The organism is Stieleria tagensis (genome assembly GCF_024129865.1).
In the GTDB taxonomy this organism is placed as follows: domain Bacteria; phylum Planctomycetota; class Planctomycetia; order Pirellulales; family Pirellulaceae; genus Stieleria; species Stieleria tagensis.
Map to the genome: position 1 here is coordinate 57,672 of NZ_JAMYFE010000014.1, position 57,671 is coordinate 115,342.

Consider the following 57,671-nt stretch of genomic DNA (forward strand, 5'->3'; position numbering starts at 1 on the left):
ATGCAGCGGGACAGGTCGATAGAAAGACCAAATTAGACGAAAACAATTCCAACAGTGTTTCACACAATTGTAGATGGCACTGTGATCGGTCGGTGCGCTGATCGGCTGGCGTATTGTCCCAGGTGACCTGCATCAATTCGTCGACGGTGGTGTCTGCCGGCCACCGATCAGCCAAGAATTGCAGCATTGCTTGTTGGTGCGGACTCTGCACGCCAATGGATCGGCCCGTGGGATGTTCAAACACACAACCCTGATCTGCATCTGCATTGTCCGCATCGTTGTCCGTTGGTTGGCGCAGTGAGATCGGCGACGCAACCCACAGGTTGCTCAACCGTTGAGCGTCGATCGCACGAGAAAGTGAAACGTTCGTATGACAAAGTAGGGTTTGCCGGAATTTCCGATTCCTCAGAAAGTCCAGGTACTGTTCCATTTGCACGATGTTCGGTGCAATCTTTGACAATGTCTGTCGGATAGCTTCGGAATACTCATGCGGAAACATACTGCTGAAATGGGCTTCGCATAGAAACCGCAGCTGATTGGATTCGGCGCGGGAAACAAATTGGTGGAAGAACAAGGGTTCGTTGAAATCTTCCAGGTGTTCGTGAAAGAGGTAGCTGTCTTCACAGGCCTGCAGAATGTTCAATTCTTCGTGCAACAGTTTTTCATAGGCGTCGGCGTCGGATTGGACCGCCCGCGACAAAAAACTCAACAGAGCTCGCGACTGCTCGATTTTCTCGGTCGTGCCTTCGAATCCTTCGGCGTGATAATGCATCATTTCACGCACACCGCGACGCAGGTACCATCCGGGATAGGTGTTGTAACTGATGTAGGCCACACCATCGGGCGACAGTTGATCGCGACACACCGACAGAATCTTTTGCTGAACGTCCGGCGGCACCCATGAATAGACGCCATGGCAAATGATGTAGTCGAACGGGCCGCAATCAGGATCGAATTCCAAGATGTCTTGGTTCCGCAGCGTAATGTTTTCCAGGCCCAGATCAGCAATCACTTTCTGGCCGTCATCGATCTGGCGTGCCGATGCATCAATCCCCAAACACCTTACATCAGGGAAGTTTTCCGCGACGGGAATCAGATTTCCACCGGCGGCACAACCGATTTCTAAGACGCGACAGTCCCTCACGTCCGGCGGGTTCATTCCAAACAAGAATGCCAACGCCGACAGGTTGCGCGGATGACTCTTGGAATACGGATAACTAGAATAGGGAACTTGGTCGTAGCTGGACGACGGTAGGGATTCATCTGACATGAAGGAATCGATCTGCGGCGTGCGTTGGAGTAATGCAGTCGTTACGTCCGGCATGATGTGACAATTGATCCAACGTCGTAAACAGATCATTCCTCAAATGCAAACCTGTCGGAGCATGGTGCGTGGATGGCACTTTGAATCGTCGAAGAAGAGTATAGCGCTGCCGTGCGTCGTCGCAACGGGCGTGATCGATCAAGATTGGCGTTTCAGTCCCATAGACCACCATGCAATCCAGTCACCAACAGTCTTGGCAGGCACGAGAAAAGAATCGTGGTCGCGACCGAACGGCTCGCGATCTGCGCCGCGTCAGTTTCGTTTTGGTCTTTCTGTTGCTCGCTGCTGCGCTGGCCTATTTTCTGTTTCCTCCTTTCTTTGCACCGAAAACACATCTGGTATTAATCGGGTCGCAACCGGATGACACGTTCAATCTGCCACCGATCGCGTATGTCGGCGAAGACCTAAAGGCGTTTGAGTCGGTCAGGGGCGCCCAGATTCACGACCAAAGCCCAGTCTGGCAAGCCGCCCGCAGCGCCGGGCGAATCGGTGACCAGTTGGCTGCGACCGGAGCAACCAAATCAGACACGCTGGTGGTGTATTTGTCGGCGCACGGAGTTTCCGATCAAGGCAAAGCGTATCTTCTATGCGATAACTTCGATCTGCGGCGCCCCGATTCAGGACGAATCGCGGTTGAGAAACTGATCAGCCAAATCAGCCAGTCGCCGGCCGCTACCAAATTGATTTTGCTGAACTCCGGTACCATCGAATACGACCCACGCATGGGAATGGTCGCCAATGAGTTCCCGCGACTATTGGAGAGAGCGGTTCTGGAATCCGGAGATCGTTCGTTGTGGGTCTACTGTTCGCATCGCACATTGCAGCAATCCCACCTTTCGCGGGCAGCAAAACGTTCTGTGTTTGGGATGTTCGTCGGAGAGGCACTCAAAGGCGCCGCGGATCTGAATCAAGACGACGAGATCAGTCTCAGTGAATTCGTCGGATTTACATCAGCCAACATTTCCCGCTGGGTCTCACAAAGCACCGACAACACCGCGCGACAAACGCCTCATCTGATTTGGGGTGGTGGGGAGCAAATGACATTAGACCCCACACTGCTGACGCTGTACGCGGATGATGATCGCAGCAAGTTGACCGTTGCCGATCTGATTGGTCCGGTCGGCGGCTTAGGGGCTGCGGTCGATGCAACGTTGACCTCCGGGCAGTCCCAGGGCCTCTTGCGGCGGCACTATGCAAGCGTTGCCCCCGATACAAACGGCGCCTCGATCGAACCGGATCCCGGCAGCTCCGCCCCGGCGTCCGATTCAGAAAGTCCCCAGCCAGATGGGCCCGATGGCCAGGCCGCCGCCGAAGCGACCAAGCCATCGGATTCAGCTACCGAGGTTGCCGAATCGGATTTCGCCGCTGCCGAAACGCCTGGGAAATCGGGGGCAGCGACCAAACAAGACGCCTCAGCCAAACTAAAGCAACTATTGGCCCGTGCTTGGCAGCAACGTGATCAGTCCGCCCAACAATGGTCGCCCACCGATCTGGACCTCAACCCGATCGAAAACCGACCCCAACTCTGGCGTGAATTGCAATCGGAGTTGCTGGGGTATGAACAGGAAGCACGCGGCGGGATCGCATTCGATGCCAAACCCATTGCAACGATCCTGACCGACACTTTGTCGGCAAAGGTGTCCGCCAAGCCCAGCGATCGGACCAAGATCGGCACCTTGCTCGGGCGTTCAGCAGCCAGTGATTTGTTAATCGAAACACAACACATTCACAGTTTGGCGCTGGCCGATTTGGTCGCTCAGTCAAGTGAGTTGGAATTGTCGATTGACATTGGCGAATTGCGCGCGGCGATCGATAAACCGGATCGTAAAGCCTTGGAAGCATGGTTGAAAAAATTTCAGGCTTCGAAATGGAGCGAACTCTACGAACTGCATTTCTTGTCTGGGTTGGTTGCTACCGAAGACTTGCAGTGGGGGTTGATTCAACAACTCGCCCAAACGTGTTTGTTGGGTGAACAGGTCGCGGCTCTCGATCTGCTCGCGCCCGGCTGGGTACGCCGCAAAGTCGAACGTGCCGATCAACTGCGATTCTTTGCCGAACAATTGGCGATCGATCGAATCGGAAGCGACTGGCCCGAACGTGCTGAGCAACTTGCCCAACAGGCGTTGGAGATATACGAAGACGCCGAACGCGATTTCAATGAAGTTCGACAATCACAGTGGCAGCGTGATGTGCTATTGGCGCGGATGCCGTACTACCTGAAATGGATGCACATTGCCGGACCGGTCGCCGGAGGGCATCTCGGATCGACGGATCGCCTAGCGACGTTGTTGGAACACCTGGCACAATTGTCCGATCGGTTGGAACAGCCCGAAACAACGGGGATCGATGAACTGATAGCGATGCGATCCGACCTACAGACGTTGCAAACGCGATTTGAATCGAATTGTGGTGATGCCCTCGCACAAAAACTGCTCAATCGTTCGCCGGCGCCTGGTGATTCCTATCAAGCCGACTTGCTGTTGACCATTCCACTTCTGAGCGCGCAGCCACGCAGCGGATTGGTCGCCGGAATTGACGGCCAGGATCGGCAACTCGCCAGTGGATACGACTTGGCCAAGGTCATTCCCCAAGATCTGTCGCTTTACGAGCAAAGTCATGCGTCGCAGATGCCAGCCAAGCATGAATGGGGCGCATTGTATGAGCTAGCCGAACTCGAATTGCAGTTTGTGCGTTTGTCCGGCGGCGGTAATGATCAATCGGGTTCGGCCGCAAGCGGTGGGGCCGATCGAGTCGCGACCGCGTTTGCAGCGCTTCGTAACGCCCACCAATCCGCAGTGCCCGCGATGACCATCGGTCAACAGCGTTCTGCCGATGCCACGGAACGATTTGAACAATTGTGGTCGGCACATGCGGAATTTGGAGCGGCACTGCAATCGTTCTACCGCTCGGCCGGTCGTCCGCCGGTGGAAACGAATGTTTGCGCAATCGACGTTACAAACCATGCAATTCGGATGTTGCGAATGGCGGACCCGCGTGATGCCTGGCGATTGACCCACGTCGACGTGGCATCATTGTCAAAGCCCGCACGGACGGAATCGACCTTGCAATGGCAAGCGGCGCGCTTGGACCAGGCCGCGACGTTTCGTGATGCCAGCGTCGCGCCGATACTGGCGGATGACGCGGACGACTATCGCACCAAAAGCTCACTGCTTTGTGGGCGATCCCTGGTGGCCGATTCGGGATCCCAGATCGACGTTGTGGGGCCTCGTGAAATTGATCTGCAGTACGGCGACGATCGCGAGATCACACTGCAACTGACTAACCGTGGGCACGCCGATGCGATTGTTAGCCTATCGGTCGACTACGAAAGTGATTTGATCGATTTGACGCCACTGATCGCCGCCGATGGAACCGCGCTGAAGATGGGTTTTGTGCAGCCTAAGACGGAATTCGGAACACGACATTCGCTTCCCATTCAAATTCAGTCGGGACAAACGATCGAATTACCGTTTCGAGTTGCCCGTCAAGGCATCGCGTCGGATTCGACCAAGTTGGTTGTCGATGTTTTCTCGCATCCCAGCGACGACCAGATAGGCGGCCAACACAGCGAGCTTGTAACACGGTTGTTGGGGCGGCAAACCATGCAGGTCGCGTTGCCGGTCGGCGAAGTGTTTGTCCAACAGGGATCCAATACATTCATTTCGGGTGCCGACGGTGTCACCTTGTTGCCGTTCCCGAATCGTTTGGAGCAATTCAAGATTGGGGTGGTCAACCGCTCGGCACGGTCCAAACAGATCTCGATCGATTGTTATTCACTGGCGACTGCCATTGACCTGGGCAGCGCGGATCCGGCCGAAGTGATCGCCGCGGCCAAGCCGCTGGCCAAGTTTGACGTCAGTGCCGCGGGCGATGGACGCCCCGTGTTCCCGGCCGCCGGCGAACCCAAAGCAGAAGCGGAGAAAACACCGGCGGCAGCGGACATGCCCAAGACCGATGAAGCCAAGCCAGAGGAAGCGGCCGCCGAGCCGATCAAGTCCACACCGATGCCGCAGGGGATGTTGGTCGCGCTGACCGACAACGAGACCGGCCAGACGACTTATCGCCAGGTTTCGTTTGCCGTCCAACGACCACGACGTTTCGTATTGCCGCGCGTCGGCTATGACGCAAACAAAAAACAAATCCAAATTCATGTGGCCGCGCGAGACAAGTCGTTGCTGCCAACCGGGGGCGAGGTGCGCGTCACCTGTCGCCTGGCGGGGCGTGCCTCAGGAACCGCGCGGGGCAAACTGCAGTGCACATTGTCCGCGGATCAGTTGAACGCATCCATGTTTGTCGCCGTTCCTAGCCCACCGCCACACGTCGAGCGGGTTTACATTGATGTGGACGACTATCCCCGGGCGTTCGTGTTTGATGTGCAGTGTGGAAAACACTTGGCGGATGTCCCCGAAGCCACCGACCTGGTTGATCTGCGAATGACGACCGCGTCGGACGACGGCATTCTGGCGGCTGCGAACTCGATTCCGGTTGCCATTGAAATGGATACGCCTGTCGGTTCGTTCGAATCAGGACAAGATCAACTGCAGATCGGCATCGACACTGAAAACACCGGCATGCCCGATCCCAGCAGCAGTGTTCTGCTGACGTCCGACCGCAGCGTGACCATCGGCTTTGTTAAATCAATGCCCAATGGCACGATCGAGTTCAATTCGGAAGTGTCCGATTTCATGATCGATTTGCCAGCCCAGCGGTTGGAAAACTTGAACGTCGGTGTAGCAGGCTTGCTGACGGTTAATGATCAAACCGTTCAGATCCCTAGCATCCCGTTGTTGATCGACACCGCCCCGCCGCTCATCGGGCCGGTCAACCGCAGTGCCGGTGTCGGATTTGTGACCGTCAATTCTGCAGTCGAGTTTACCGCTTGGTCTTGGGACGAAGGGGCAGGCGTGAAGACGGTCGAGGCTGCGTTTGATGCGGATGGGTCTGGCGAGTTTCCCGAATCGGGCGGGCAATTCACTGCCACGCCACTGGACAATCGGCAATGGGCGTTGACCGTCAATGCCGGCGCAGAAACGGGCCAACGAACGTTGTTGGTACGGTCCGTCGACCGAGTGGGCAACGCCAGTGAACCGCTGTCGGTGATTGTGGAAGTTGTTTCCGCGGTTGAAGGGGTCGCTTTGGTCAAACAACAGACGGTTGATTTGATCGGTGACGTTCTGTTGCGGGACAAAGCCGTCTCGGCGGAACTTAAATTGATAGCAATACCGGAAGACCCCGCCGCGCCTCCTGCGAGTGAAGACGATGCGGTGGCGGTTCAGTCCGACGCCGACGGTCACTACACCATTGCCGGGGTGGCTCCGGGCAGCTATCGCTTGGCAGCCCGCAGTGTGATTCGCAACCGGGTGCACCGCGTGGAACAGGAGGTCGTGGTCACGCCAGGTCCGAAACGCAGCATGCGGGTCGACGTGAAATTACCGTAACGACCGGCAAACTTTCTGCAGTTCTTTTAAGCGTTACGAACGTTGCGTCCGATAACGTTGGTACTGCGTCGCGACGGTTGTGTTTGTATTGCGGCGATGGGTTACGAATGTCGCGATCAGGAACTAATGGAATACCGCCACCACAGCATGCTGATATTGATCACAGCGATCATGTGCTGTGTGGGCTGTGCAACGATTCCGCCAGCCGCACCGTTGCCCGCTGCACCGACATCGGCAACCGCTGGTGCGACGACAATTGTCGCTGTCGCAGCGCCTGCGCCGCCCGCGATCACCTTGCCCAAATTCTTGGGGCTCGATGTTGCATTCACCGGGGTGCGAATGGTCGGCCAACGCATTCGAAATCGTTTGGGCAGTCGTTTTCCTGGACTTGAATCCAGACCGCCGGTACGATCGATCACCGATCCGGCCAATTTGGGACCCGATGCCAGCCCAGCGGTCAAAGCAGCGGCAGAAGCAAAAGCGGAGGACGATCAGGCGCCGCAAAAAGCGAAAGCGATTCGCTACCTAGCCAGTCGCGGCTGTGGAGAATGTTACCCTGATACCGAAGACGCGCTGCTGGCAGCGATGGACGATTGCAGCGAAGAAATTCGCTACGAAGCCGTGAAGGGACTGCGCAGCTCGGTCGGTGATTCCTGCCAATGCTGCCGTGAAAATAGCTGTTGTTCGGCAAAGATGCTCGAGAAGCTCTATGAACTGGCGTACGAAATGAATGAATCGGGATGTTACCTGGAATCGTCTGCCCGCGTTCGACGTAATGCCCGACTGGCAATCTGTGCCTGTGGTGGTGCCACGTCCGAAGAGTACGTGCCGGCACCCGACGAAGGTCCATCCGGGACCGATGCCGCACCCACACCGGTCGAAATCCAGGTCGCGGTTCCGGTGGATGAAACCGTTGCCGATGCCACCGCGGCAATCGCACTGCCACCGCCGGCCGAAAAGTCGGTTGAAACCGTTGCGTCGAACGAACCGATCACCGGTGCACCGATCAACCCGATCAAGGTCGCCGGTTTGACCACCGAAACCCAATCCAAGCAAACATCCGCAACCACGATCACTGCGTTTGAGTTGCCCGACTTTATCGAACAGACGCCTGAATCCGACAATGATTCGGTTCGACGCGAGTAACGCCCTACGCAGACGCGAGCCCTATGTCGACTTCACCGTCTAGCGCACCCCAACCCACTGATTCGGCCTCGCATGCTGCCTGGCAAGGCAGTCGCCCAAACGGTGGCAACCTGTGGGGGCAAATGCGTCGCCGAGCCATCCAGGTTCTCTGGGGAGCTTTGCTGTTCGCTGCGCTGATGCTATTCGCGTGGTTGGTCTGGTTGCTGCTGCTGGCGCCCAAACGCACGCCCGTCGTGGTTTTGTCAGCGGCGCCCTATTCTTGGCCGCTACCGCCGAATGCCTGGGCCGCCGAAGACTTTGAAAACTTGGCGGTGATGGATGGCCAGACGATTTCACTGCGTGGCGTAGATGATCCGATCATTGCCGGCACTGATCTGTTGGATCGGATCGAGCAAGAAGTCCAGGGCCACCAACAGCATCACTCGCGGTCACCGCTGGTCCTGTGGATTAGCCTGCATGGTGTGGCGGATGTCGACAGCGAAACCGCCTACCTGATTCCACCGGGCGGCACGGCCACCGATCCCGAGTCCTGGGTCGATTTCAATGACCTGCTCGACCGGTTGGAGAAAACGGGGCGCGATCAAAATACGTTGTTGATCCTGGATTGTCATCGGATGCAGGTCAACTGGAACATTGGTTTATTGGCAAACCAGTTGACCACCCGAGTCGAGTCATTGGTGCAGAAACGAAACGCTGCGTCCCCGAACGCGGGGACATTGGCGGTGTTGATGTCCGCTGGCAGGGATCAGGTCGCCATGGTTTCACCGGACCTGGGTGGATCGGTGTTTGGGCATTACCTGCAATTGGGACTCGCCGGTGCCGCAGATCGCGATACCAATTCGGGAAACCAAAATGGTTGGATCGAACTGATCGAGCTACACCGATACGTGCATGACCAAGTCTTGTGGTGGACCGGCCACAGCCGCGGCGAATCACAGACCACGGTGTTGGTGGCCCCTGATCCGTCAACCGATTTTCGTGTCGCCAAGTGCCTGAATGCACAAACGGTTGATCAGTTGGTCGATCAACAATCGAAACTCAAGCGACCTGCGGCAACCATCGCGGCCGGTCAATTGGATGGGCTGTGGCAGTCATTGGACGAATTTCGCGAACTGCGGTTGTACCAACGCGAGCCGATTGAGTTTCGCAATTTGGAACATAGCCTGTTGTGGCTAGAACAACTTTCGACCAGTGGTCGCGGCTATCGCACACTTGCCCTGCGGACGCTTGATGACGTCGAAGGTGAAATCAACGCGATCAAGTCTCGACAATCTGCATTGCTTCAACGCCGAACTTTTTCAGCTGCCTATTCGGTCCTTTCAGGCACCCCTCCGGCGGCGCCTCGATCGCTGGCAGTTCATTCACTCGCGCTCTCGGAGTATTTTGGGACCCAAGATGTTTCGACCAACATCGAGCTCAGAGATCAATGGAGTGAGATTGCCGATCAACCGACCCCGGCGGTGTTGAATCAGACGCTGGCGACACTGCAGAAAAATTCAAAGTCTGAATTGGCGAGCACTCAGTTTCTGACCATGGTGGGTCGGTATCAGATCCCCAGTCTTTGGCAGAACCCTGGTCAGCTAGGTGAATTATTGGGCACCCAGGCAAAGATCGAAGACTTTGCCGTTCCCAGGGATGGAAATCGGATTCCCGACGACTTGCGTGTCCATCGTTGGAATCAACAATTGCTGGCGAGTGTCGACACGGCGCGTCGCGACGCCGAAGATCGAGTCTTTCTTCAATATCAAAGCGGATTTGCAAAGGCGTTGATACAGACGCAACAGCGATTGTCAGATTCGATCGATGCGGCAAACTCGGTCGGGCGATCGATGAAGTTGTGTGATCAAGCGATGGCCCAGGCCGCCTACCAAGCGCAGTGGATCACTCATCCCCGACGTCATGCCGATGCCACGGTCACCCGCGCAATCGTTGACGATCAGTTGTTGCCATTGATTGCCAACACCCAAGAATTGGCGAACCGGCTGGCCGATCTACCCACGGAATCATCGGCCCAGGATTTATCGGCGACCAACGCCGCCATCACGCAGATCGAAGATTTTGGATCGGACAATGTTCGTTCAATCCTGACGGCGCTGGAAACAGATCGTATCGACAGGCAACGCGAGTTGATCGATCAAAGTGAAACAAACCAGTTGCAGACGATCGGCGAAATCGAAGCGCTGTTATCGGTGCCACTGGTCGATTGGGAATCCAGACGGGAATTGCGAAGTGGACTCGATCGGCTGTTGGTTCGAATTCAACAGAATTTCGATCCTCCGCGTGACGACGCGATCATTGCCGAGACAGATGATATCGAGAATCCATACTCGGCGGAAATTCAATCCTGGCAAAGCCACCCCTTGGATCGATTGTTGCAACTCAGCGAGAAAACATCCCTGCAGTCGGGCAACCGGGTGCAGCAGTTTATCGACGACGTTGGCACACAACTCGCTTCAATCGGCAACGAACCGACGCTGCAAGCACAGCGTGATGTCTGCAGTGTCGCGGCGCGGCGCGTGCGTGCGGCGTCGCCCATTTGGTTTCCCGCGATGGCGTCAGATCCGATCATCGAACTTCGCCAATTGGATTTGCAATCGTTCTTGCTTTGGAATGCCCAGCGGGCACTGGCGGATTTTTGGGGGCCGGCCGGTCAACGCCGCTCTTTCTACGACCTGTCTGCCAATGATTATTGCGATGCGGTGGTGGAAATCCATGATCAGCAATCGCAACAGAACACGCCCCGTTCGATCCCGATCGAAGTCCAGGATCTGAGATCCAGAATGGATGCCATTCGTAGCGGACTGCCCGGTTGGTTAGCCACATCCAGCGATCCCACGATTCAACTCGATCCATTCGATACGGTGGAGTCGCGATTCAATATCACATCGGCTGCCCAGGCCAGCTTTGTCCCCCCGGCGGGCACTGCTATGATCGTGGTTCGCGAGGGGGATCAGCGTGTTGGGATGGAATCAATTGAGCCATCTGATGCGGTGGCATTGCCAACATCTGATGCGAGCTACCAAGTGACGTTGCCGGCCGAGATCGCCAAGTCGGAATCCCGGGTGGAAGCACAAACGATCTTTCGCGGCCATGAATACAGCACTCCGCTGGACCTCCAACAGCTCGGCGGGGTTGCAGTCGACGTCCGCCCCTACCAATACCGCTATAGCGAAGTGACGTTGAATAGCCCTTGGGACAAACTGTCGGTTGCATTCGTGGTGGACTGTTCGGCCAGCATGAAAGAATCGTTGGTTGGTAGTGGTGATGACCCGGCCGCCGCTTCGAAAATCCAAATTGCCAAATCAGCATTGCAGGAAATGCTGTTCAGTCTGGCCATGCGACCAAATGTTAGAGTCGGCGTGCAGGCGTTTGGCAACCGGTTGGGATGGAGTGTTGATGAACCACTGCGAGCGTTGGCACGTCCAGATTTTATCGGAACGATTAATCCACAGCTCTCACCTAGCCAAGATGTTCAGTCGCTGCTGCCGCTAGGCGACTACGATGTCGCAATCGCACAGTCGGTGATTCCCGAGGTCGGCAGCCTGCAACCTTGGGGCCAGTCGCCGCTGTACCTGTCGGTCATGCAGTCGATCAATGAATTCGGATCGGATGATGTCAACGCTGATCGACATGTGATTGTGATCACCGATGGAGCCAACTACCAATTCATTCCCACGTCGGCTGGGAACATTCAAGCGACCACCGGTGACGATATTCGCAATGCCTGGGCACAGCAGGAAGTCCCCGTCCACATTTTGGGATTGGGGATGGATCGCAGCGAACAACCCAATGCGGTCGCAGAGTTTTCGCAGTTGTGTTTGGATACCGGTGGCAAGTTCCAGTCACTCAGTGGCACGACCGATCTGGCCCAAGCGTTGCGTGAATTACTGGCACCGGCGATGTATCGGGTCAGCCCGCCGGCCGGCGACATCCGACCGGAGCAACGCGCGGAGTTGGGGACACCGATCCGCATCGCACCCGTCGCGGCACGGCCCGAGCCCTATGCGCTTCATTTTGATGGCGAGCAATTGATGGATTCCAGTTCAGGGGAATCGGTCCTCGCACCAGCATCGGAAGAAGTGGTTTTGCAAGGCGGCGAGTCGATTCAACTGTATGTCAATCCGCCGGGCACTGAGATTTATGCCTATCCCTACCAGGAGAACGTTGCCGCCTCGGCCCAGATGGTGACAGCCGGCGGGATGCCAACGGACTACATCGTTCGCGTCCACCGCCCCGACCACGATCATCAACATCAAGTCACGTTCCGAATCTCCTGGCAACGTCATGACCGAGCGATCGATGATCCGCATTGGCGCGTCAGTCGACGTCCAGAGAGTGTTTGGATCGAGATTCAGCCGTTGGATTCGGCGGGCCATTTGGTGGGTGAATTGTATGCGTTCATGGATGCAAATTATGAACCCGAACAACCGGTGCCACTGGTCAATCTGATCGCTGCCGACTGGCCCGAAACCGCATCTCGAGCAAGGGTCCGCGTGTGGTCACAACCGCCATCACAAGCGACAACGTTTGAATTGCTTCCACCGGCGCTCGAACAGACCGAGACCGCAGGCGTCGAAGGTATCGAGCAGTCCGTCGCGATCAATGATGCCTTGTACCTGCCCACAGCAATCACCACAGGCATTCACTTGCGGATCGACCCGACACCGGATGACGGTCTTGACGGTTTGATTCGTCGCCGATTTGTCGTTCGTTTTGACGACCCCGATCAACCCGTCACGTCGCTGAAACTGGCACTGCCCGATTCAGGGAAAAAGGGGCTGACGCGAATCGTTCGCCAGTTCGATTCGCAGCGGCAATTGGCGGTGCACACGTTCTACTTTGACAGCACCATCGCTGCATTCCCTGGCGAAATCATTGTGAGCAATCAAACGCATCAAATCGAAGGTGCCTGGGAAATGGATCCGGAATACGTCGAGATCTCGATCCCGGGTGTTGCCGGTCTGCTGCCGGTCGGCCAGGTGCTGAAGAAGTAGATCGCTGATCAGTCCTGGTCGGCGGTTTGCTGGCGAGTCAGTTTGAGTTTCATGCGGGTGTGAGGCCCGCCGCGATGGATTTGCTGTGTCACCACGGGCAGGTAGCCATCGGCAGTGATGCGGAACCGCATCACCGAGAAACCGCTGGTCCGCGGCCATTGCAGCATCCCCTGTTTCATTTCTCGATTCAGATTGGCACGCCAGCGAACACTGCTGCGCCCCTGGTCGTCGACCGAAAGCGATCCGGGAGTGACGACAAAAGATTGGATCGGTTGCTCGGTTTGGGCATCAATCACCATGCCATCGATCAACCAGGTGGCGCGTGTTGTCGCATCGACCGATTCGATGGGTACCGGTGGTGACGCAGCGTCGGCACCGGCGATCCAGCAAACGGTCACAGCGGATGCCAGAACGCCAGCCAAGAACAGCACGGGAATCTCCATCGAAGGAATGAATGTCGTGGATCGCTCGGTTGATCCCACCTCTCGTGGTGCGATCATTCGATCACCGCCAGCAAGTCACCGGCTTCGACCTGAGTGCCGGCTGGGGTCTGGATCGATCGGATCGAACCCGATTTGGGTGAATTGATCGTGGTTTCCATCTTCATCGCTTCGAGCACCATTAACTTTTGCCCTTCCTTGACCTTGTCACCCTCGCTAACCGCGACAGTGATGACCATTCCCGGCATACTCGCGGCGACTTGGTTGTCATCGCTCGGGTCGGCTTTGATCGCTGCTTTGGTTTCCGGCTCCAGCGACTTGTCGACCACCGTGACTTCGCGCGGTTGACCGTTGAGTTCGAAGAAGACCGTTCGAGTGCCATCGGGGTGCGGTTGTCCGACGGTCAGGAATCGGACGATCAGCCGTTTACCTTTCTCGATATCGACCGCGATTTCTTCGCCAGGTTCTTGGCCGTAGAAAAAGTTCGGCGATGGAATCTTAGCAACGTCGCCATAGGATCTTTGGTGTTCCGCATAGTCCTCGTAGACTTTGGGGTACAACAGACGCGTCACCGCAGAACGATCGCTGGCCGCTTCACCACTCATCGCGGCGGCTTCTTCTCTGGCCGCTTCCACATCGGCGTCCGGCATCGATGCTCCGGGACGAGTGGTCAAAAGCGGTTGGTCGCCGAGTAATTTGTCGATGACGGGTTGCGGGAATCCTCCCGGCGGCTGGCCCATGCGGCCACCGATCAGATCGAGCACGCTGGCCGGATAGGCGAGCGATTTTTCACTGCTCATCACTTCGTCGGCGGACAATTCATTGGCAACCAAAAACAGTGCCATGTCACCGACCGCTTTGCTGGTCGGAGTGACTTTGACGATGTCGCCGAACAAGGCGTTGACCTGTGCATAGGCCTTACAGACCTCGGCCCAACGATCGGACAAACCCAACGCCCGCGCTTGCTGGAATAGATTGGTGTATTGGCCGCCCGGCATTTCATGATCGTACAGGTCACCGGTTGCCGGTAACACATAGCTTTCGAACGGCACATAGAACTCTCGCGCCGCTTGCCAGTAAGTCGCTAGATTTGTGAGCGCTTCGGTCCGCAGCTGACTTTCGCGTGGTGTGTCACGCAGTGCTTCGACCAAGGCATTCAAGTTGACTTGACTGGTGCCACCGGACAGCGGTGCCAACGCCGCGTCGGCGATCTGTAGCCCTTCGTCAGCGGCGGCAAGAATCGTGGCCGCCTGGATGCCGGCGGTGTCATGGGTGTGCAGGTGAATCGGAATTCCGATCTCTTCGCGAAGCGCTCGCATCAGTTTGACGGCGGCTTTTGGTTTGAGCAGTCCCGCCATGTCTTTGATGGCCAGCAGGTGCGCGCCCCGCTTTTCGAGCTGCTTTGCCAAATCGACGTAGTAGGCCAAGTCATACTTGGTTCGGCGTGGATTTTGCAGATCTCCGGTGTAACAAATCGATGCTTCACAGATCCCGCCTTCCTGGATCACGGCGTCCATCGCGACCGCCATGTTCTGTTCCCAGTTGAGCGCGTCAAACACACGGAACACGTCCATCCCGGCTTGCACGGCTTCGCGGACAAACAGCCGAACGACGTTGTCCGGATAGTTGGTGTAGCCGACCGCATTGCTGGCCCGCAGCAACATTTGTGTCAAAATATTCGGCACGGCATCACGCAGATCGGCGAGTCGTTGCCAAGGCGATTCTTTCAAAAATCGCATGCTGGTATCAAACGTCGCGCCGCCCCACATTTCGATCGAGAACAACTGTGATGCATGTTGCGAGTAGGCGGGGGCGATTTGCAACATGTCAAAGGTTCGGACGCGGGTCGCCAACAACGATTGGTGCGCATCTCGCATCGTCGTGTCGGTGAACAACAATCCCGGTTGTTGATTGATCCACTGGACCAATCCTTCGATCCCGGATTCACGGAAGATGTCTTTGGTACCCCGCGGCGGTTTGGCCAACGGATCGACTTCTGGCACAGGGGCAGGGGTGCGGCGGGTTGCAACCGGGCGATCGGCGACCAGTGAATTGCCGTTGACGATCGTTTCGCCAAGGAATTTCAGCAGTTTGGTGGCGCGGTCGCGGCGACGTGGTAATTCGACCAGTTCGGGTGTCGTGTCGATCAATCCGGTGGTCGCCTGACCGGCCAGAAATACAGGTTCGTTGATCAATTTCAACAGGAACGGGATATTGGTTTTGACGCCTCGAATGCGAAATTCTTGCAGACAGCGATCCATCCGCGACGCCGCAGCATCCAATGACGACGCGCGGGCGGTGACTTTGACCAACATCGAATCGTAAAATGGATTGACGACCGCGCCACTGAACGCGGTGCCTGCATCCAAACGAATCCCTAGCCCGGCCGCTGAACGGTAGTGGCTGATGCGGCCGTAGTCTGGACGAAACTGATTCTCGGGGTCTTCGGTGGTGACACGGCACTGCATCGCAAATCCGGTGGTGTGGATTTGATCCTGCGGTGGGATGCCGACGCGATCATCGTCCAGCCGATGCCCCTGGGCGATCAAGATTTGGCTGCGGACAATATCGATTCCGGTCACCTCTTCGGTCACCGTGTGTTCGACTTGGATTCGCGGGTTGACTTCGATAAAGAAAAATTGGTTGCTATCGACATCCAGCAGGAATTCAACTGTTCCGGCATTTTCGTAACAGGAGCCATCGACGCCAACGGCTCTGCCGATCTTCAACGCGGCCTCGCATAGTTGGTCGCGCAGCTCGCCAGGCAAGTTGGGCGCAGGCGCCAGTTCAACGACCTTTTGGTGCCGACGCTGAACACTGCAATCGCGTTCGAACAGGTGAATCAGGTTTTGGCCGTCACCCAAAATCTGGACTTCGATGTGTCTGGCACGTTGGACAAATCGCTCCAGGAAAACTTCGTCGCTGCCGAACGCCGTCTTTGATTCACGCATCGCCGCTTCGAGTGCCGCCGGCAGTTCGTCAGCGGAGTGCACAACACGCATGCCCCGACCACCACCACCCTTGGCGGCCTTTAAAATCACGGGGAATCCCATCGACTCGGCCAGTTTTAACGCTTCTTCGGCGTTGGCTAGCGGTTTGTTTTGGCCACCCAGGACAGGGACTTGAGCTTTTTCCGCCAGTTCGCGGGCGGACATCTTGTCGCCCAGTTGGTTCAGCGAATGCACGCTGGGGCCGACGAATGTGATTCCGGCCTGTTCCAAGGCGGCAGCGAATTCCGGCCGTTCGGACAGGAATCCATATCCGGGATGGACCGCGTCGACATTGTGTTTCTTGCACAACGCGACAATCGCATCGATGTTCATGTACGAACGAATCGGTTCGCCGGGTTCACCGATCTGATACGCCTCGTCAGCCTTGAACCGGTGCAATGCATATCGGTCTTCGTGGGAATAGATTGCGACGGTTCGAATCCCGAGCTCCGTGGCGCTGCGGAACACACGCGTCGCAATTTCGCTGCGGTTGGCAACAAGCAGTTTTCGTAGAGGCCGAATCGTCATCAATCAAGCAGTCCAGCAATGGGAAAGAAGGTTTGGGGGAGCGCTGTCATGCAGCAATCTATCCGATCGGCGCCCGCACGACAGCATCCGCCGACATCGAGCAGCGTGGCGAATTGCGAAACGATCGTGGTGACCGACAGACGCGACAAAAACTAGTACACTATTGAGTCGGTAAATCACCGGCATGGGAGTCTCGTTGATTGTTTGTCCGAAGCGAATCTCGCAAATCTACGTCCCTGAGCAACGACCCCTTTCGCATGCCAGACGACCCGCCGAACCCGTTTGCCCGCCCTCAATCTTCCGCACCCGATCCGGCATTCAATCCCTATGCGCCGTCGGCTCATGTTTCCGAGAGCGATGGGACCAAATCAGATGCCGAAGCATTTCGGCATCAGTACTTGGCACACGAAGCGGGAATCAAATCAATCGGGATATTCTATTTTTTGGCCGGGGCAATGATGTCGTTCGTCTCGTTGGCCATGCTCGGCCAAATTGCGATGGTCGCGCAAGACGGCGGAGTGGTTTGGCCGTTGATTCTGGGGCTGATCATTTTCGCGGCGATTGCAATTTTGTTGTTGTATGCCAGCTGGGGGATCCGGCGGTTCGAATACCCCGCCAAGATTATCGTGACGATTTTCAGTACGTTGGGGCTGATCGGAATCCCGCTGGGAACAATCATCAATGGCTACATTTTATATTTGCTGTATAGCCAGATCGGGCAGACGGTCTTTTCACCGCAATATCAAGACGTGATTCGTCAAACGCCACACATCCGCTACAAGACCTCGATCATCGTAAAAATTTTCGTGGGCATCTTGTTGTTCGTTGTCACGCTGGGAATGATCGCACTGCTGTTCGGTGCTTGACACCCAAACAAGCCAATCAAAACTGAGTATACTCAGTGCCCGAAGATGGCTAGCGGAAGCCACGCCACGCAGCAGCTTTCATGAGCTGCGAATTGCACCGCGGCATGTGTAGTTCGGTTGCTGGTCATCACAACACCGTTCGCCCGTCCCCGGGGACATTGCGCTGGTCGGATCAGAAACATGGCAGTCAATCACGCTGACGGGATGCTCTTCGGTTCGGTTGTGATGTACCCCATCGCTGCTGGAAATGCTGCGTTCACAGCCGGGGCCCGTTGGATGACGCTGCCATTCTTTGCGGGCGGACTCGTGGTCGGCATTTCCCTCGTGATTGCGTCGAGATTTGTACTGTATTCCGTGCTGGGGCGTGTCGTGACGCCGGGGATGATGGAGGACAAAAACGGATGGCAGGCTTGGATCATCGCAGTCCCACTCATGCTGTTCTATCTTGCGTATCCAATCGCGATCACCTGTGCCGGAATTTACATGACGTACAATGGAAGCCAATGGGCTGCCCAGGCATTGTGGTCTCCCTGAATCAGCGGAATCGGGTCGCAGATAGACGCACATGGTCAGTGCGGTGTCGTTGGGAATTCAAAGCGATGGATTCCGCCTGCGTGCGAACAGTTCCGACACACAACGCGTCCACTGATCGTCAGCGGTTCGCTCTGTCGTACTCGTACTAGGCGCCAGCCGGTACTCGTACTCCCACTCGGTTTCCAACCCTGTGACGAGATAAGACCCCCAGCCCCTTTTTTGAGTTTTTGAATTGGACGAGCCGCGATATCCCCTTCTTTCCGACGCCGACGCTGGTCATTTCCCAGCAGATCGTCGCTGTCCGATTTGCGGTAACGATTTCGCTACTGGCGTGGCGTACTTGTCTGGTGGCGGATTGTTATTATCCGAAGACGGGCAGGACAGCATCCATCTCGATCGACTCAAAGGCTTTCTGCACATTGGGTTTCATGGTCGAGCTCCCGACATGCGAGACTCGGGTGACATCACGATCGTGGATGATATTGCTGGCGGACAATTCGATCTGAGTTGGTGCTCACTTCAATGTATGCGGCAGTGGTTGGTTCAACTGGTCGACCGAGTGGACGCAAAGATCGGCCCCACCGATGAGCCGAATGCCGGGGACAGACCTCATCCCGGCGGGGTTTGACAGCGATCGCGGAGGGGGTTCTAATGGGGGCCTGTTGGTTGGGGTTGCAGGGTAAGCGCCTTTTCTGTGGGCTGGGTCGCGGACGCAAGAGCTCCGCTCTCGGCAAATGCCCGAAATGGGTTTTGCAGGAGAAGTGCGCTATGGCCAGACTCTCTCGCGGTGAAGTGATCGATCCCGGTGAAGTTTCGATCGTGCACGTCATCAATCGCACCGTCCGCCGCTGTTTCTTGTTCGGCGATGATCCCATGAGCGGCAAGAACTTTGACCATCGCAAGGTCTGGATCGAAGAATTGCTCGAGCATTTCGCGGCCTGCTTCGGCATCGATCTGCTGTGCTTTGCGATCTTGTCGAACCACTACCACCTGATCCTTCGCTCGCGGCCGGATGTTGTCGCGAGTTGGGATGACAGCGAAGTCGCACGCCGCTGGCTATTGATCTGTCCCCTGCGCAAGATCGATGGCAAGCCCGCTGCACCCACCGAGCCCGAATTGAATTCGATTCGCAACTGCCCGGTGAAATTGGCAGAGGCGCGGCAGCGGCTGAGCAACATCTCTTGGTGGATGCGGTTGCTGAACCAACGCATCGCACAACGGGCGAACCGCGAAGAAGAGGAGATGGGTCGATTCTGGCAGGACCGTTTTCGTGCGATCCGAATCATTGATGAAGAATCGCTATTGGCCTGCGCGGCCTATGTGGATTTGAATCCGATTCGCGCCGGACTGGCGGAAACCATCGAAGCCAGCGATCACACCTCGGTGCAACGTCGCATCGAAACGCGCCAGCAACTCGCGGCAGCGTCGCAGAACACAGGCGTTGAAACGAATTCAACATCATTCCAACCCGACTCAACGATTTCAACGCTCACTCCCGAGCAACGGCGGGACAGATTCCTTGCACAGCTCACAATTGACGAAGCCAATGATCCAACTGGTCCGGTCGCTAATCAAACGTCATTTCGCTGTAGCGATAAAGGATTTTTGTCGATCAGCAACGAGGCCTACTTCGAACTACTTGATTGGACGGCACGTCAGTTCTGCCCCGGCAAATCCGGATCGACTCCGGCGGACGCACCACCGGTGTTGAAGCGGTTGGGGTTGGAGAAACCGGCGTGGCTAGCGCTGGTCGCCAGTTTCGAAGAGATGTTCTGTCATCTGGCTGGTCGCTGTGATCGCATCGATGCCGAGAGAAGTTATCGCACCGGACGTCGCTTCCGAGTCCGGCCCAGCGCCCGCGAATTGCTGACGTCAGCGGCATAGAGAGCTGCATCATTCAGCTGTCGGCAGAATAAACCGACAAAGCCGAGCTAACGCGGGTACCGGTACGCGCCGAGAGTGAGAAATGCCCAAATATTTCGGACGATCTCGCGTTTGATTAACTGACAACTGACCGGGAATCGCGTCTGCCGAGGATGACTTCCCGGGTGGGGAGCGACAACTGCTCACAATTGGGCTCTGTCCCCGGTAATTCGACGCAATTGGGCTCTGTCCCCGGTAGTTGTCCCTGTCCCCGGTAGTTGTCCCCGGTAGTTGTGTCGGTGGCCTCTCGTGGGCCGGATTGGGCTCGCAGAGCCCGGCTGTAGGTGGTCTGCAAAGATGTTGGATCGACTGCGGCTACCAGCCTAGGACGTAGGCAAACACCAGTGGGGCGACGATCGAGGCGTCGCTTTGAATCATGAATTTGGGGGTGTCGCGGGCGAGTTTTTCCCAGGTGATCTTTTCGTTGGGGACAGCGCCGCTGTAGCCGCCGTAGCTGGTTGCCGCGTCGCTGATCTGGCAGAAATAGCTCCACAACGGAATGTCTTCCTTCAAATCTTGCCGCATCATCGGCACCACACAGATGGAAAAGTCGCCGGCGATGCCGCCGCCGATTTGGAAGAACCCGATCGGATGTTCCGCCGACGTTGCCCGGTACCACTCGGACAACCGTGCAAGTTGAAAGGTGCCCGAGCGCATCGCGTGGTGTCCTGACAGGGTGCCATCGATCACGCGAGCGGTGAAGATGTTGCCCAGCGTGCTGTCTTCGATGCCGGGGACAAAAATCGGGATGCCGGCATCCTTGGCGGCTGCGACCCAACTGTTCTCGCGTGGCACCTGGAAGTGCTGTTCCAATTCCGGATCATCCAGCAGCGCGAACATGAATTCTGCGGGCGTTTTCGCTTGCCCCGATTCCGCGGCTTGGATCCACAGTTTCGTCAATCGGGCTTCGATGTGTCGCATCACCGTTTCTGGGATGCAGGTGTCCGTCACACGATTGAATCCCTGGTCCAGCAATTTGACTTCGTCATCGACCGACAGAGCCCGCCAGTCCTCGATGACGCGGTATTCATCGTGGGCGACCAGATTAAAAATATCTTCTTCCAGATTGGCCGCGGTCGATGTGATCGCGTGCACCTTGCCTTGCCGAATCATTTCTGCCAGCGACAACCCCAATTCACCGGTGCTCATGGCGCCGGCCAAGGTGACCATCATCCGACCGTTTTGGGCATCGATCAATTCTTTGTAAGCACGTGCCGCAGCCACGGTTTCGCGGGCGTTGAAATGGCGGTAGTGACGATCCAGAAAATCGGTAACGTTCAAAGGGACGTTCTCCACGAAGTAGTCGGCAAGCGGAATCAGAAAGGCGTCGCTGTTATGACGGTTTTAGCGAGACCTTCAAGCGGTTGAGTAACTCATATTTTTCTTGCTCGCCGGACGATTCTAGCGTCGTCGTCAACGCGAGCATGAATTCGGCATAGTCGTTGTGCCAATCGTGCGCGGTGTGGGCCAAATTCAAGCGTGGTTCGGGAGCCCCTTGCGACATTGGTTTGGTTCCCGGATGCAGATCAAACGTTTCGTCAAATTGAGGCATGAAAATGCGTTCGGAATCCAAGCCGCGTTCTTGCAGCAAATCACGCAACGTGGCTCGCGCATCATTTTCGCCATGGTTCAAGAACAACGCGCCGGTGATCGGCCGACGTTCTTCGATCCATTTCAGCAGTTCAGGTTGATCGGCATGCGCCGAGTAGTTGCCGAGTCGACGGATTTGCGCGCGGACTTTGTATTCGGCGCCGTGAATTCGAACCTGTTCGGCACCGCTGGTGATGATGTGTCCAAGGGTTCCAGGCGATTGATAGCCGACAAACAGCACCGTGCACTCGGGGCGGTAGATGTTGTTCTTCAAGTGGTGTTTGATCCGGCCTGCATTGCACATGCCGCTGGCTGAGATGATGACCGCGCCACTTTTGATATTGTTGATGGCCTTGCTTTCGTCCAACGATTGCACCAGATGGAATCGTTCGTGGCGAAACAGTTTGGCCTCGTCGACTTCGATATCTTCGAGTTCGCTGGCGTGTTTGATAAACACCTCGGTGGCTCGGCGTGCCATTGGCGAATCCAGGTACACGTCACAATCGGGGATCTCGTTGTGGGCCAACAGGTAGCCGATGTCGTGTAGCAATTCTTGACTGCGTTCAACGGCAAACGAGGGGATCACAACGTTTCCGCCGCGCTTCAAACCGCGGGTCAATTCGTCACGCATGGCTTCGCGACGTTTTTCCAACGTGTAATCTTCGCGATCACGATTGCCGTAGGTCGATTCGCACACGATATAATCGAATCCTTCGGGCGCATCGGGTTCTGGATGGAACACTTTTTCTTCGGGGCCGATATCGCCAGAGAACAACAACGACAATTCTTGCTCGTCGCCTGGCATTTGCAGCTTCAATTCGACCGACGCCGAACCCAACAAATGACCGGCGTTCCAAAGCCGAGCGCGAACGCCTTGGTGTGGCGTGAACCACTGTTCGTAGGGCTGTTGTTCCAACAACTTCAACGTCGCGTCAGCATCGGGGATCGTGTAGATCGGCTCGACAGAGGGCAGCCCGCGACGGCGTAGATTCTTGTTGTGACGTTTGACGCCGGATTCTTGAATGTAGGCTGAATCGGCGAGCATGAATTTCAGCAGGTCACAAGTCGCTTCGGTTGCGAAGATTGTGCCCGTGAAACCCTGTTTGACCAGTTTCGGCAGCAGCCCCGAGTGGTCGATGTGGGCGTGAGTGAGAATCAGAAAGTCGATCGATTGGGGATCAAACGGAAACGGTTGGTAATTCAATTCCTGGGTCGTCTTGCTTCCTTGAAAGAGTCCACAATCGATCAAGAAGCGGAATTTCCCGGTGTCCAACAACGAACACGAGCCGGTCACGGTACCGGCGGCCCCACAAAAAGTCAGTTTCGTCATCGATCGTTGTCACTCGAGTGGTAGAAAGAGAGCAGAGGCGACGCCGCATCAACATATCGCGCCGCTGCTGCCCAACATACCACCAGACGCAATCCCGATGTCTGTCCAGGCTACAGCAGTTGGTCCAGTTCTTCGGTCAACGTTTTGAATCGCTGCAACGTGGTTTTGACCGGTTCCGGGCTGGCCATATCGACGCCTGCGTCACGCAGCAAATCCAATGGGTCTTTGCTGCAACCGCCGGACAGGAATTTCAGATAGTCATCCAGTTCCGCTTGACCGCCTTCGAGCACACGTCGCGACAGCGCGACCGCGGCGCTCAACCCGGTGGCGTACTTGTAGACATAGAACGCGCGGTAGAAGTGGGGGATACGAAAACACTCCAATTCCAATTCTTCATCGACGACAAAATCGGGTCCGAAGTATGCGTCTAGCAATTCCCGATAAGCGCCGCGTAGTGAAGCCACCGTCAGCGGTTGGCCGGATTCAGCCATTTCATGGGTCTTCTTTTCGAATTCGGCAAACATCGTTTGCCGGACCACTGTGGCGCGAATGCTGTCGAGTTCGTTGTTGATTAAATAGGCTCGCTCGGCATCGTCACTGGCGTTTTTTAGCAAGTGTTCGGTCAGCAATTGCTCGTTGAACGTGCTGGCGACTTCGGCGACAAAAATCGTGTAGTCGTAATATTGATAGGGTTGATTTTTGGCGCTGTACCAGCTGTGCATCGAATGCCCGGCTTCGTGGGTCAGTGTGAACACATCGTTGAGCACATCGGTTTTAAAGTTCATCAAGATGTAGGGATCACCGTCGAACGATCCACAGCTGAACGCGCCACTTTGTTTCCCGCGGTTGGGGTAGCGATCCGCCCAACGATTGCGCAGACCGTCGGTCAGCGTCTGGGTGTACTCGCTGCCGAGTGGGGCGAGTGATTCGATCACGACCTGACAAGCCTCGTCCCAAGTGTGTTCCTTTTTCATATCGCTTAGGATCGGAACGTAGGTGTCGTAATGATGGATGTCCGGCAAATTCATTTTGCGGCGGCGAACATCCAGATACTGATGGACCGTGGGGAGCGAATCGCGGACCGCAGTGATCAGGTTTTCATAGACATCGACTGGCACGTTGTCGGGGAACAGAGCGGATTCGAGCGAGCTTTCGTGATTTCGTGCGCGTGCGTAATAGACATCGCGATGAACGCTGCCACCGAGTGTCGCGGCGAGTGTGTTTTCGTGTTCGCCAAAAGCTTTGTAGTATTGTTTAAATGCGGCTTGTCGGATGCTGCGATCGGGACTGTTCAAAAATTGGATGAACGTCGCATGTGACAATTCCTTCTCATTGCCGTCTTTGTCGGTCAGCGACCCGAACCGCAAATCCACGTCGTTCAATTGGCGGAACGCATTGCCGGCGGCAGAGGACATCTCGCCCTGCATCGCCAACAAACGCTCTTCGCGATCACTCAGGGTGTGCGGGCGTTGTCGCAGCACGCGGTCGAGTTGCAATCGGAACGGTTCCAGCAGCGGATCGGCTGCCAATTGGTCCATCCGTTCGGGATCGATCGCCAACAATTCAGGCTGCACGAAACTGGCGGCTTGATTGGCGCGGACGGCCAGATTTTGGAACCGAGCCTTCATCGCCTGGTAGTCGCTGTCGCCTTGATCTTCGGTCGTTTTGAGGAACGAATAAATCGCCACCCGTTCGGCTTTGCGAGAAAAATCGGACTCAAACTGCAGCGCTTCCAGCAACGTTTCGGCAGATTCACCTAGCCGGCCACGAAAGCTTTCGTAGGTGTCGATTTGGGACTCCAGTTCGGCGTAGGCTGTTTCCCATTCGGCGTCACTAGGGAACAAGCTGGCCAAATTCCAGCAGTCTGCTTGGGGAACATCCTTGCGATCGGGAAGCGACTGAGTCGGAACCGGAGACTTTGTGGTGGACATGAATGTGGCGATGGCTAACGTGAAAGGAGAGTGTACTGGCAGACTATTGGAACGTTTCGTCGGCACCGGGAAAGCTACCGTCATCGACAGCTTTTTGAAAGGACTCGGCGGCCGACCGAATCGTTTCCCCGACCGAGGCAAACGTGCGAACAAACTTGGGGGTGTAGCCGGACGTCAAACCGATTAAATCGTGTGTGACCAAGACCTGGCCGGTCGTCACGCGTCCGGCGCCGATCCCGATGGTGGGAACAGTGACAGCATCATCAATGGCCTGGGCGACAGATTCGGGGACACATTCGATCAGCACAGCAAACGCACCGGACTGTTCGGCCGCAACCGCATCGGCCACCAACGCCGCTTCGTCGCGCTGGACCCGATAGCCGCCGTCGACAAACACGTTTTGAGGTCGCAGTCCGACATGCGCCATCACGGGGATCCCGGCCGTCACCAAGGCGGCGATACGAGAAGCTTGTTCGGCGCCGCCTTCGAGTTTAACGGCATGGCAGCGGGTTTCTTTAAGCACCCGAGCACCGCAGCGAATGCTGTGTTCGATTCCCAGTTGCCCGTCGGGAAAGGGTAGATCGACCACGACCAACGATCGATTGGCTGCCCGGCCCACCATTTCGGCGTGGTACAGCATTTGGTCCATCGTGACCGGCAATGTGGTTTCGTGGCCACCCACGACCATGGCCAGTGAATCACCCACCAGCAACACATCTATCCCGGCTTCGTCCAGCAATTTTGCCGTCGGGAAATCGTAGGCCGTCAGCATCGTTATTTTTCCGCCACTGTCACGTCGCTTTTGCAGCGTACGCGTGGTGATTCGGGCGGGGGAATTGGGGTCAGCCATTTCGATTCCTGGCGGTTCCGATTGCTGTGTGGGGGGAGAATCGCAAACCGGAAGCCTAACAGACCCAGAAAAATTGGAACACCGATCACCCGTGGCGTGATGTTGCTGGGGCGCGCGATTCATCTGTTGGTGTGGAGGATTTAGGGGTGGGGGGAGAGTCTGAACCGTGGCCGGTCCAGCTACGGGGATTGGGATTGGGTGTGTGTGCGATGCTCACAGCACGGTGAGAGAATTGACGTTAAACTGTGCGACGGCATGAATGTGCTGCGTTGGATTCAATACTGAAATTGAGTGGATTGATCATGAACCGTTTTCAAAGGCCTGTTTTCGTTTCGCTGGGGCTGATTTGTCTGGGGGTTCTGTTGACCGCCGGCGAGGTGGCTGGGGATCCACCAGGATTTGGCGCAGCGGCCGGTGGGCAAACGGCGGTGCCGTCCAACGAGGTCACCAATTTCACCGGCAAACTCAAGGGGTTTCAGCGTGGCCTGGTGATCGTTGAAAAAGACGACGGCACCGAAGCGATGGTGATGCCACCCGACCAAATCTCTTCGTTTCAATTCGTTGCCAAAGCTTCACCGGCATTTTTACAGCGTGGCATGCTGGTTCGTCTGACGGGCAATTTTGGGCCCGGTGGCGTGCCCTTGGAACCGATCGCCAAGATCACGTTGTTCCAGCAGGTGGATCTGCGATCGATCAAAGGTCGGGCCAAGGATCAATTCACTCCGGGAATCCACGGAGATCCTAAGCCGGGCAATCCCAACCAGCCGATGACGGGCAAGTTGACCATCGTCGGAAGTCTGATCGGCGTGACACCCAATGGTATCCTGGCATTGCAAGCCGGAAGAATGCCCATTCAAGTCCCGGTCAACGCGGATACCGAATTGGAAGTCCGCTACAACAATTTGTCGCTGGCAAAGGAAGGCGACAAAGTCACGGTGGCTGGTTTTTATCAAGCACCCAATGAAAACCAGGTCAAAGCCGAGCGGATCACGGTCACCACCGATCGTGTCTACGGCGAAGTTCAACCGGGCGAACAGAAAAACAGCCGACGCAAGCGTGGCGAGAAAAAGACGGAACCGGTCGACGAAGCCAAACCGGACAACACAGCCGGCAGCGGCAAACCAGGCGCCGATCCAGACCAAGCGGCGGAGGCCGACGACGAAGCGGGTTTATGAAAACACTGATTCATGGAGGGCGTGTGATCGATCCGGCCAGCGGTGTTGATCGGACGGAAGACGTTTGGATCGCGGGCGATTCGATCATCGACGGCAATGCATTGCACCGCGATCAAGCCGACGTGTTGATTGATGCCACATCGTCAGTCGTGATGGCCGGTGGGATCGATATTCACACACACATCGGCGGTGGCAAATTGGCAATCGCGCGGATGTTGATGGCCGACACCATCGACGACTCCGCTCGAGCCACCGCGACACTGGCGGCTGAGTCGCCATTTTTGCCTTCGGCCGCCGTTGCCGCGCAGCGGTATTTGGAAATGGGATACACCGTCGCGTTTGAACCCGCGGTGATTCCCTGCAACGCCCGCGCCGCCCATGCCGAAATGGCTGACATGCCTGGACTGGCTACCGGCGGATTTTGTTTGCTGGGCAATGACGAGCTATTGCTGCAATTGATCGCTCGTCAAAGCCCGCAGCGGTTGATCAATGATTATGTCGCCTGGATGGTCCGAGCCACCCAGTGCATTGCGGTCAAAGTCGTTAACCCGGGTGGTATTTCGGCCTTCAAGTTCGCCGATCGACCGCTGGATGTGGACACGCCGCACCCGAAATATGGTGTGACACCGGCAGACATCATTCGTGTACTGGCACGGGCCGTACAAGAGATCGGTTTGGTGCATCCGCTGCACATCCACTGCAGCAATCTGGGCGTGCCCGGCAACATTCGATCGACGATCGCGACCATCGAGGCTGCCGCCGGGTACCCGATTCATCTGACTCATGCCCAGTTTCATTGTTACGGCGACAACAGTCGGCATGGCATGTCTTCGGCCGCCAGCGAATTGGTTGCGGCACTTGTCAAACACCCCAATGTGACGATCGATGTTGGGCAAGTGATGTTCGGGCAAACGGTCACGATCAGTGCCGATTCGGCGCATCAGTTTGCCAATCGAAAACACGCCTCACCGCGAAAAACAGCGATCGTCGACATCGAGTGCGAAGCCGGTTGTGGCGTCGTACCGTTTCGTTATCGTCGTCGCCAGTTTGTGCATGCGTTGCAGTGGGCGATTGGATTGGAATTGTTTTTGATGATTGACGACCCCAGTCGCGTTTTTCTGACCACCGATCATCCCAATGGTGCACCGTTCACCGCCTATCCGCATCTGCTGCGTCTATTGGGTGATCGCTCGTTTCGTGAAACCGCCCTGGCGGAGATCCATCCGGATGCCGTCGCCGCCAGTTCACTGGGTGGGATCGATCGCGAGTACACGCTTGCCGAAATTGCGACGATGACGCGCAGCGCGCCGGCGGCCATCATGGGTCTGGGAAATCGCGGCAGGTTGGACCCGGGGGCGCTGGCCGATGTGGTCGTGTATGGCGATGTTGCTGCCTGCGCCGGGATGAACTTGGAGCAAATGTTTCGTTCCCCCAGCCATGTTTTCGCCCGCGGTCAACATTTGATTCGCAATGGCACACGTCAGAGTGCGCCGATCGATCTGTCGAACGCCGATCCGTTGCCGCACCAAACTTTGACCGCCGATGTGTCATTCGATCCCGACTCGGTCGGCGAATTTCGCGAATGGTACAAGCAGCGATCGAGTTTTGATTTTCATCGGCTTTGGATCAGTGATGACGAAATGGAATCAGTTTTGCGTAGTCGACCTGACCGTCAGCCGATTGGGCACAGTGGTTTGAAATCAATCGTTGGCCAGGGGGAAACCAATGAGTGACTTGAACCCGTCGGCTGGCCCGTCACCAGGCGAGACATTGCTGATCAACGGTGTCCGTATTGAACCAACCTTTGCTGAAGCGTTCGACATGAAAGCGACGCGAATCATCATCACTGCGAACGACGAAATCTGGGCCGAGCATGCCGCGTCGGCGATGAGTGGTTTTGGGACCAGTGTGATCGATTGCAAATTGGAGATTGACGTTGAAACACCGCTGTGGCCCAAACAGACGCCCGATGGACGTCCGGGAATCGCATTGTTAGCGTTTGCGATGTCGGGCGATGAATTGGAAAAACAAATCGTTCGTCGTGCCGGTCAGTGCGTGTTGACCTGTCCCACAACGGCCTTGTTTGCCGGGCTGGAAGGCCCTCAGTACGCCGATGAAAAACGAATCGGACTGGGGAAATCACTGCGCTACTTTGGTGATGGGCACCAGATCAGCAAGGTGATTGACGGCAAACGGTTTTGGCGGATTCCGGTGATGGATGGTGAATTCATTTGTCAGCATGACGCACCACGAGTGTCAGGGATCGGTGGCGGAAACTTTTTGTTGATCGCCAAGGATATCGATGCTGCCAGCCGTGCTGCCCGTGCCGCGATGGCTGCGATCGAGCCGATTCCCGGTGTGATCGCTCCGTTTCCCGGTGGCGTCACACGCAGCGGTTCCAAGATCGGGTCGAAGTATCCGTCGTTGGTGGCATCGACCAACGACGCCTATTGCCCGACGTTGCGGGGCGTGACGGAATCGAAGTTGCGTGACGGCGAGAATGCGGTGTTGGAAATTGTCTTGGACGGTTTGACTGAGCAATCGATTTGTGCGGCCATGCGAGCCGGGATTCAGTCGGCCTGTGATTGTTGCGGAGAACACGGATTGATCGCTGTCAGCGCCGGCAACTATGGCGGCAAACTCGGCCGTCATCATTTTCATTTGCACGAGATTCTGGCATGACCGCTTGGCATTTTGTTCGTCGCAGCGGCCCCCAGCGATCGATTGATGCAACTGCGATTCGTCGACGTGACTTGGCAAAGATGACGTTGGGGGAAATCGAATCGCTACCAATGGTCGCAGACGGAAACGCCGTTGCGCTAGGGGAACTGTTTTCTGTCGTGGCGGATCTAGATGCTTCCGATCAGGTTGTGATCGAAGGCGATTTGAAAAATGTGCATGGAATCGCAGCGGGCCATGACCAAGGTGAATTCTTGGTGCGAGGAAGTGCCGGCAACGGTTTGGGGTCTGGCATGACCGGCGGCAGTGTGTTGGTCGAGGGAGACGTCGGCAATTTTTTGGCGGAACCGATCGGAGCCCACAAGATCGGCATGTCCGGCGGCAGCATTTCGGTGACCGGCAACGCGGGTGATTACGCCGGTCATCGGATGCGCCGGGGCACCATTGTGATCGGCGGATCTGTCGGCGCAATGCTGGCTGCGTCGATGGTGGCCGGAACGATTTTTGTCGCGGGGCCGGTCGGCGAGAACGTGGGTGTGGGGATGAAGCGGGGGAGTTTACTGTTGGCAAATGCAGACGAGTTTGTTGCTCAGGCCGACGCCGATTCGCTCGGAGCGTGTAGACGGTTTTCGACACCGCAGCGATTTGAGCCGTCGTTCTTGGCACTCTACCAGGACCCACGGGTACTGAACGTGATCGGGCAGATGCAGCGATTGCCACTGTTTCGAACACGAGCCGACCGCAGCGTCGGTGGCCAGGCCGAAATTCTATTCACCGTGTCAGCCGCGACCGCGTGCGGAATCGGCTACGAGGAATCCACCGCAACGCCGTAGCTGGGCCGGCCACGGTTCAGAACCTCTGCATCCCAGGCATCGGAACCCTTGCGGGTCCGCTACGAGGAATCCACCGCTACGCCGTAGCTGGGCCGGCCACGGTTCAGAACCTCTGCATCCCGAGCATCGGAACCCTGGCGGGATCCGCTACGAGGAATCCACCGTAACGCCGTAGCTGGGCCGGCCACGGTTCAGAACCTCTGAATCCCGGGCATCGGAACCCTGGCGGGATCCGCTACGGGAAGTCCACCGCAACGCCGTAGCTGGGCCGGCCACGGTTCAGAACCTCTGTATCCCGGGCATCGGAACCCTGGCGGGATCCGCTACGAGGAATCCACTGCAACGCCGTAGCTGGGCCGGCCACGGTTCAGAACCTCTGTATCCCGGGCATCGGAACCCTGGCGGGATCCGCTACGAGGACGCCACCGCAACGCCGTAGCTGGGCTGGCCACAGTTCAGAACCTCTGCATCCCGAGCATCGGAACCCTGGCGGGATCCGCTACGAGGAATCCACCGCAACGCCGTAGCTGGGCCGGCCACGGTTCAGAACCTCAGCATCCCAGGCATCGGAACCCTGGCGGGATCCGCTACGAGGAATCCACCGCAACGCCGTAGCTGGGCCGGCCACGGTTCAGAACCTCTGCATCCCAGGCATCGGAACCCTGGCGGGATCCGCTACGAGGACGCCACCGCAACGCCGTAGCTGGGCCGGCCACGGTTCAGAACCTCTGCATCCCGAGCATCGGAACCCTGGCGGGATCCGCTACGAGGACGCCACCGCAACGCCGTAGCTGGGCCGGCCACGGTTCAGAACCTCTGCATCCCGGGCATCGGAACCCTGGCGGGATCCGCTACGAGGAATCCACCGCAGCGTCGTAGCTGGGTCGGCCACGGTTCAGAACCTCTGCATCCCAGGCATCGGAACCCCGGCGGGATCCGCTACGAGGACGCCACCGCAACGCCGTAGCTGGGCCGGCCACGGTTCAGAACCTCTGCATCCCGGGCATCGGAACCCTGGCGGGATCCGCTACGAGGAATCCACCGCAACGTCGTAGCTGGGCCGGCCACGGTTCAGAACCTCTGCATCCCGGGCCTCGGAACCCTGGCGGGATCCGCTACGAGGAATCCACCGCAACGCCGTGGCTGGGCCGGCCACGGTTCAGAACCTCAGCATCCCAGGCATCGGAACCCTTGCGGGTCCGCTACGAGGAATCCACCGCAACGCCGTAACTGGGCCGGCCACGGTTCAGAACCTCTGCGTCCCAGGCATCGGAACCCTGGCGGGATCCGCTACGAGGACGCCACCCCAACGCCGAACAATAGAACCCTGACGGGCGCAATCAGAAGTGGATCTTAAGCGCCGATCGTGTTGCCAGCGGATCGGAAGTGGTCGTCGTTGCCTCGGCTGGATTCAACCATCACAAATCGCTCTCGCCAAAGCAGTTTTTGCAACAGTCCGGGGCGGCGTAAATTGGGGTCATCCGCGCTGATCAAATGGCATTTTCCGCGAGCGGTCACCAGGCGTAGGTGGCCATCCTCCAAGACTTTATCGACCACCCAGAATTTGTCGACGACATAGCGGTACGTTTCGCCTTTGCTGGACGCAACGACTTGGCTAGCGCGGCGGCCTGGATTGGCACCCTGCTTGCTTTTTCGGTAGACGGCCCAGTCGCCCTCTTTCCATTCTGCTCGCATGACGGAACGCTCCGATACAGCTAAATCACTCACGCGTGGCGGTCGGTGGAGGCCAGCGGAGCGACGGTGATTTGTGATGGGGATGGTTTGCCTTACCCTAGGTGGTCTAAATGTTTTTCAACAGTTGAAAACGTGTTTGCGACAAAGTTTCCCGCGGAGTTTCATGAATTCTTTGCAAAGCGATTTGTAACGCATCGGGATACCGTCAAACGCAACTTCAAGAGTTCGGGGCTGCGGTGGGGCCTGAATTGCCCACGCCAGGCTTGCGTAGGTTTACAATGGCGTTTTAAGATCCCCCTAACACGAGTGGATCGGAAGGATGGGTGACTTCACCGATCCCGCCCGATCGGTGAAATCGATCACGCCCTAGGAAGGAACGCATCATGCTGCTCGCCCCGTCGTCTTTATCTGCAGTCGCGCTTGCGGTTAGTTTGCCGATTGCCAATACGGCATTTAACGCGGCAATGATCGTGATTGGCGGCGTGGTTTTCTTGGTCTTTGCGATCGTAATGGGATTCTTTGCCCTGAAGTACGGGAAACTTTGGATTCAAGCCTACATGTCGGTGGCAGATGTCAGCGCGCCGAGTCTGATTCGAATGCACTTCACGAAGGTGAATCCGAATGTGATCGTGCAGGCCAAAGTGATGTCGGCGCAGGCCGGATTGGATATCGGTCGCAAGGCCGGGATTAGCACGCGGCGTTTGGAGGCCCACTATTTGGCCGGCGGTAACGTGATGAACATCATTCACGCGATCATTGCCGCGGCCCGAGCGGAAATTCCGTTGGACTTTGACCAAGCGGCCGCGATCGACTTGGCCGGGCGCGACGTTTTGGACGCGGTTCAAACCAGTGTTTATCCCAAAGTCATCGATTGCCCCGATCCCACCCGCAGCGGCAAAACAACGCTCAGTGCGATCACCAAGAACGGCATCGAGCTGCGGGTGCGTGCTCGCGTCACGGTGCGGACCAATTTGGAACAACTGATCGGCGGAGCGACCGAGGACACGGTGATTGCTCGGGTTGGTGAAGCGATCATCAGTTCGATTGGATCAGCGGAGACGCACTTCAAGGTGTTGGAAAACCCCGACATGATCACTCGGGTTGTCCTTGACCGTGGACTCGATGCGCAAACCGCGTTCGAAATCGTCTCGATTGATATCGCCGATATTGATGTCGGTGAAAATATCGGCGCCCGATTGCAGAGCGATCAAGCCGAAGCGGACACGCGAGTGGCTCAAGCCCAAGCCGAAAGTCGTCGTGCCGAGGCGGTGGCTCAGGAACAGCAGATGCGGGCCAAGGTTGCCAGCAACAAATCCCACCTGGTGCTGGCCGAGGCGGAAGTGCCACGAGCGATGGCAGAAGCGTTTCGAGCCGGCCGGATCAGTGCGCCGGGTAGCATCGGGTCTGAGTGAGATTGATTGGCGATTCCGCGTTGAATATCCACCCCACCACCTCCTATCGCGTCAAATTTCCCGCTGGTTCACCAACCGCGGCCGATTCGTCAGCCGATTTCGACGGCATCGAACTGACGGGGATCGTCGATCGACCGGCCGATGTGTCGCCGCAACACAATCTGCCAGTCGCGGTGTTCTCGCATTGTTTTACCTGCAACAAAGATCTGAAGGCGACCGTTCGCATCAGTCGCGCGCTGGCGAAATCCGGCATCGCGGTGCTGCGGTTCGACATGACCGGGCTGGGCGGTAGCGGGGGGGATTTTTCGCAGACCAATTTCACAACCAATTTGGCGGATTTGGCCGCAGCGATTCGCTATGCTGATTCGCAAATCGGTCCCGTGAGCACCTTGATCGGTCACAGTTTCGGTGGGATTGCATCGCTCGTCACCGCGGCAAAGGCCCAGGACGACAGCGACGAATTGCCGTTGTCGCAATTGGGCTTTGTCGCGACGTTGGCAGCGCCCAGTGATACCGGACACCTGGCGACACTGCTGACACAGATGAATCCCGCGATCGAATCGGCAGGCATCGCAACGGTCACGATCGGCGGGATCGATTGGCAGATCCGAAAGCAGATGTTGGATGATTTTCGTCGACACGATGTGGCGAAATGGTTGCCAAAAATCAAATGCCCGGTGCTGCTGATGCATTCACCCGTCGATGAAACCGTGGGTTTTGACCATGCGATTCGATTGATGTCGTTGATCCAGACCCAGCGTGACGACGCGACAGCGCCGAACACACCGGTCAGTTTGCTGACGCTTGCCGGCGCGGACCATTTGCTGATCCGCGATCCACGCGATCTGATTTTTGTGTCCGAGCAACTGGCCAGTTGGATTCACCGCAGATTCTAACGTGGGCTTGGTTTGGCGGGGGCGTCACCATGGTCATGATCATGGCTGTCACCGTGCTTATGACTGTGATCATGGTCCAGGTAGTGTTGCCGCAACAAGTCTTTGCCGTAATCGTTGCCGTTGGGGGTGCGAAGCACGGCATGGATGTGGTCGCGCGTCGGTTCGCTGGTACGAAACGGAGCGACACGTCGTTGGTGATCGAATTCGATTAACACGACCGGACTGTGAACACGGTAGTAATACACACTGTCGGGTTCCGTTTGGCCGACCCAAGCGAAATAGGTGCGGTCGAGATGCTGCTTGACCTCCGCCATCTTCACTTTGGCATGTCCGGGATCTTGATTGCCGACAAACAGCTCGATCACACTGAGTAATTGTTCCCGCTGGCTCTCGTTTAGTTTCGATGCCGGAATTCCTGCGTAGTCCAGATCCAAGTTGTCTTGGTAGGCCTGTGCCAAGGCATTGTTTCCAGGCTTGTCGGTTGACAAGATGGCTTGGGATTGTTGTTCGGGATCCAACGAACGAATCAACTTGTAGCCGGCGTTTTGCTCGTCTTGCAGAATGATGGTGCCTTTGAATTTACCGCTGGTCGCGTGTACCGGTTCGCTGCCAACAAACAACGGCGACATCACGACTTGATCGCCCAAGACGAAATAGTTGACGACCAAGTGGTGGCCATCAATTTGCCATCCCCAGGGCTGGTCACTCGACGGTTCCCCCATGATGGTGATCCAGTACAACCACTCGCCATATTCGGTGTAGTTGTTCGCCAGTTCAGCAAGTGTTCCGTTGAGCTTCATGATGTCTTTTGACAGTTTCAGGCCTTTGGCGCTCAAACTGGCCCCCATCAAATCAAACGCGAGTTTGCGTTGGGCTTCCGACATTTCGTCGAAACCGACACCCTGGCGTTTCGGCGAGTGGCGGTTGTCCCATTTGCGCCATTCCGAGTCATCGACCGGGAAACGGGTTCGCTGTCGTTGCCGGTCACTTAGGCTGGCGAGAAATGCGGTCGCAGCATCAACCACTGGTTGGGTACTCACCCCGGTCGATTGAATTTTAAACAAGCCCGGTTCGATTTTGCCATCGGCAGCGACACCGCGAAAGGGTTCTGCGAGTGCGGGGTTGGCGCCGCCGGCGCGCCCCCTGCCGCCCGGCGGTTGAGATAGAGCTGTGCTGGCGACTGCGCAGAGGGCGACGAAACAACCCGTTGACCCTATCCATTGAATTCGAAACATTTGTCGACCTGTGTGAGAGAGTGGGAGTAATGGGAAGAGGAAAAGAATGCGATCGGTGACGCTGGCATCGCTTTATCTCTTAGCCCGAGTGTGGAGAATCAAGCTGCACCGTTGTGCCGGACTCTTGAAGTTGCAATTTTATGGTAACCCGAAGCGTGAGCGAGGGATTCCGGGTGTTAACGGGATCCCTCGCTCCCGCTTCGGGTTGCCAAAAACCAATGCCCCACGCAAAAGCGCAACTTCAAAATGTCATCTTCGATTTGCGGGTGGATCATCACTGTTCACTGGAATCATAATGGGCGTTGATGGTTTCGATCCGTTGGGATGCGAGTTGGACGACGTCGGGCAACTCGATGATCCGACTGATGTTTAACAGATCGGGGGCATCGCGGTTTCGCCTGGGAAGCCCATTGAGTGTCAGTTCGTCGATCCCATCGGAAAACAGTGCGGCGTACAACGCCCAGACCGCGGCATCTTGATCCCCACTGACTTTTAAGGATTGCCATTGCAGTTGAGGAACGTCGCGGAGCGCCTGGAGGGATCGATGGACATCATAGATTTGCATCCCGGCTAACGTTTGTCCCAGCAGCATGAACCGTCGCCGGATATGCGTTCGTTCTCGATCGTTGTCGGTCCAGTGGGTCGGTCCGATGCCGCGCGGTGCGACAAAGGCCACGTTCTTGTGCGCTGATGAGGACTGCCATTGGGCGAGAAGTTTTTCGTCCGGTTGGATCGCCGGCAATTGATCGGGAAAACTCGCCGCCAGCATCGGCGACCATTTGTCCCAGCCGGCGTCATCGAGAACCACGATTTCCAATGGCCCGTTGTTGTCGCCCGCGTGTTGGAACAGGTAGATCGGTAAACGGTAGGGCGTCTGGCTGGTGAACTCGATCAGGCTGGCGTTGACCGAACCAGAATTGGATTTAATGACTTTTACGTCCAACGGTTCGGCGGGATCTGGCCAACCACCAAAGCAACGTTGTGAGATTTGTTGGCGCAAGGCTTGAGACGATTCTTTCGTGTCGCCAGTGAAATCGCCGATCGATGCCGTTTCGCCAAAACTTTCCTGGATCGTGGTGACCCGCTGGTCTGCTGGCAGTTCGTCAAATACTTTGAGTTGCTGTTTTTCAAACAACGGCTTTGCAGCCATCTCGACTAGTTCATCATCCTTCTTCAGAAAGCGATTGAACCAGCGAAAGGCTCCGATGCGTAGTTCTTGCGTGTCCTGATGGGGGCCTTCGGTGATGTGCAAGCCTAACTTTCCGCTGGCGTCGTACAGCGAATAAATCTGTTTCGTTTTGGTGTACACATCAACGACGCCGTCGAGTGGGAAAATACGGTCTTTGTCGCTATTGGCGATCAACAGTGGGCGCGGCGCGACCAAGGCGGCGACCATTGGAAAATCCCAGCGATAGGTGTTGACCATGTACATGCAGTCGCAATGGCCCTCCACGCACCCGTCGACGACATGATTTTTCAGACTGGTGATTCCTGCGACCGGCACCGCCGCTTTGATCCGCTGGTCGATCGCAGCAATCCACCATGAGTAAGCACCGCCGCCGCTGCGCCCGGTCACACCGATTCGATCGCCATCGACTTCATCACGCGATTGAAGATAGTCTAGTGAGCGGATGCAGTTGTATGCCTCCACGCCGGCCGATGAATAACCGCGATTGTTCCACCACCACATGCCTTCGCGATAGGTGCCATGGTGAATGCCCTCGATTTCGCCTAACTGGACGGTATCGATCGTTAAACAAACGTATCCATTTCTGGCAAACCAAGCACCATGATGTTGGTAGTGCGTCTTGTTCCCCAGGCTGACTCCATCGGCCATTTCCTTGCCGTGACCGCAGACATACAAGATTGCCGGCAGTGGTCCCTGTTGATCGCGCGGTCGATAAAAGTTAGCGGTCACATACAACCCAGGCATCGATTGGAAATGCAGTCGTTCGACGATCACGCCCTGTTCTTCCAGTGATCCTGTCACGGTTGCTGCAAGGTCTGTCTTGGGTGGCATCGGATCCAGGCAAAGCATTTCCAACAGTTGCCGTCGGTACTCGTTCCGCCGCTGCGTCCAGTCGTCCAGGGTTTTGATGCCGGCAAACGTTTGCTCGGTCAGTTTGCTCGTTTCGGCGCGGAAGTAGTCGGCGAGCAGTGAGTCGCCGTGATCTGACGGCGATGCCGTGCTGGCCGGCGCGGTTGATTGAGCGCTGACGTTGGAGAACATCAACAGGCAGCTGAGGGTCAGCAGTGATCCGATTCGCATGGGAGGATTTGGTGGGGATTTTGGGGGAGGGATTGGGATCGTGTCGGAGCGAAGGCTTTCGCTGGTTTACAATCATGCCGTCAACGTTTAGCGATTGTTAGTTTAACCTTACCAAGAGTGTACCGATGCGAACTGTCGTGTTTCTGTGTCTAGTCGGATGGGCAGTGACGGGAGTTGCTGAAACGTGGGTCTATTTTGGCACTTACACGCGAGGTCAATCAGGCAGCGAAGGGGTTTATGTTTCGACATTGGATGAAGTGACCGGCGCGATCTCCCCGCCGGTGTTGGCGGCGAAAGTCAACAATCCATCATTTGTTGCGATTCATCCGAACGGAAAAACATTGTATGCGGCTTGCGAAGCCGATGCAGAAAACGGCGGAGTGGCTGCGTTTTCGATCAACGACGATGGTCGGTTGACCAAGTTAAATCAGCGTTCCACAGGTGGCGGGGGCGCCTGTCATGTTGCTGTCGATCCGACCGGTCAATGCGTCGGAGTCGCCAACTACGGTGGCGGCAGTTGTGCGTCGTTTTCAATCCGCAGCGATGGGTCGCTGGGTGAAATCGCATCGTTTCATCAGCATGCCGGACGCGGCGCCGACCCCAAACGTCAATCGGCGCCGCACGCACACTCGATCAATTTTAACAGCACGGGTACGCAAGCTTTCGTCGCCGATTTGGGGACCGACAAAATCATGCTGTACGACGTCGATCTTGGATCAGGAAAGTTGACACCGTCCCAGCAGCCGTCGCTGGCGATGCCCGCCGGCGGTGGGCCCCGGCATTTTTGCTTTGTGCCAGCGGCTGATTCGACTTTCAATGCTGCCGTTTCAAATTTAGAAATGACTTCGCAAGTTGCTCTCTTGAGCTATGACGCTGATGCACGTCGATTGACGCTGGGGAACGTTGTGTCGACGCTTCCCGCCGATGTCGATGGGGTTTCCATCAACAACAGCACCGCGGAGTGTCTCGTGCATCCCAACGGAGCGACGGTTTACGTTTCCAATCGGGGGCACAACAGCATTGCGATGTTTCACTATGATTCGACAGCGGAGCAGTTGACGCCGATCGGGCATCAGTCGACACAGGGCGAAATACCACGCGGATTTGGGATCGATCCGTCGGGGCGGTTCTTGGTTGTGGCCAATCAGAAATCAGGCAACATCATTTCGTTGAAAGTGGATCCGGAAACCGGCACGCTCACCCCGGCTGGCAGTGAAGTCAAACTCGATTCGCCAGTCAACGTCCGCTTTCTGGTCCGCTAAACCGGAGCATTCATTTTGAAGCCAGCGATTATCACAACCCGACGCGTTAGTTTTGAAGCCAGCGCTTTCGTGATTCACTCGCCCGCCCCGCGGGAGAGTGAAGAGATCGAAGCGGCACTTTGCCGGTCCATTTGAGTTGAAAAGGCTAATTGGTGCTGGCTTCACAAAACGCGTGAGCGAGGGATTTAGTGTGTTGACGGGATCCCTCGCTGACGCGTCGGGCTACCAAAAACTCATGCCTCATGCAAAAGCACAACCAATCAAATGGTTCACCAGCCGTCGAGCACTCGCTGGCGGTTCCATGGCCCAGCCGAATTTCTTTGCCCACTCGCTAGGCAGTGGTGCATTGGTGTTCGGCAAATGAATCGCAGGCTGGCTGTCAGTTGCCGACGTGGGTAGTAAAAACGCAATTTTTTTCGTTGTGTTTCTTGAGTGTTTTAGGTGCGTGGGTTCAGATTTGTCGGCGGCTGTTGGTCATTTGGTATGGCCGTTGCTGTGCAACCTGGGTGATCGATACCGGTCGATTTTCCCCCCTCCTTCCCATTTGGAAACAGTAGCACGATGACGACGATGACCCAGCCGATGCCGACATTAGAGCAAGTCGTAACCAAGATCGAATCGGTCAAGGTAGCCAAAGGGCTGACCTGGGCGGACCTCGCTGAAAAGATCGGGCAAAACCCTGTCTGGGTGGCCGCCGCATTGACGGGGCAATGTTCAATGTCCGCAGAGGACTGCCAAGCGGTGAGTGACGATTTGGAGTTGACCGAAGCCGAATGCAAAGTGCTGCAAGGGTTTCCATTTCGTGGATCGCTGACACAAACGATTCCCAGCGATCCGTTTGTCTATCGCTTTTATGAAATCATGCAGGTGTACGGTGTGGCGATGAAAGAAGTCGCCCAAGAAGAATTTGGCGATGGCATCATGAGTGCAATCGATTTCTCGATTAACGTTGATCGTGAACCCGATCCCAAAGGGGACCGGGTCAAGATCACGTTCAATGGAAAGTTCTTGCCCTACAAGAAGTTTTGAATCATTGGCCAGGCGGTTGACTGGTTAATTGAACCAAGGCTTCGATGGCGCGTGGTTTTTGATCCTCACGTAGGATCAAGTACTGATCGCGTCCCATTTCGTCCGCTTGGAAATGAGTGAGACCCTCTTTGTCGATGCTCACTCGGCCAGGAGGGGACAGGTCAAAGTAATTTCGTTCGGGGTGGATTGCGTGCAGCACCGACGTCAAGTCCCACGTCGGACGATCGTGGGGTGGCGGGTTGTACAGCACATAGGCTTCGGCGATGGGATGATGTTTGACGTAGTCGAAGTCGGTTTCGATGCTGCGGTGTGGATAGGTCAAATTCAAACCGATCTCAAATCCGCTCCAGACGATCGGGACCGGCCAGTTGTCGGCCAAATACCGTGCGCTGTCTAAGTCTTTGACGACGTTGTATTCACGGTGGTTGTACAGATGGCCTTCTTTGTTGGGAATCTTAGTGAAGGCACCCGCCATCGCGGACAGCAAGCGGACTTTCTGTTTCACCAAATCGACGCCACTCAGTGGGCTATGTTGATCGGGTTGGGAACGTAGCAAATTCGCCAAGTTGGTGGAGAATCCGACTTGAGCAATCACCACGCTGTGATCGTTGGCGGCGGCGAGCGTTTTGCGTAGCAGGTCGACGGCATCTGGTGCGTCGGCGCCACTTTTTAAATCATGGGCGTAGCGAGGTTGCCCCTCGTCTTTGGCTTCGGCCAACACGTTGTACTTGCCGGTTTCGGGAGTGACTTGGCTGTGACAAACCCCGATCGGAATGTCACCGCGACCGTAGAAGGTGTTCAGCACGTCAGCGAATGCGGCAGCCAGCGGATTGTCTTTGGTGATCGTCACGGCTAGCAATTCGCACTCACCGCGAGTTTGCAGCGAGTGGATCACGCCGATGGCCATTGCGTCGTCACAATCATTTCCCAAGTCGGTATCAAAGATCAGTGGGATCGGACGCGATTGTGCCGAGGCCAATGGGATCAGCGCGGTCGCATTGGCCAGCAGGGTTAAAACGGAAGCGGCAATCAGGTAGACAGTGGGGCGTCGCATGGAGTTCAACGGGGGGAAGTCAGGACGGGGCGGGAGGGCCGATCGGAGGATCGAACACTTTCAGTAATTGTAGTTGCAAATGATAACTCGATGCAGCCGCTGGTGGGTGATCCAGCGAGTGTAGCCGCCCGCACCGGGCTGCACCCATGCGGCTCGAACGATTGACACTTGAGAATGATGGGATATGAACAAAAACAGCTATGCAATCATCGGGTCCGGCGCGCTGGGTGGACTGTACGGCGCTTTGTTGGCAGCGGCGGGGCACGACGTGCATTTTTTACTGCACTCGGATTTTGACCATGTTCGCACGCATGGTTTGAAAATCGAAAGCCATTGGGGCGATTTTGAGTTGCCCGACGTCAACGCCTACAAATCAGCCGATGCGATGCCAGCCTGTGACGTGACATTGTTGGGGCTGAAAACCGTCAACAATCATTTGTTGCCGGAATTGCTAAAACAGCCGACCAGTGGTGGCGGCGTCGTGCTGGTGTTGCAAAACGGCTTGGGGGTGGAACGTGACGTGGCCCAGTTGGTCGGTGAAGACAGGGTGCTGGGCGGTTGTTGTTTTCTGTGCAGCAACAAAGTCGGGCCGGGTCACATCCGCCATATCGATTACGGACGGATCGTGTTCGGCCCCCTGCGCAACACGGCGCAAACGTTGGCGATCTCCGATCAGATTCGACAAGAAATGGATGCGGCGGGAATTGAGGTGCAGTGCTCGGACGATTTAAACAAGGTTCGCTGGCGCAAATTGATGTGGAACATTCCGTTCAATGGGCTGTCGGTGGCATTGGACGCATCGACCGACAAGCTGGTTGCCAGTCAGGCCGCGGTGGAACTGGTGCGTGACATCATCAGCGAAGTTCACTCGGCGGCAGCAGCCTGTGGAGCGCAGATCGGTGCGGAGTGGATCGATAAGACGATCGACCATACCCGTCAAATGGTGCCCTACGACAGCAGCATGCGTCTGGACTATCTGGCCGGTCGACCGATGGAGTTGCAGGCGATCTTGAAGAACCCGATCGAGACGGCGCGTCGCGCCGGTGTGGCGATGCCCAAGACCGAAATGCTGTATCAACAGCTCTGTTTCTTGCAGCAGCAGCGACAGCCCCAGTGAGTCCGGCTGGATCCGACGCCAGGCACGGATGATTCATCAGCCGTTGAACGCTCACTCACGGTTCCTTGCGAGCCATTTTTAAACGTCCGGGGACTGGACGCGCTCGCGCGTGCCGGCTGATTCGGTCAGCATTGTCAGGAAGCGAAATGCTTCGGCAAGGGATGGTTTGGATGCGGCTGATGTGGTGGCATAAAAAAACGCACGGCCTTCCCCCCGAAAGGCCGTGCGTTTAACGATTTCCTCGCCAATGCCTGATGCGATTTTGTCCGCCGGGCTGCTGAATGTTCTCGCTGCGTCTTGCTACATCACCGGCTCCGGCAACACGCTTGGCAAACACTCGGTCAGTCCCTGCGGACGCGCAGGTCAGGTTGACGCGAGGAAACGTCGTTTCGACAGTTGGTCGAGTAGTTCTCCGAAGTTGAAATCGACGGCGTCGGTATCCGCTTCGAGAGCGATGTCGACAAAAGCGTCATTGAGTACCGTCGCGGTGGCTCCGGTACCAGCGGTGTCTTGCCCGTCACGGAATCCAGCGGGTTGCAGTTCGTCGACGCGGTAGGTCCCGGCGGCCAAGTCGTTGAACACGTAGTCGCCGTTGTCGTCGGTGGTCGCCGCCAGATTGACCGCGTTGCCCAGGCTATCGGTTCCGATCAGCACCAACGTCACACCTTCGATACCCTCTTCATCGGTATCACGAATTCCGTTGTCGTTGGCATCAATGTAGACCGATCCGCCAAAGCTGCTGCTGATCGTGTCGATCGTGGTCGCGGCGGTCGCAGTGTTATTGTTCTCGTTGGATTCGTCGGTGGTGGTCGAGACGCTGACCGAGTTGGTCAGGGTGCCGGTGGCTGTCGCGTTCACACTTGCGATGATGGTGAAAGTGAAGGACTCGTTCTCGGCCAAGTCGCCGCCGTCGACGGTCACCACACCGTTGTTGGCCGTGAGAGCTTGGTTGTTCGGTCCGGTACCGCTGACGAAGGTAACGCCGGTGGGCAAGGTGTCGACCGCTGTTGCATCGACCGCGGTGGAGACACCGCTGTTGGTGACCGTGATGGTGTAGGTCAGTTCGCCACCGGCTTGGATTTCCGTTTCATCCACGGATTTGGTGACTGTCAGGTCCGCCAGTGCCGATGCCGTGATGTCTGCGCTGGCCGAGTTATTGGTGGTGTCGGTTTCGCCGGCATCGGCGGTCACCGAGGCTGTGTTGGTCACGGTGCCATTGGTGTCCACGTCGACAGTGAAGATCAACGTGGCCGACAGGGTTTCGTCCGCATCCAAACTGATGGTCGGGAAGGTGACGGTGGTTCCGGACAGCGTCGCGGATTGTCCGTTAAGTGTCCCGCTGACAAAGGTCAGGCCGTCGGGAACGACATCGGTCAAAACCACTCCGGTCGCCGTGCTGGGGCCGTCGTTGGTTAGATCGATCGTGTAGGTGACATTGCTACCGGGATCCGGCGTGGTGTCGTTGGCCGTCTTGGTGAGGGTGACATCAAATTCAGACGTCAGGTCAGTTGCCGCGCTGTCACTGTTATTGGTCGTGTCGGAATCACCGCCGTTGACCGAAATCGAACCGGTGTTGGTGATGGTTCCCGTGGCGTCTTCGTTGACACTGGCGGTGACGGTGAAGGTTCGCGTCTGGCCCAAGGCAATGGGAGCAAACACGACGGTGACGGTTTGCATTCCGGTGTCAAAACCCGATGACGTTGCATCGGGAGCGTCGATCGTAACACCTGTCACACCGGCCGGCAGTGTGTCGGTGAAGGTGACTTCACCCGAATCACTCATGCTGTCGGTGTCATGCGAAATGGTGAACGTGTACGTCAACGTGTCTTCACCGGCCACGGCGGTCGTCAGGTCGACTTCTTTGGTCAACACCAAATCGGTGTCCGTGCCAATCGTCGAATCGACATCGTCGCTGTTGTTGGTCGTGTCGGTGTCGTTGTCGGTTGTTGTGACGTCGGCTTGGTTGTTAATCGTGCCGGTGGCCGATGCAGCGATGTCAACGGTGAACGTGAACGTGGTTGTCGCACCACTGGCGACGGTGCCGACGTCGAAGGTCAACAGTTGGCCATTTTCGGTGACCGTGACGCCGGAGGTCCCGGCATCCAAACTGTCGAACGTATAGAACGCGTCCAGCGTGTCGGTGACTTCCACGCCCCGAGCATCACCGGGGCCGCTATTGGTCACATCGATGGTGTAGACCAGTTGCCCACCGGCCAGGGCAACGTCGGAGGTGGTTTTTACCACGGAAACATCAACGTTGCGTGCAACCGGGGTTTCTTCGGTGGCGGTGTTGTTGGTCAGATCGGGATCGGTTTCCGGATCGACGACCACGGTGACGGTGTTCTGCAGCGTGTCGGTCGCATTGGCGGAAACGAGTACGATGACGTCGATCACCGCAGATTCGTCGGCGGCCAAATCGTCGATACTGATCGACAGGCTGCCGCTATCTTGTGGGTCTTCGGTGACTGTGCCGCTGCCGGTGGTAAACGATGCGCTGACGAAGGTCAGGTCGTCGGGCAGGTCGTCGGTGGCCAGGATCCCGCGTGCGTCATCCGGGCCGTCGTTGGTGACGGTGATCGTGTAGGTGAATTGTTCACCCGCGATGACGGCGCTGTCTGTGTTATCGGACTTGGTGATCACCAGATCCGAATTGGCCAGTGTGACCAGCACTGCGTCGTCATTGTTGACCGCGTCAACGTCGAGTTCATCAGCGGTGATCGAAGCCGTGTTGGTGATCGCGGCGGTCTGGCCGACGGCGATGTCGGCTGCAATGCGAACGGTACCGCTGGCACCCATCGCTAGCGAGCCAAGGTCAATGCTGATGGTCTGGCCGGTGATGGTCGGCGTGAACGTGCCGAAGTCCGAGTCGGCTTCGTTAATCGTCATGCCGTCGGGCAACAGATCCGTCAACACCACGTTGTTGGCGTCCAGTGGACCCAGGTTTTCAAAGTCGAGGTCAAAGAAAGCTTGGCCGCCACTTTCCAGTGTCGATGCGGCTTCGTCCAGCGTTTTGGTGATGTCCAGATCAATGGTCGGCGTGACGCCGAGATCCAGTGTGAAGTTGGAATTGGGGTCGGTATCACCGTCGTCGATCGGTTCGCTACCGGCAACCAGACTGATCGTTCCACTGACCACCCCGATGCCGGCGACCATGTTGCCGTTGTTGTCGTTGTCAACGTCGTCGTTGGGATCCGGTGTGGGAGCGTTGCCCGTGCTAGAGGTGTAGCCGAACAAAGTTTCCCCGGATGCAAACTCGGATTCGGGGATCACGACCAAATAGTCACCGGCGATCAATTGATCAAACGAGTAGTCGCCGTTGACATCGGTGGTCGTTGTCGCGATCGGCGTTTGAGTGGACGGATCGATGGTTCCGCCGCCGGTGGGTTCGCCGTACAGTTCGACCGTGATGTTTTCCACGCCGCTTTCGCTGGCGTCAAAGATTCCGTTGTTGGTTTCGGCTCCGCCGCCCATGTCATCGAACAGCGATCCGCCGAGTTGTAGCAGTTGCTCGTTGGGCAAGTTGCGGGTTTCGACGTTCGGGCCACGAACGGTGAACGCAGCGAAGGTGCCGTCGTTGTTGTCCGAGATGGTGATTTCAAATTCGATCGCTCCGACGTTGTTAAAGTCGGGGTTGCCGGTGAAGACAAAGTCCGAAGCGTAGCGGACAAACACGTCTTCTTGGACGCCGTTGACCATCGTGTCCAAGGGCACGGGGATGTTCGATGCGACGGCAAAGTTGTTTTCGTCTGTGTAAACACGAACCGTCATCGTGTCACCGGTGGCTTCGGTCGAGGCCTGGATTAGGATTCCGGCATCGGGATCGACTGGGTCACCGGGATCACCACCAACCAGGCTGATGCCGCCCAGACCCGTGAAGTCCAGGGTGCTTGAGTCATCGTCGCCATCGTATTGGATCAACAACGTGCCTTCGCCGTTGGTCTGTGATCCGATCGACAGAATATCGTCAACGGGGTCCGCGGCGACATTCAGGATGCCAACGTTGCTGGTGCGGGTGACCAAAAGATCGCGGAAACCACCCAGTGCTTCGCTGGCCGCGGCGGAGTCCGACGCGGTGGTCGCCATGCCGTCGACAGTGACCATCTGTGCGGTTTCGGTGAAGTCATCGATCACAGTCAGTACGGCGCCCGAATCGTCTGCAATATTAACGACGATGGGATCGGGGGCGACAAGGTCACTGCCGGCGGACAGTTGATTGACAATGAAGGTGTCAACGTCCAGCCCGCGAAAGAAGTACAAGCCGTTAGCGTCGCTGGTGGTGGTCGCGATCGGGGCACCGTCACCGGCCGTCAGCGAGCCGCTGGCGTCCACGTCGCGGTACAGTTCAACGGTGACCCCTGCCAGCCGGACATCGTCCGCGGTCAGGCCGTCGAGAGTCAAATCAGCGTACGAGACTCCGGAAACGGCCCCAAGGTCGCTGGCGAGCAATTCTCGCTTTGCAAGTGACTCAAGGCGTAGGGAGCGTCGCCCTTTGCCGGATGTGTGAGCGCTGATTGGGCGACGATTACGACGTTGAAGTCGCTGGATCATTCGTTGCCAGACCATGAGAACGTTCCTGTAAGCGGGGGTCCGATTGGCGAGCCGTTTCACACGAAATCGGGTGTGAAACATTACCGGTGTAGCGGGTTGCCGCACCGTGATCGCAATGCTGGTGTTCGGGGGGAGAATAGTCTCAGTCGCTGCTATCGGTCCGATTGCAGACCAGAATTTACCCCCGGTCAGTTTTTAACGATTACCAACGGTACTCTAGTCCGTACGTGATGCCATGTGCCCAATAGTCGGTCGTATCGAAGGCGAATAATGGTTGTGCGTCGCCCTGCGGGTTGCCGGCCGTCGGTGGCAGGTAGTCCGGGTTGATCATGGTCGGGATGTGCTGGCCGGGGCGAACCACGTTGGACCAGTAAATTCCGGTGTATCCGACGGTGGCCTTGAGGTGATCGGTCAGCTGGTAGCCCAGTGTCAGCGTCAGTTCAGGAATCACCGAGAATTCATCTTGTTCGTGGATGCCGCTATTGGAATCCAAAGCCAAGAATCCGGCGTTGTAGGTTTCTGTCGTCTGATTGGCAGGATCGGTTTGGTCGACAATGGTCGTCGATCCGCTGACGTCCACGGTTTGCATCGTGTTACCGACCGCGATGCGGACCAAGCCATCAAATGTCCAGTAGCCGCGGGTGACGCGATGGTTCCATCCCAGGTCCAGTCCGTTGAACTGGTTGGTGGTGTCGAACGAGTCCATGATGCCAAAGGTGCCTTGATTTCCTGCTCCGGCACTGACCAGTTGTTCGCCGATCTGAACGCCTTCGCCCAGTTGCATGTAGCGATAGCCCAGGCGGAATTCTGATCGGCTACAGAAGTGGCCTTTGCCACCACAGAACAGCCGTTCACGACAGCCTTCGTCGCAGCAGGTGAGTTTGCGGAAGTAAAATCCGCCGCCAACCAGGTGGCTTTGGACGTTCACCGTTGCCGTGCCGGTCAGCACGTTGGGGAATGCGATCAGTTCGGCATCATTTGATCCGGTCAGGGTGTTGAAAAACGGGCGAGCCAAGATCGGGGTGCCGGTGCTGGTTGCGCTGAACTGATCCGATTCCTCGTTGAGTTCGAAGTATTCGCCGCCGACGCCTAGGGTGTGGCATCGGTCGAACCAGAATCCAAACCGTAGTCGGCCGCCATTGAAGCTGTCCAATACATGGTCGTCGCCGTACATCACGCCGGTGCCGGGGCGATTCAGGACGCCAGCGTTGTTGCGGTCGGTGCCTGAGGGGGACGAGGTGATCAGTGGTGGCAAACTCAAACCATCGGTTCGCATGTGCAATGCTTCGAAGGACACCCAGCCGTCTTGAGGCAGGCTCAGGGTGACGGCGGGTCGCCAGGCGCGTCCGCTGGGAAGTTCGCCACACATGCTGCATCCGCAGCTGGGGCCACAGGATCCCATCGCGTCGCAGCCCGGGCTGTCACAGCCGCAAGAGCCCATCGTGTCACAGGAACCGTCGATGATCGTGCCACCGACGATGCCGCCGTCATAGTGACCTTCGTAAATCACTTCCCCTTCAACCGGTGGTGGCGAAGGGACTTGATGGGCGGCTTGGCGAACGGCCGAGCTGGAGGGTTTGCTGGTGCGTGGGCGGGCCACACGCGATCCGCTGTTTGATTTCGGTTGCAGTGTCGGTGCCGGCGCCGATTGGCGGTTGCTGGTCGTCGCCGCGGTTCGCGTCGGACTCCAGGTGGCCCGGGCCGCTTGGATCTGTTGCTGGTTGGACCGCGACGAAGTTTGTGCGTCGGCGGGAGAATTGTTGAAGGAGCTGAGTGTGAACGCTGCGAACAACGCGACACTGAGCGGACGGAATTTTTGGAGGTTAGGCACGGTCGTCACCACTTGAGACTCTGGGGGGGTAAAACCTTTCCGCGGCTGAGGGTTTCACGACGCTCGCAAAACTGGAACCGCTAGGACCGCAACATCTCGGTTACAGCCAAGGTTTTCGGAGTGCCGCCGCAATCACGCGGCGGGCACGACCTGTCACCCGAGGTATCGACGAGCTGGCAAACTGTCCTGTAGGCAAAACCGGAAAAATCGGAAAAATCGTCAGAGTCGACGTAATCGCTACAAATTGACATCGTTTGCCAAGCCAGATTTTGCTGCGGACGTTACCGGCCGGGGACAGACCCCTTTGGTTCCGGCCGTAGCTGGACCGGCCACGGACGTTACCGCCGGGGACAGACCCCGTTGGTTCTGGCCGTAGCTGGACCGGCCACGGTTCAGATTTGCTGTATTCCCGGGCCGACTGAACCCTGGCGGGATCAGCTACGAGGTGCGGACGTTACCGCCGGGGACAGACCCCATTGGTTCTGGCCGTAGCTGGACCGGCCACGGTTCAGATTTGCTGTCGTCCCGGGCCGACTGAACCCTGGCGGGATCAGCTACGAGGGACACGACGATTCGGCTGGGGACAGACCCCGTTGGTTCCGGCCGTAGCTGGACCGGCCACGGTTCAGATTTGCTGTGCTCCCGGGCCGACTGAACCCTGGCGGGATCAGCTACGAGGGAAACGACGATTCGGCTGGGGACAGACCCCATCGGTTCCGGCCGTAGCTGGACCGGCCACGGTTCAGATTTGCTGTCGTCCCGGGCCGATTGAACCCTGGCGGGATCAGCTACGAGGGACACGACGATTCGGCCGGGGACAGACCCCGTTGGTTCCGGCCGTAGCTGGACCGGCCACGGTTCAGATTTGCTGTGCTCCCGGGCCGACTGAACCCTGGCGGGATCAGCTACGAGGGAGACGACGATTCGGCTGGGGACAGACCCCGCTGGTTCCGGCCGTAGCTGGACCGGCCACGGTTCCGATTTGCTGTTCTCTCGGGCCGACTGAACCCTGGCGGGATCAGCTACGAGGGATACGACGATTCGGCCGGGGACAGACCCCGTTGGTTCCCCCCGGCCGTAGCTGGACCGGCCACGGTTCAGATTTGCTGTGCTCCCGGGCCGACTGAACCCTGGCGGGATCAGCTACGAGGAGAGGACGATTCGGCTGGGGACAGACCCCGTTGGTTCCCGGGCCGACTGAACCCTGGCGGGATCAGCTACGAGGGAGACGGCGATTCGGCTGGGGACAGACCCCGTTGGTGGAGGCTTGGGCTGTTTTGCTGGCAATGCGTGGTTGGCGAGAAACTCTTGACCTGGGTAGCGGCGAATTGGTATGCGACGGGTAGCAAAGCGGTACCCGTCGGCCGTTCGCTTGAATTTGATGAATCAAACGCCCAATTTTTAACGATCTTTGTGACCGATCGATTGCGCGAATCTGTCTCTGCTCCACACCACCGCAGCGCTGCAACGCTGGCCGGTTGGCTGTCGGTTTGTTTGCTGGTCGGCGTGGTGGGCTGCCGCGGTCGGGCTCAGCAGGAAATGTACCAAGCCAAGTTGACGCAAGAGATTCGTGTCTTAGAGGATCAACTGTATGACGCGGATTACCAAAATCGTGTGCTGCGCGATGAATTGGAACGCGCCAGCAATGCGGCCAACGACGCCGCGCTGAAAAACTCAGACCGCTCGGCGCAAAATTCGCCCGCCAAACCCGCTCCGTCCGCCAAATCCGGACCGAGCGACATCGGCCCGATCGAACCCTCGCCGCCGAACGCGTCGGATGCTAGCAAGACCGACTCGGATCCCAAGTCGACTGAGAACCCGTTTCAGGACGATCCGGAACCGGGTGCGGCGCCGGCGTTGGGCTTGCCGCAACCACCAGCGGTCGATGAAACACTGTTGCCTGATGAACCGCAGCCACTACAAGATCCGCCGAGTCCGGGTTTGCAGATGCCATCGGGAGCGGCACCGCTGCCGATTCCTGACCCGAGCAATCATTCCGAATCGACGGCGCCAAAGTCACCGGAGCTGGTTCCGCCGGGTGATGTCGAATCGTTGGATTCGCCGTTGATCGAGGGCGAAGTCAAGCCGCCTGAGTCGGAGCCGAGCGATCCGCCGGGCCGGGTGATTATTCCACCGGGAACCAAAACGATGCAGTTTGACGCTCCGCAGCAAGCCGAGCCGTTGCCGATTCCTGATCATTTAGAATTGCATGATGGTTTGTCGGGGGGGCATCGCTCCGAACCAGGCAGCGAGGTTGACGGCCTGTATTTGGTGGTGGTCGTCGAAGATGAAGAAGGCAATTCACTTTCGTTGACAAACTATGAAGTCGACGCGGAGATGACCGTCGTGGTCCTGGATCCACATGACGAATCAGAGGACCCACGGGTGGGTAGCTGGACGTTTACGCCCGATGAAGTCCGCAAACTGATCCACAAGGCTCCGGTTGATGGGATTCACGTTCCGATCGCTTGGCAAGATCGCATTCCCAGCGGCGATGACGTGATTGTGCACATTCGGATGACGGCCGCCGAAGACGAGATGCGGTGCCAAGGCAAACTGCGACTGGAACAATCGGTCGCGAATTCTCATTGGTTACCGCGAGGATGAGTCTGCGGTCGTAGTGGAGAATCGGCTGTGTCGCTATGCTAGCGGGATGAACTCAAATCAATTAGAAGCCAAAGAACCCGCGCTGGCCAGTTTCGACGACATGGATTTGTCGCCTGTCATGCGCCGAGCGCTCGCCCACGCCGGTTTTAAAAATCCCTCACCGATCCAAGCGGAATTGATCCCGCACGCTCTGGAAGGCCTGGATGTGATCGGCCAAGCCCGCACCGGGACCGGAAAAACGGCCGCATTTTCGATTCCGATTCTCGAGCAGCTCGATTCCTTGGACGACTGCCGCGACCCCCAAGCGATCATTGTGGTGCCGACCCGGGAATTGGCTGACCAGGTGGGGCGTGAAGCCCAACGGTTGGCCTATGGCGTGCCCACCGAAATCGCAGTTTTGGCTGGCGGCAAAAACATTCGAACCCAGCTTCGGCAGCTTGAAAACGGCGTGCAGATCGTTGTCGGTACCCCGGGCCGGTTGCACGACCATCTACAGCGTCGATCGCTGCGGACCAAAGACGTCTGGTGCGTGGTGCTCGATGAAGCCGACCGGATGTTGGACATCGGCTTTCGTCCCCAGATCGAACGAATTCTCCGCAAGTGTCCGCGCGACCGCCAGACGTTACTGTTGTCGGCCACCCTGCCGCCCACGGTTCAGCGGTTGGCCGAATCGTACATGGTGGATCCGTTGGTGATCGATTGCTGCAAGAACGAGATGTCGGTGGAGACGATCGAGCAGCATTACTTCACCGTCCCCCAAGACCAAAAGCAAGATTTGTTGGTGGCGTTGCTGGCGCGTGAAAAACCCCGACAGGCGATCGTGTTTTGCCGCACCCGACGCGGTACCGATCGATTGTGGCGGGCGCTTAGCAAGGACCATCCTTCGTGCGCGGCGATGCACGGAGACATGGCACAACGCGAACGCGATCGTGTGTTGCAACGACTGCGTGATGGTGATCTAGACATCTTGGTGGCGACTGACGTTGTCGGCCGCGGGATCGACATCACCACGATTTCTCACATCATCAATTACGATGTCCCCGAAGACAGTGACGATTATGTGCACCGCGTCGGCCGAACCGGTCGAATGGGACGCGACGGTGTGGCGTACACGTTTATCGTTCCTGGCCAGGGCGACGTGTTGACCAGCATCGAGCAACGGATCAACAAACAACTGATTCGCGATTCAATGGACGGCTTTGCGGCTCCCGAAAGGCCCGCCGAACCGGAACAGAAGAAAGCCGATCCGATGAAAAAGTTGCTGAACCCGATGCACCGCAAAGTCAAACGCCGACGCTAGCGCCAGCGTTCAAAGCGGACGGTTGAAGAGGCTGGCGACCAGCAATTCGTCAGCGCCGGCAGCCGCCAATCGGTGCACATCATCGACGCTCCGAATTCCCCCGCCGGTGATGTAACGAACCGCCGGTAGCGAGCGTCGCAGTTGGTGGCAGAGCGCGAGGGTGGGCTGGATCGTGGCGTTGCCGACGGCAATCAGGTCCAGACCAATGATCGATCGGATCCCCGTTTGACGACAGGCCGCTATCCATTGCTCGATTGTCGTCGAGTTGCTGAGCCACCGCTGTTTTTGAAAGTCAAAACTGACGGTCACGCGTTTGACGGGGACGTCGTCCAGGACCGTGTCCAAGAGCGCCGTGCTGTTCGCGGATTCTGTCGCCATCACCAGTTGAAGGTTGGGGAATTGATTCAGCAATTCGACCCACTGGGAACGATTCGACCGCCAATGATCGGTGCTGAGACCGAGATCCAGGTAGAGTCGGGTTGCCGAACGCATCAGGCCGCAGATTTCGAGCACCAGAGCTTGTTGCCAGCGGGCCGACAGAATGCCATCCAGGTCGGCGACGTAGAATGACGACAGGCCGACAGCGCGGTAGGATTGGGCTAAGCGACAAGCATCACCGGCAATCGCAATGACGGGATGTCCCGGCGGGAAGAACTGGGCCAACGGTTGATAGCGGTCTCGATGGCCACCCACCGCGTGAACTGCCTGGCCGCAGCGCAGATCGACCACACCCACCAGACGTCGCAGTAATTCTGGTTGAATCCAATCGGATCGAAATGGGGCATCCACTCAATCGGGCAACGAGAATAGCGATTCGACTTTGACGATCGCATAGTCGTCGGGGAAGGTGTGGATCGCTTGCACGAGCATCGAACGTTGGCGGGTTTCGATGTTGACGTAGCTGAGCGCGCCCAATGACATGCGGCCACTGGCATCAAAGGTATGCAACAAGCCTTCGGTCGGTTGTTTGCAGAGTTGTTGTTGGACCATGAAGAACATGTCGGGATCAACCGGTTCCAACTGGAAATGAGTTTGATACCCGACGCCCAATCGGCACTCGGCTTTCTCGGTACGACTGCCTTTGAGCGAACGGCTGATCAAACAACGTTTGCTCGGCAGCGGCTGGTGAGCACTGGTTGCGACTTCGCAAATGGTCACCGGTGCTGAACCGGTGGTGTTCCAAGTGATCACGTGGCCACAATTGGTGATGTTGACCTGAGCGTGATAGGCACTTCGCTCGATACGACGGGTGCGATGCACGCGATAAAGTTCGGGGTGAAGCGAACGACTGAACACGTGAAACGCGAGTTCGGCGACTTTGGGGCGAACCGAGAGCACAGGCGGATTTCCAAGATCGACGGAGACGAGGACTGGTGGCTGAGAAACGGCCAGCCGATGACGTGGCTTTTTCGCAGGACCAGCAATAACAAATGATTATAACACGCGACCGCGGTCGCAATTGCCGAGTGATTCGTCGCTTTTCCGATTCGAAGTGACGGGTCAGGCTCTCGGCAAATCGCCTGATGCACGTCATTATAGATGGCCGAGCGAACTGGGCAGAAGAGCGTTTATCGTCGCAATATGAAAGAATTGCATTTTGCCAGTTCACCCTCAGATTCCCATTGACAGACAGTCCCGTTGTATCCCGGCGTGCCCATGGTCATCGTGATCGATAACTACGATTCGTTTACTTACAATCTCGTACAACGGCTTGGCGAAATAGACGCCAACACCGATGTGCGAGTGTTCCGCAACGACGAATTGTCAATCGAGCAATTGCAATCGCTTTCGCCGCAGCGGATTTTGGTCTCGCCCGGTCCCTGCACTCCCAACGAAGCCGGGGTGAGTGTGGAATGCGTGAAACACTTTGCCGGAAAGATTCCGATCCTCGGTGTTTGCTTGGGGCATCAATCGATCGGCCAGGCCTATGGCGGTTCGATCATACGGGCACCGCAGTTGATGCATGGAAAAACCGACCAGATCGTTCATGACGGCAAAGGATTGTTCGCGGGGCTAAGCAATCCGTTCACGGCAACGCGTTATCACAGTTTGGTGATCGACCCTAACACGGTGCCAGATTGTTTAGAGATCACGGCCTGGACCGACACCGGTGGTCAACGACAAATCATGGGCGTCCGTCACAAGACGTTTCAATTGGAGGGATGGCAATTTCATCCGGAAAGTTTTCTGACGCAGCCGGGTGTCGATCTGTTGACGAGATTCCTGCGGTGGTAGCCGATCGCCTGAGACTGTTGATGGTTGTCGTCTGTTGGACGGTTGGTTTTGATTCACCCACCAGTCCGGCCGCCACACCACAACAGGTTGCTCCGCCAGTGGAGACCGTCGACGACGCGACGGAAAAAATCTCGCTCGCGGATTTGCCGTCTCCACCTCCAACGCTCGCCAGCCTGATCGAACAGGGGGATGTGAAATTTGTCACCGGTGGGCAACCGGTTTCAAATGCCGACACCTTGCCAGCGGCGGGGCGGTTGGCCGGTGAGACTCGTTTTACCTTTCGATATCACTACAACAGCCGGGCGCGCTGGAGTTTGATCAGACGTCGCGGGTCAGAATCCAGCGATCAAGCTGACGTGCAAATCCGTGTGCGTTTCCGTTCCATCAAAATGACGACCACACACGAAGTCTGGTTGAAAGATCCACCACCGCCGGAACGATTCTGGGACGACCGGGTGGTGTTGCACGAATTTGACCACGTTCGTCTTTCATCCGACCCCCGAATCGAACAACAGTTTCGTGACTCCGTGGATCGATTGAAGTCGTTTCGCGTTGCACTAGCAGAGGTCGCCGGCGACGACGGACAAATCAGTAAGGTCAAAGTGCAAGCGTTGATCGAGGCTCGAATGCAGGAATCACTTTCCAGCACGACCGAATATGTGCGGATCCGCTACCTGGAATTAGACCGATTGACCCAGCATGGATTGCGACCTTTGCCCGACGATGCGGGACTGTTTCAAACGCCATGATGTCGTCTGTTGATCGTCAGTGGACATCGGGTGGAACCAAAGCGCCCGGGACGATGTTGATGTCCATCGTATTTTCATCTTCAAACCGCTTCATGCGGTCCTCAAATTCTTGATCGCTTTCTGCATCGGGAATGTTCAGACCCGAGTCCTTATCTGACGGGTCATCAGGTGTAGCATCGGAATCTGGCTGACCGAGCGGGTCAATTTGTCGGCGATCCTGAATCGCGTCGGCAACCTCCGAGTCGACTTTGTCCGACAGGCTGGGTTTCCTTGCACCACCGGGATCGAACACGCTGCCCACGCGCCCCTGGTTCCGATCGGTGCGTTCCCAAACACCGCCATAGGCAGCATAGGCCCGGTCTTCGTCGTCACAGCACAATCGGCAGCCGGTTGAAAGCAACAGGAGAAGAACGAGCAGCGGGAAACAGAGTCGTGAAACTCTGTGAATCGCACAGCGCGTTGCAAGTGGTCGTTTCATCGCGTCAGACCTTGAATATCCCGGCATTGGTTCCGATTGGGCCCTGAATCCAGGGCGCAATAAAAATGGCACCCACGTCTAGCAGGTGCCATTAGTATCGGTTGTGCGGGTCAGAGGCTTTAGGAAAGATTTGACGCCTCGGTGACGGACGCGTTATTGACGTATAGCGCGGATGGCATAGGTGATTTTTTCACCCATGATTTTGACGGCATTTTCGATCCGTGGTGCCGTGCCCAATTGGTCGCCGATGCCCGGTAGCGACATGACGCAGAACAGCACCAGCACAAATCCTCCATAGGCGGCGCTGCTATTCATTGCCGAATCCTGCGAAATCACACGTGATCCTCGGCAGAATGGCAAACGGAATGCCCAGCGTTCTTTGGGTTCGTATTCGCGAAGGATGACGACATGAAGCCGGGCTTCACCATTCTCGGAATCGATGAAATCTTCGGTTAACAACTGGATCCGGCGATCATCGTATCGCAGTTCGTAACGGTATCCGGAGCTGATTTTTTTGGCGAGTGAGCGAGGGAGTCCCAGCGTGAACCCGTTGCCCGACGTTTCCCGAACCTGGACTTTCCACCAGCGCCGCCCGACGTGCATTTGGGCCTCGCTATTACCGATGACTTTGCAGCGATAGGTCGCAGCCTGATTCTCAACCGGAGTAGGGATCGTGTTGTAGGAGTATTCGGACATCGTGCGGGCAACCGTTCAAGTGTGTTCTGCCAAGAATGACTCGGTCGACGCGCAAAAGTCGCGCGCGACAGATGGAGGAACGTTGAAACGCTAGCTCGAAAATCCCAACGACAGCTTGACCGAAGCCTTCGAGGGCATGGAATTCATTGGCAAAGTGTGCCGGTTGTAGCGGTTGAACCTGGCATAACAGCTCGACCGAATATTAGGGTCCTAAGCTGTCGAACTGGATCATGGGGGATCGTCCGGGTGGATTGACCGGCGTCCTGGCGTTTGACTCAAGCGGTAAGGTTTGGATGCCAGCAAGAATTGTCTTTTTAGCCATCGTGATGATGACGTCGATTCTGGCGCACGGGTCTCGCTGCGCGGCACAGCAGGCGTCCGATTTGCTTTGGTCCAGCCCCGTTCATCGCGATGCTTGGGGCGATTCCGGGCTGGGACGCGATCGAATGCCGAATTATCACCCGCCCGCGCCGCTGTATCAGACCCCATCGTTGCATCGACACCCGGTCGGCGACGGCGGGCCACGCATGAGCGTCGCAGAACTGCGCGACGCGTTTCGCCATCGGCAATCTGCCGACGGCGGCGACCCGCTGGAAAATCTGGGAGCGGCTCGACCCCACACCGAAACTGCGGCGACCAATCCAGCAGCTGCAATCAACCCAGCGGGGGCTGACCCGCATGAAAAAC

At 57.0% G+C, this 57,671-nt stretch carries 39 protein-coding genes (2 of these 39 cut by a window edge); 22 read left to right on the forward strand and 17 right to left on the reverse strand.

What is annotated here, in order from left to right; all coding sequences use genetic code 11:
• Nucleotides 1–1,270 carry the 5' portion of a methyltransferase regulatory domain-containing protein gene (locus NHH03_RS01685; RefSeq protein ID WP_253153989.1) on the reverse strand. 314 nt of this gene lie to the left of the window's left edge, so the window shows 1,270 of its 1,584 coding nt (coding positions 1–1,270); its start codon is at nucleotides 1,268–1,270; its stop codon lies off the left edge, out of view.
• Nucleotides 1,271–1,494: 224 nt separating this feature from the next.
• On the opposite strand from NHH03_RS01685, the gene NHH03_RS01690 reads away from it, so the two are divergent.
• The 3 genes from NHH03_RS01690 to NHH03_RS01700 are packed head-to-tail and all read left to right on the forward strand — an operon-like array spanning nucleotide 1,495 to nucleotide 12,902.
• Nucleotides 1,495–6,762 carry a carboxypeptidase-like regulatory domain-containing protein gene (locus tag NHH03_RS01690; protein ID WP_253153990.1) on the forward strand — a complete coding sequence of 1,756 codons (5,268 nt, stop codon included), beginning with the start codon at nucleotides 1,495–1,497 and terminating at the stop codon, nucleotides 6,760–6,762.
• Nucleotides 6,763–6,804: 42 nt separating this feature from the next.
• A complete protein-coding gene (locus tag NHH03_RS01695; RefSeq protein WP_253153991.1) occupies nucleotides 6,805–7,908 on the forward strand; it encodes a hypothetical protein in 1,104 nt (367 codons plus the stop codon).
• 23 nt (nucleotides 7,909–7,931) lie between these two features.
• Nucleotides 7,932–12,902 carry a vWA domain-containing protein gene (locus tag NHH03_RS01700; RefSeq protein WP_253153992.1) on the forward strand — a complete coding sequence of 1,657 codons (4,971 nt, stop codon included), beginning with the start codon at nucleotides 7,932–7,934 and terminating at the stop codon, nucleotides 12,900–12,902.
• A gap of 8 nt (nucleotides 12,903–12,910) precedes the next feature.
• Here NHH03_RS01700 and NHH03_RS01705 read toward each other — a convergent pair whose 3' ends face one another.
• Nucleotides 12,911–13,402: a hypothetical protein gene (locus NHH03_RS01705; protein ID WP_253153993.1), complete on the reverse strand. Its 492-nt coding sequence runs from the start codon at nucleotides 13,400–13,402 to the stop codon at nucleotides 12,911–12,913.
• On the reverse strand, nucleotides 13,399–16,860 hold the full coding sequence (locus NHH03_RS01710; RefSeq protein ID WP_253153994.1) for a pyruvate carboxylase: 3,462 nt from the start codon (nucleotides 16,858–16,860) through the stop codon (nucleotides 13,399–13,401). The genes NHH03_RS01705 and NHH03_RS01710 overlap by 4 nt, the downstream gene beginning before the upstream one ends.
• A 257-nt stretch (nucleotides 16,861–17,117) precedes the next feature.
• On the opposite strand from NHH03_RS01710, the gene NHH03_RS01715 reads away from it, so the two are divergent.
• From NHH03_RS01715 to NHH03_RS01730, 4 genes are all read left to right on the forward strand, one after another.
• Nucleotides 17,118–17,726: a hypothetical protein gene (locus NHH03_RS01715; protein ID WP_253153995.1), complete on the forward strand. Its 609-nt coding sequence runs from the start codon at nucleotides 17,118–17,120 to the stop codon at nucleotides 17,724–17,726.
• Between the two features lie 180 nt (nucleotides 17,727–17,906).
• Entirely contained in the window at nucleotides 17,907–18,260 is a 354-nt protein-coding gene (locus NHH03_RS01720) for a hypothetical protein (RefSeq protein WP_253153997.1), read from the forward strand.
• 331 nt (nucleotides 18,261–18,591) lie between these two features.
• Nucleotides 18,592–18,888 (forward strand): hypothetical protein, encoded by a 297-nt coding sequence (locus NHH03_RS01725; protein ID WP_253153999.1) that lies wholly within the window; start codon nucleotides 18,592–18,594, stop codon nucleotides 18,886–18,888.
• A gap of 140 nt (nucleotides 18,889–19,028) precedes the next feature.
• Nucleotides 19,029–20,144 (forward strand): transposase, encoded by a 1,116-nt coding sequence (locus tag NHH03_RS01730; RefSeq protein ID WP_253154001.1) that lies wholly within the window; start codon nucleotides 19,029–19,031, stop codon nucleotides 20,142–20,144.
• Nucleotides 20,145–20,498: 354 nt separating this feature from the next.
• Here the strand turns inward: NHH03_RS01730 and NHH03_RS01735 are convergent, their stop codons facing one another.
• The 4 genes from NHH03_RS01735 to panB all read right to left on the reverse strand — a co-directional run bounded on the left by NHH03_RS01735 (nucleotide 20,499) and on the right by panB (nucleotide 25,884).
• Nucleotides 20,499–21,464 (reverse strand): deoxyhypusine synthase family protein, encoded by a 966-nt coding sequence (locus NHH03_RS01735; RefSeq protein ID WP_253154002.1) that lies wholly within the window; start codon nucleotides 21,462–21,464, stop codon nucleotides 20,499–20,501.
• A 52-nt stretch (nucleotides 21,465–21,516) separates the two neighbouring features.
• On the reverse strand, nucleotides 21,517–23,103 hold the full coding sequence (locus NHH03_RS01740) for an MBL fold metallo-hydrolase RNA specificity domain-containing protein (RefSeq protein WP_253154004.1): 1,587 nt from the start codon (nucleotides 23,101–23,103) through the stop codon (nucleotides 21,517–21,519).
• Nucleotides 23,104–23,213: 110 nt separating this feature from the next.
• The gene (gene pepF / locus NHH03_RS01745; RefSeq protein ID WP_253154005.1) at nucleotides 23,214–25,034 is read right to left on the reverse strand and encodes an oligoendopeptidase F; all 1,821 of its coding nucleotides are present in this window, start codon (nucleotides 25,032–25,034) and stop codon (nucleotides 23,214–23,216) included.
• A gap of 43 nt (nucleotides 25,035–25,077) precedes the next feature.
• The gene (gene panB, locus NHH03_RS01750) at nucleotides 25,078–25,884 is read right to left on the reverse strand and encodes a 3-methyl-2-oxobutanoate hydroxymethyltransferase (RefSeq protein WP_253154006.1); all 807 of its coding nucleotides are present in this window, start codon (nucleotides 25,882–25,884) and stop codon (nucleotides 25,078–25,080) included.
• 302 nt (nucleotides 25,885–26,186) lie between these two features.
• Here panB and NHH03_RS01755 point away from each other — a divergent pair, with 302 nt between their 5' ends.
• From NHH03_RS01755 to NHH03_RS01770, 4 genes are read left to right on the forward strand one after another with little or no spacing between them, the layout of a single operon-like run.
• Nucleotides 26,187–27,059: a hypothetical protein gene (locus tag NHH03_RS01755; RefSeq protein ID WP_253154007.1), complete on the forward strand. Its 873-nt coding sequence runs from the start codon at nucleotides 26,187–26,189 to the stop codon at nucleotides 27,057–27,059.
• Nucleotides 27,056–28,792 (forward strand): formylmethanofuran dehydrogenase subunit A, encoded by a 1,737-nt coding sequence (locus NHH03_RS01760; RefSeq protein WP_253154008.1) that lies wholly within the window; start codon nucleotides 27,056–27,058, stop codon nucleotides 28,790–28,792. The genes NHH03_RS01755 and NHH03_RS01760 overlap by 4 nt, the downstream gene beginning before the upstream one ends.
• Nucleotides 28,785–29,741, forward strand: a complete 957-nt coding sequence (gene fhcD / locus NHH03_RS01765; RefSeq protein ID WP_253154009.1) for a formylmethanofuran--tetrahydromethanopterin N-formyltransferase — start codon at nucleotides 28,785–28,787, stop codon at nucleotides 29,739–29,741. The genes NHH03_RS01760 and fhcD overlap by 8 nt, the downstream gene beginning before the upstream one ends.
• The gene (locus NHH03_RS01770; protein WP_253154010.1) at nucleotides 29,738–30,571 is read left to right on the forward strand and encodes a GltB/FmdC/FwdC-like GXGXG domain-containing protein; all 834 of its coding nucleotides are present in this window, start codon (nucleotides 29,738–29,740) and stop codon (nucleotides 30,569–30,571) included. The genes fhcD and NHH03_RS01770 overlap by 4 nt, the downstream gene beginning before the upstream one ends.
• 1,353 nt (nucleotides 30,572–31,924) lie before the next feature.
• On the opposite strand, the gene NHH03_RS01775 is transcribed toward NHH03_RS01770, so the two are convergent.
• On the reverse strand, nucleotides 31,925–32,266 hold the full coding sequence (locus NHH03_RS01775) for a hypothetical protein (protein ID WP_253154011.1): 342 nt from the start codon (nucleotides 32,264–32,266) through the stop codon (nucleotides 31,925–31,927).
• Between the two features lie 464 nt (nucleotides 32,267–32,730).
• Between NHH03_RS01775 and floA the strand changes: the two genes are divergently transcribed.
• Together floA and NHH03_RS01785 are read left to right on the forward strand one after the other, a co-directional pair.
• On the forward strand, nucleotides 32,731–33,678 hold the full coding sequence (gene floA / locus NHH03_RS01780; protein ID WP_253154055.1) for a flotillin-like protein FloA: 948 nt from the start codon (nucleotides 32,731–32,733) through the stop codon (nucleotides 33,676–33,678).
• 20 nt (nucleotides 33,679–33,698) lie between these two features.
• Nucleotides 33,699–34,574 (forward strand): alpha/beta hydrolase family protein, encoded by an 876-nt coding sequence (locus NHH03_RS01785; RefSeq protein WP_253154012.1) that lies wholly within the window; start codon nucleotides 33,699–33,701, stop codon nucleotides 34,572–34,574.
• Here the strand turns inward: NHH03_RS01785 and NHH03_RS01790 are convergent.
• Together NHH03_RS01790 and NHH03_RS01795 are read right to left on the reverse strand one after the other, a co-directional pair.
• On the reverse strand, nucleotides 34,571–35,614 hold the full coding sequence (locus NHH03_RS01790; protein ID WP_253154013.1) for a DUF3500 domain-containing protein: 1,044 nt from the start codon (nucleotides 35,612–35,614) through the stop codon (nucleotides 34,571–34,573). The two genes, NHH03_RS01785 and NHH03_RS01790, sit on opposite strands and share 4 nt — an antisense overlap.
• Before the next feature lie 469 nt (nucleotides 35,615–36,083).
• Nucleotides 36,084–38,078, reverse strand: coding sequence for an alpha/beta hydrolase family protein (locus NHH03_RS01795; RefSeq protein WP_253154015.1), 1,995 nt, complete (start codon nucleotides 38,076–38,078; stop codon nucleotides 36,084–36,086).
• Nucleotides 38,079–38,203: 125 nt separating this feature from the next.
• Here NHH03_RS01795 and NHH03_RS01800 point away from each other — a divergent pair, with 125 nt between their 5' ends.
• From NHH03_RS01800 to cynS, 3 genes are all read left to right on the forward strand, one after another.
• The gene (locus NHH03_RS01800) at nucleotides 38,204–39,340 is read left to right on the forward strand and encodes a lactonase family protein (RefSeq protein ID WP_253154017.1); all 1,137 of its coding nucleotides are present in this window, start codon (nucleotides 38,204–38,206) and stop codon (nucleotides 39,338–39,340) included.
• Between the two features lie 235 nt (nucleotides 39,341–39,575).
• Complete coding sequence (locus NHH03_RS27805; RefSeq protein WP_261364025.1) at nucleotides 39,576–39,704, forward strand: hypothetical protein; 129 nt, start codon at nucleotides 39,576–39,578, stop codon at nucleotides 39,702–39,704.
• Nucleotides 39,705–39,901: 197 nt separating this feature from the next.
• The gene (cynS, locus tag NHH03_RS01805; RefSeq protein WP_253154019.1) at nucleotides 39,902–40,369 is read left to right on the forward strand and encodes a cyanase; all 468 of its coding nucleotides are present in this window, start codon (nucleotides 39,902–39,904) and stop codon (nucleotides 40,367–40,369) included.
• A 1-nt stretch (nucleotide 40,370) separates the two neighbouring features.
• Here the strand turns inward: cynS and NHH03_RS01810 are convergent, their stop codons facing one another.
• The gene (locus NHH03_RS01810) at nucleotides 40,371–41,423 is read right to left on the reverse strand and encodes a nucleoside hydrolase (protein WP_253154020.1); all 1,053 of its coding nucleotides are present in this window, start codon (nucleotides 41,421–41,423) and stop codon (nucleotides 40,371–40,373) included.
• Between the two features lie 184 nt (nucleotides 41,424–41,607).
• Here NHH03_RS01810 and NHH03_RS01815 point away from each other — a divergent pair, with 184 nt between their 5' ends.
• Complete coding sequence (locus tag NHH03_RS01815; RefSeq protein ID WP_253154022.1) at nucleotides 41,608–42,540, forward strand: putative 2-dehydropantoate 2-reductase; 933 nt, start codon at nucleotides 41,608–41,610, stop codon at nucleotides 42,538–42,540.
• Between the two features lie 363 nt (nucleotides 42,541–42,903).
• On the opposite strand, the gene NHH03_RS01820 is transcribed toward NHH03_RS01815, so the two are convergent.
• On the reverse strand, nucleotides 42,904–47,103 hold the full coding sequence (locus tag NHH03_RS01820) for an SdrD B-like domain-containing protein (protein ID WP_253154023.1): 4,200 nt from the start codon (nucleotides 47,101–47,103) through the stop codon (nucleotides 42,904–42,906).
• Between the two features lie 187 nt (nucleotides 47,104–47,290).
• Nucleotides 47,291–48,919, reverse strand: coding sequence for a BBP7 family outer membrane beta-barrel protein (locus tag NHH03_RS01825; protein WP_253154025.1), 1,629 nt, complete (start codon nucleotides 48,917–48,919; stop codon nucleotides 47,291–47,293).
• A 1,308-nt stretch (nucleotides 48,920–50,227) separates the two neighbouring features.
• On the opposite strand from NHH03_RS01825, the gene NHH03_RS01830 reads away from it, so the two are divergent.
• Nucleotides 50,228–51,526, forward strand: coding sequence for a hypothetical protein (locus NHH03_RS01830; RefSeq protein WP_253154026.1), 1,299 nt, complete (start codon nucleotides 50,228–50,230; stop codon nucleotides 51,524–51,526).
• Nucleotides 51,527–51,572: 46 nt separating this feature from the next.
• Nucleotides 51,573–52,826 (forward strand): DEAD/DEAH box helicase, encoded by a 1,254-nt coding sequence (locus NHH03_RS01835; RefSeq protein WP_253154027.1) that lies wholly within the window; start codon nucleotides 51,573–51,575, stop codon nucleotides 52,824–52,826.
• 9 nt (nucleotides 52,827–52,835) lie between these two features.
• Here NHH03_RS01835 and NHH03_RS01840 read toward each other — a convergent pair whose 3' ends face one another.
• Both NHH03_RS01840 and NHH03_RS01845 read right to left on the reverse strand, forming a co-directional pair.
• Nucleotides 52,836–53,615 carry a HisA/HisF-related TIM barrel protein gene (locus tag NHH03_RS01840; RefSeq protein ID WP_253154028.1) on the reverse strand — a complete coding sequence of 260 codons (780 nt, stop codon included), beginning with the start codon at nucleotides 53,613–53,615 and terminating at the stop codon, nucleotides 52,836–52,838.
• Nucleotides 53,616–54,164 carry a DUF2617 family protein gene (locus NHH03_RS01845; RefSeq protein WP_253154030.1) on the reverse strand — a complete coding sequence of 183 codons (549 nt, stop codon included), beginning with the start codon at nucleotides 54,162–54,164 and terminating at the stop codon, nucleotides 53,616–53,618.
• Between the two features lie 318 nt (nucleotides 54,165–54,482).
• Between NHH03_RS01845 and NHH03_RS01850 the strand changes: the two genes are divergently transcribed.
• Nucleotides 54,483–55,061 carry an anthranilate synthase component II gene (locus NHH03_RS01850; protein WP_253154056.1) on the forward strand — a complete coding sequence of 193 codons (579 nt, stop codon included), beginning with the start codon at nucleotides 54,483–54,485 and terminating at the stop codon, nucleotides 55,059–55,061.
• Nucleotides 55,062–55,081: 20 nt separating this feature from the next.
• The gene (locus tag NHH03_RS01855; RefSeq protein ID WP_253154031.1) at nucleotides 55,082–55,810 is read left to right on the forward strand and encodes a hypothetical protein; all 729 of its coding nucleotides are present in this window, start codon (nucleotides 55,082–55,084) and stop codon (nucleotides 55,808–55,810) included.
• 16 nt (nucleotides 55,811–55,826) lie between these two features.
• Here the strand turns inward: NHH03_RS01855 and NHH03_RS01860 are convergent, their stop codons facing one another.
• Entirely contained in the window at nucleotides 55,827–56,288 is a 462-nt protein-coding gene (locus NHH03_RS01860; protein ID WP_253154032.1) for a hypothetical protein, read from the reverse strand.
• A 153-nt stretch (nucleotides 56,289–56,441) separates the two neighbouring features.
• Complete coding sequence (locus NHH03_RS01865; protein ID WP_253154033.1) at nucleotides 56,442–56,984, reverse strand: hypothetical protein; 543 nt, start codon at nucleotides 56,982–56,984, stop codon at nucleotides 56,442–56,444.
• A gap of 230 nt (nucleotides 56,985–57,214) precedes the next feature.
• Between NHH03_RS01865 and NHH03_RS01870 the strand changes: the two genes are divergently transcribed.
• On the forward strand, nucleotides 57,215–57,671 hold the 5' end (the start) of the coding sequence (locus tag NHH03_RS01870) for a cytochrome c family protein (RefSeq protein WP_253154034.1). The gene runs 1,628 nt beyond the window's last position; the window shows 457 of its 2,085 coding nt (coding positions 1–457); its start codon is at nucleotides 57,215–57,217; the stop codon falls past the right edge of the window.

Bases quoted from the DNA above. Each gene is read 5' to 3' on its own strand.
- NHH03_RS27805 (WP_261364025.1), top strand. From the start codon at position 39,576: ATGCCTCATGCAAAAGCACAACCAATCAAATGGTTCACCAGCCGTCGA.
- NHH03_RS01700 (WP_253153992.1), top strand. From the start codon at position 7,932: ATGTCGACTTCACCGTCTAGCGCACCCCAACCCACTGATTCGGCCTCG.
- NHH03_RS01770 (WP_253154010.1), top strand. From the start codon at position 29,738: ATGACCGCTTGGCATTTTGTTCGTCGCAGCGGCCCCCAGCGATCGATT.
- NHH03_RS01755 (WP_253154007.1), top strand. From the start codon at position 26,187: ATGAACCGTTTTCAAAGGCCTGTTTTCGTTTCGCTGGGGCTGATTTGT.
- NHH03_RS01760 (WP_253154008.1), top strand. From the start codon at position 27,056: ATGAAAACACTGATTCATGGAGGGCGTGTGATCGATCCGGCCAGCGGT.
- NHH03_RS01835 (WP_253154027.1), top strand. From the start codon at position 51,573: ATGAACTCAAATCAATTAGAAGCCAAAGAACCCGCGCTGGCCAGTTTC.
- floA (WP_253154055.1), top strand. From the start codon at position 32,731: ATGATCGTGATTGGCGGCGTGGTTTTCTTGGTCTTTGCGATCGTAATG.
- cynS (WP_253154019.1), top strand. From the start codon at position 39,902: ATGACGACGATGACCCAGCCGATGCCGACATTAGAGCAAGTCGTAACC.
- NHH03_RS01795 (WP_253154015.1), bottom strand. From the start codon at position 38,078: ATGCGAATCGGATCACTGCTGACCCTCAGCTGCCTGTTGATGTTCTCC.
- NHH03_RS01690 (WP_253153990.1), top strand. From the start codon at position 1,495: ATGCAATCCAGTCACCAACAGTCTTGGCAGGCACGAGAAAAGAATCGT.
- NHH03_RS01730 (WP_253154001.1), top strand. From the start codon at position 19,029: ATGGCCAGACTCTCTCGCGGTGAAGTGATCGATCCCGGTGAAGTTTCG.
- NHH03_RS01810 (WP_253154020.1), bottom strand. From the start codon at position 41,423: ATGCGACGCCCCACTGTCTACCTGATTGCCGCTTCCGTTTTAACCCTG.
- NHH03_RS01815 (WP_253154022.1), top strand. From the start codon at position 41,608: ATGAACAAAAACAGCTATGCAATCATCGGGTCCGGCGCGCTGGGTGGA.
- NHH03_RS01740 (WP_253154004.1), bottom strand. From the start codon at position 23,103: ATGACGAAACTGACTTTTTGTGGGGCCGCCGGTACCGTGACCGGCTCG.
- panB (WP_253154006.1), bottom strand. From the start codon at position 25,884: ATGGCTGACCCCAATTCCCCCGCCCGAATCACCACGCGTACGCTGCAA.
- NHH03_RS01710 (WP_253153994.1), bottom strand. From the start codon at position 16,860: ATGACGATTCGGCCTCTACGAAAACTGCTTGTTGCCAACCGCAGCGAA.
- pepF (WP_253154005.1), bottom strand. From the start codon at position 25,034: ATGTCCACCACAAAGTCTCCGGTTCCGACTCAGTCGCTTCCCGATCGC.
- NHH03_RS01800 (WP_253154017.1), top strand. From the start codon at position 38,204: ATGCGAACTGTCGTGTTTCTGTGTCTAGTCGGATGGGCAGTGACGGGA.
- NHH03_RS01865 (WP_253154033.1), bottom strand. From the start codon at position 56,984: ATGTCCGAATACTCCTACAACACGATCCCTACTCCGGTTGAGAATCAG.
- NHH03_RS01820 (WP_253154023.1), bottom strand. From the start codon at position 47,103: ATGGTCTGGCAACGAATGATCCAGCGACTTCAACGTCGTAATCGTCGC.
- NHH03_RS01855 (WP_253154031.1), top strand. From the start codon at position 55,082: ATGGTTGTCGTCTGTTGGACGGTTGGTTTTGATTCACCCACCAGTCCG.
- NHH03_RS01705 (WP_253153993.1), bottom strand. From the start codon at position 13,402: ATGATCGCACCACGAGAGGTGGGATCAACCGAGCGATCCACGACATTC.
- NHH03_RS01720 (WP_253153997.1), top strand. From the start codon at position 17,907: ATGGCAGTCAATCACGCTGACGGGATGCTCTTCGGTTCGGTTGTGATG.
- NHH03_RS01775 (WP_253154011.1), bottom strand. From the start codon at position 32,266: ATGCGAGCAGAATGGAAAGAGGGCGACTGGGCCGTCTACCGAAAAAGC.
- NHH03_RS01715 (WP_253153995.1), top strand. From the start codon at position 17,118: ATGCCAGACGACCCGCCGAACCCGTTTGCCCGCCCTCAATCTTCCGCA.
- fhcD (WP_253154009.1), top strand. From the start codon at position 28,785: ATGAGTGACTTGAACCCGTCGGCTGGCCCGTCACCAGGCGAGACATTG.
- NHH03_RS01850 (WP_253154056.1), top strand. From the start codon at position 54,483: ATGGTCATCGTGATCGATAACTACGATTCGTTTACTTACAATCTCGTA.
- NHH03_RS01860 (WP_253154032.1), bottom strand. From the start codon at position 56,288: ATGAAACGACCACTTGCAACGCGCTGTGCGATTCACAGAGTTTCACGA.